Origin of the sequence: Clostridium sp. UBA5988 (assembly GCF_002435615.1) — a bacterium.
GTDB lineage: Bacteria > Bacillota > Clostridia > Clostridiales > Clostridiaceae > Clostridium_J > Clostridium_J sulfidigenes.
This window is the reverse complement of sequence record NZ_DJBA01000057.1, coordinates 57,672-103,119: the sequence shown is the minus strand read 5'-3', so window position 1 is coordinate 103,119 and position 45,448 is coordinate 57,672. Positions and strand designations below refer to the sequence as shown.

Below are 45,448 nucleotides of genomic sequence, written 5' to 3'. Positions count from 1 at the left end.
AAAGTCAAAAATCGTTGACATATATTTTGATAATTCTTCATTATTTTTAGTTAGAATTTTAAATAAATAAATTTAACTAATAGTTATTTCAAATAATGCTAAATTATTCTAAAAAAAATATTATTATATACTTGGATATAAATTTATTTTTTTATGAATTTATAGAAACCTACAATAAAACAAAAAGGTGTGTGTGAAAATGGACGAAAAGAAAAATTTACTTTTAGATGCTCTATGTAACAGCGTCCTTGATATGGATGAAGATTTAGTAAGAGCTAAAGCTGACGAATACCTAAATCTAGGATATGATGCCTATGATGGAATAGCTTCTGGTTTAGCTGTAGGAATGGATAAGGCAGGAATTTTATATGAGGAAGAGGAGTATTATATTCCTGAGCTACTTATGTGTTCTGATGCTATGTATGCAGGTATGGATAAGTTTAGACCTCATCTAAAATTTGCTTCTAATGAGATAAAACATAAGGCTGTTGTGGGTGTAGTAGAGGGCGATACCCATGACATAGGTAAAAATTTATTCAAAATTATGCTTGAAACCTGTGGTTTTGAAGTATATGACCTAGGAAGAGATGTTCCTCCTATGGAATTCATAAATAAAGTAAAAGAAACAAAAGCTACATTAGTTGGAATGTCTACTTTAATGACTACAACTATGGATAATATGAAGGTAGTTATTGATATGTTAAATGATGCTGGACTTAGAGATGATGTTGTAGTCATGATAGGTGGTGGACCCATCTCTCAAAGCTTTGCAGATAAAATAGGGGCAGATGGTTATGAAGTAGAGGCTTCAAAGGCTGCTCGTTTAGCCAAAGACCTTGTTTCAAGGAGGAATGTAGCTAATGTTTAAAGATAAAATGACTCCTATGGAAAGGGCTATAGCAATTTCTCAAGGAAACACTATCGATAGAATACAATGCAATCCAAATCTTTCCAACGGTATCGCAAGGGTAGCAGGATTAAAAATTTCTGAGTTTAATCATAGTAGTAAAGCTCTATCCCATGCAGTTATAGAAACCTACAAAAGATTTGGTGGAGATGGTGCTAAAATATTTACAGATTTATTTATCATTTCAGAAGCCATGGGTGCAAAAATGAAATATCCAGAGGATAATACTGTAGACCTACTTGAACCAGCAATTAAATCTATAGATGAACTAAGTAAACTTACCCCTGTAAACCCATTAAAGGATGGAAGGCTTCCTATTCATATAGAAGCTATGAAAATCGTAAAAGATGCTATAGGTTCTGAAGTTCCTTGTAGTGCAGCAATAGTAGGACCATTCACTAATGCATGTTTCTTAATTGGTGTTCAAGAAATGACCAAACTCATGATAAGAAATCCTGAAGCCGTTCATAAACTATGCAAAATTTCTCTTGATAGTTGTATTTCTTTTGTGAAAGAATCTCTAAAACAAGGCGTTGGAATTAGCATCTGTGAACCTATGGCATCGTCCACTGTTATTAGCCCTACTCATTTCAGAAAATACTGTACGCCATATATGGAACAATTAGTTAACTTCATAAAAGATAAAGGTTCAACTCCTTCTGTTCATATTTGTGGAAAAACAGATCCTATTTGGCAAGATATAGTAGACTTAGGCTTCAGTGCATTTAGCATAGATAATGTAGTAAGCCTATCAAAGTGTAAAGAAACTATAGGAAACCAAATAAAAATCATGGGAAATGTAGATCCTTCTACTGTAATGTATAGTGGTACTCCTAATGAAGTTAAGGTAGCTACATTAATATGTATAAGGGATGGTTATGATAGTCCTAAAGGCTATTCGGTAATGTCTGGATGTGGACTTCCTGTTGAAACTCCTATGGATAATATCCATGCTATGCTGGATGTTACTAGAGAACTTGGATGGCCTATAGATCCAGAAAAAATAGATTTTCTTATTAAAAAGTATGGTGGTATTTAAATGTATCCTATTGGTTTATAAATGAGTTTTAAAATATTCAAAATTAAATCAGCGCTGAAATTTCCTTACATTGTTGAAAGTAATCTTTCTTATAACTATTAGGTAAGTTTCAGCGCTTAAATTACATGTAGTTTATTTATTATTTAAATGTAACTTTGACCAATCTTCAAAAAGTATATTAGCTGTAGGTTTAGCTTCTGGTACTCCATCTAGTTTTTTTTGTGCTACCATAAGGTTTTGTTCATAATCTATAGCATAAATTGCTGCATCTGATGCAATCTGACGTTGTATATCTCGATAAATTGCTTTTCTTCTATCTGCATCTACCTCTTCTGCCCCTACCTTCCATAAATTATCTACTTTAAAGTTAGTATATCCTATTTGATTATAGTAAGAGCCTGTTTCAAACATCTTTCTATAATCTTCTGGAGCTAATCCTAAAGAATATCCACTAATGTATAAAGCACATTCATCATCTTTACTATATAACTTGTTATAAAAATCTACATTTTCATAAGGTACTATGTCAACCTCTATATCTATGTCTTTCAATTGTTTCTGTACAATTTCTGCATACTCCTTATGAGCAAAAGCTTCTGTATTATATGCTAACTTAAGGTTATTTATAGCAACTCCGCTTTCTTCTATTAATGCTTTAGACTTCTCTATATCATGATTATATACTTCTACCTCATCTTCTATGTATAGTTCTGCCTCTTTAATTAAAATTGAATTCCCTTCTTCTACCTTCTCTGCACCTGATTCTCCATAGGCTGCAACTATCATTCCTTTTCTATCTAAAGCATAGGATAGTGCTTTTCTAAATACTATATTTTGCATTGAACTAACATTTTGATTAAAAACTATATAGTTTAATCTTCCTTGGCTAAAGGTATAAGATTGCAACTCTTCTCCCTTATAGGCTTTATCATATAATTCTGGGCTTGCTTTAACTATGGTTAACTCTCCCTTATTAAAAGCCTCCTCTGCAGCTTCTTCTGATGAAAATACTTTTATTGTTATGAAATCAGCCTTAGGACTTCCTGAATAATAATCATCATATTTTTCTAAAACCATACTATCTTCTTTAGTCCATTCTTTAAATTTAAAGGGCCCAGATCCTATAGGTGTCTTATTTCTCTCTGAAGTGGCAACTATATCTTCATTTTTATAAATATGCTTAGGAATAGGAACCACCTTGGAAAGATTATATAAAAACATTGAGTTCTCAACTGGAAGGGTTATTTTAATAGTTAATTCATCTAATTTTTCTGCTTTTATAGGCTTTTCATCTATAATTAAATACTCTTTTAAGGGTGAATCCTGATTCTCATCTAAAATCAGGTTTATTGTATACTCCAAATCATCTGCATTTATTGGTTTACCATCATGCCATTTTAGATTTTCCTTTAACTTAACAGTTATCTCCTTATTATCCTTAACGTCAACGGACTCTGCTAGATAAGTTTTAACATCTCCGTCTCCATAAGAAAAAAGTGGAGAATAAATTATATTAGACACTAGCTGAACCTCTCCTACATTGGTAAATGCAGGGTTTACTATTTCTGGTTTCTCTGTTACTGGAACAATTATATTTCCTCCAGCCGTAGTAGATATTTGCCCTTCATCATTTTTAGGACCTTTTAAATTACCGCACCCAGTAAAATTCATTATACTTATAATTATTAATAACATAGAAATCATTCTTTTAAGTTTCATAATGTCCTCCTTGATATAAAACATAAATTATTTTACTTTAGCTTTTGCACTTTAGACTAATTTTAAGCATAAAAATAAATTATTCTTAAAATAAAGGACTACTATGAAACCTACCCTGAAAAAAAGACTATCTCAAAACAAATTACATCTTATATTAGTAAATTGTTTTGAGACAGTTCTATAAACTTAATGGAATATTGAGTTTAAAATAAGTTAAATAAAATTATACTATAAACTTGGTTTACAAATAAATTCATCTATTTTACAATCTAAAATATTAGAACCATGAGACGTACGCATAATGATGGCAGTATCTACTCCTAGGCCTGTTCCCCCTAAAGCTATAATGGGCTCCATATATCCTATAGCACCACTATCTAAAGCCATTACTGCTATTTCAACTGCTACTTTAGTACCTTGACCTAACATACGTAGGGAGTATGCAATTATTTCTACAGGATTTACTCCTCCAAACTTACGTGAAAGTCCACGCTCTGCTCCACTAAGCACATGGGTTGTAGTTACAACCTTAATTCCTCTACTTTTAAATAATTCTAGTTTTTCTGCAGAAATTTCTTGAACTCCGGGTTCTTTAAACCCATTAACATGTGTAACACATACTATGTTTATTCCATCTATATCTAACTTAAGAAGCTCCTCTATAGTATTCCCTGTACTAGTAGGTACTACTATAGTCTTAATACTCCTTTTACGAGCCGTTTTTAATGCACTCTCTAATGTATCTTTAGTATTCTGTTTTCCTGGTTTTTCAAAATACATACTAACTTCCTCCCCAAATTACATATAATATATTTAAATTATAACATATATCCTCTTTGCTAATAATTCTATCCTAATTAAAATCCTTTAACTTAACGACTTTAAAATCAAAGTGTAAGCATTTTCTTTTATCTTTTCTATATCCATGGCTTCAAGGTTTAATGTAGAACAAAAATAATTTGAATATCCTAACATAGCACTTATAAATACATAATATTCATACTCTCTATTTTCTTGTGCTTTAACTATACCCTCATCTATTCCAACTTCCATTAACCTTCTTACAGCGTCAGACATTTCTTCCTTTCGCTTTATAAAAATTTGGTTACCTTCTTCTAAATATTGTCTTAGTTTATCTGTTTCAATACTTGATAAAGCCAGGATAAAGTTTGAGTTTTTGCTTCTAGAATTTTCTTCTATTAATTTAAATAAACCATAACATTTATTTTTAAATCCCTGAGCTTTATTAACTATGCTAAATACTTCATTAAATTGAATTTCTATATTATATATAATAGCCTTTGCTAGTATTTCTTCCTTAGACTTAAAATAATTATACAGGGTTCCTTTTCCTATACCAGCTGCTTCTGCAATATCAGCAGCTTTTACTGAATGAAGGTCTATGCCTTCATTAATAAGCTTTATTACAGCATTAAATATATCTATTTCTCTTTTACCATAGTTATTATCAAACATTTTTACCCTCCTCAACTTCTACTACTACTAAAGCCTTCCTATGCAATATGTCGTATATAATAGGAACAATAAATAATGTTAATAGTGTAGCATAGGTTAATCCTCCTATGGTCACAATAGCCATTGGTTGAATCATATCTGCTCCCATTCCTATTCCCATAGCAAGGGTTGAAAGTCCTAAAATAGTAGTTAATGCTGTCATAAGTATAGGTCTAATACGAGCTTTTCCAGTTTCAATTAAAGCACTTCTTTTATCCACACCCTGTAACCTTAATTGATTTACATAATCAACAAAAACTATACCATTGTTAACTACAATTCCTGCTAATACAAGAAAACCTAACATGGAAATCATACTTATCTCGAAACCAGTTATTACTAATGCTAAGAGTCCTCCTGTAAACGCTAGAGGTATAGTAATCATTACTATTAATGGTGATAATAATGACTGAAATTGAGCTACCATTATTAAATATATTAAAACAATAGCTAGTGAAATCATTTTTATTAAATCTCCTAAGGTTTCATTAATAGTTTCACTTTCTCCAGTAATATCTATGGTGTATCCCTCAGGTAATTTATAAGAACTTATTTTGCTTTCTACATCTCTACTGACAAGTCCAATATTGTGTTCATTGTCTATACCCGCAGTAACTGACATACTTCGTACTTGATTCTTATGATTAATAGAAGCTAATGCCTGGTCTTCTGAAATTGTAGATATATCCTTAAGGGATACTTCCTTTTCTTCACCATTAACTGTAGCTTTTATAGTATAATCCTTCAATGTTTCCCTTGTTAATTCTTCCTTCGACTCAGTTACAACTATTACAGGATATTCATTAGAGTTAATGGTAATATTAGTTGATTTAGTTTCATTCTTAATAGCTGTAGCCACTTGTTGATATACTTGTGCTACAGTAAGACCATATTTAAGTGCCTTATTTTTATCAACTGTAATTCTAGTCTCTTCTGATGCATCTTTTAGGCCATTTGATATATCAATTGTTCCTTCAGTGTTTTCTAAAATTCCTGTTAAATCAGTAGCTATCTCCTTAAGTTTATCTAAGTCATTACCTTTAACAAGAATTTCTATACCTGACCCACCCATAGCTGACATATCCATATTAGATGAATTTACAGTTATATCACAATTTAAGTCCTTTGTCTTTTCATCTATGCTAGTAGCCACTTGTTGACTAGTGTTACTTCTTTCGTCTTTTAAAATTATATACATAGATACAGCTTTATTACTACCATTACCACCTAAAATGCCCATGGAGCCATTTCCACCTTGCATAGCACCTACTGTTTTAACATCTGGTATTGTAAGGATTATATCCATTACTTTATTACTCATTTCTCTAGCATCTATGGTAGTACTTTCCTTAGGCATTTCTATTGATACCATTATCTCATTACTATCAACCTCTGGCATAAATGCTGTCCCCATAGAAAAAGCACTATAAGCACTAGAAATTAATAATACTACCACTAAACCTATAATTATAATCTTATGGTTAAGGGCTTTATCTAGTAACTTTACATAAATACCTACAATTTTATCAAAAAGTTTATGGGGCTTTTCTTTAGTATTGGTTAGCATAGTAGATGACATAGTAGGCACCAAGGTTAGGGCTATAATTAAACTAGCAATTAATGAATACGCAATTGTTAGTCCCATGTCAGTAAACAGTTGTCGAGATATTCCTTGAGTAAATACAATAGGTAAGAATACACAAATTGTTGTTAAAGTAGATGCAAATATTGCTCCTGAAACTTGAGCTGCACCATAAACGGCAGCCTTAGCCGAAGACATACCTTCACTTCTTAATCTATATATATTTTCAATTACTACAATGCTATTATCTACTAACATACCAACTCCCAACGCTAGTCCTGCTAAAGATATCACATTCATAGTAACTCCACTAAAATACATTAGACCTATTGCAAATAATAAACTTACAGGTATACTCATTGCTATAATAAATGTTGGTTTTATATCTCTTAAAAAAACAAGTAATATTACTATTGCAAGAATTCCTCCTAAAATTAAGTTATTTAATACAGAATTTATTACAATATCAATATACATTCCTTGATCACTAAGCTGATTTATATGCATATCTGGATTTTCTTTTAATAATTTTTTGATAGTTTTATTTATATCATGGGATACTTCAGCAGTGGAAGCTGTACTTTGTTTTTGGAAAGAAAGTAAAATACCATCATTACCATTAATTTTTGCATACATGTCATGGGAATTATTTATAAATCCTATATCTGCCACATCTTTAAGCTTTACTGTACCAATACCCTCTATATCCAAGGTTATCAATTCTAAATTTTCTATTTCATCTATATTTGAAAATTGGTCTCCTACCTTAACTAAATACTCATGTTTATTTTCTGTAATATATCCAGCTGGCATGGAAAAGTTTTCTGCTGCTAATATACTACTTAATGAACTTTGGGAAATCACTCCATCTAATCCTGCTTTTTTATAAGCATTTTCTTCTGCAATTTTAAATTCTTCTTTTCCTTTCTTAATAGCCTCTTCACTTTCTTCTAGTTGAAGTTGTGCCTTGGCTAACTCAGAGTTAAGGGTGGCCTTTCCAGCTTCTAATTGTTTTTCTCCCCCTATAATTTCTGATAACTTCTTCTCTAATTCCTTCTTTTGCTTTAAAATCTCTTCAATACTTTTATTAGTAGCTTCTAAAGTTATAGATAGTTGTGTTAATTTTAACTTTTCTTCTGCTGAAGTTTCTTCTCCTGCCTTTATTTGCTCTTCTATAACTTTCTCTAGATTTTCCTTTTCCTTTTTAATCTCATCACGCTTTTTTTCTAATCCTTCTTGACCTTGGATTAATAATTTTAACCCTTGCTCAACTTGAGATTTTCCGGAAGAAAGGCTCATACTACCTTCCAATAACTTTTCCTTCTGCTTATCACTTTCTTCATTAAACTTAACTTTACCATCTTGCAAAGCTTTTTCAGCTTTATCTAATTCTGCTTTAGTTTGAGATAGTTTTCCATCAATAGATTTAAGAATTCTATTATTAAGCTTATCTATTTTTTCTTGCTTCAGAGAGATTTGTAAACTTTCCTCAATTATCCCTGTACCAGAAACAGATGCTACTCCATCCAATCGTTCAAATTCAGGTATAATCTCCTCTGTTACTTTCTTTGATGTTTCAGTAATGTCTTTTCCATCAAAGTCTACACTAGCAACTACAATTGGTAGCATATCTGGATTTATCTTTATTAGCATAGGTGTCCCCACTTCATCATCAAGTTGGGATTTAACCATATCAACATTTCCATTCATCTCAATCATAGCGCTTTCCATATTAGTCCCTTGAGTAAATTGAATAATAACCATGCTTGAGTTTTCACTAGAAATACTATTAATTTCTTCTACTCCACTAGTAGTAGATAACACTTGTTCTAATGGCTTTGTTACAGTAAGCTCAACTTTCTCTGGGCTTGCACCAGGATAGGCAGTTATTACTGCTACATAAGGTAAATCTATACTAGGTAATAAATCAGTAGTCATTGACGTAAAAGATATAATTCCAAGAATAATAACCAGTACAACCCCTACTATAACTGTCATAGGTTTCTTCACGCTGAATTTTGATAACACTTTAGTACCCCCATTATTATTAAATTTAAATGACTGACCGTCCAGTCACCAGATATTATACCATATATTACATATAGCTACAATAAGTTCATGGCATTAAAAAGCTGCTTAAAAATAGACTAAATACTTACTAAAGTACTTAATCTATGTTCAAACAGTATATTCTCTTTATATATTTTTTAGGATGTATTATTCATAAATATTAAACTCAACAGTCACCTTAAATAAATCCCCATCTATACCTATTTCTAAAGTTCCATGATGAAGTTCTATTATGCTTTTTGCAATGGCTAAACCTAAGCCTGAGCCTTCTGTATTTCTTGATTCTTCTCCTCTTTTAAATCTTTCTGTAATCTCACTAGCATCAAAGTTTAATTCATAAGCTGATATATTTTTCATTGTTATATATACCTTACCATTTTCAGATTTTACATCTACATAAACTCTAGTGCTTTTTAGGGAATATTTTATAGCATTAGAAATTAGGTTTTCAAATACTCTCCAAATTTTTCTCCCATCAGCATTAATATATATTTTTTCTGATGGTATATTGGTTTTAAAATCTAAATTTGCTTCTTTAATTCTATTCTCTGCTTCTCCTAACGTCTGCTTTATTAAAGCATTTAACTCTATTTTTTCAAAATTTAACTGCATAGCTCCACTGGCAGCCTTTGAAGCCTCAAATAAGTCTTCTATTAATATCTTTAATCTTTGAGATTTTCTATCTAATACTTCTACATAGGCTCTTGCTTCTTCTGGTTCAATGCCCATTCTTTTAAGTAAATCTACATAATTAATAATTGATGTTAATGGAGTTTTAAGATCATGAGATACATTTGAAATAAGCTCTGTCTTCATTTTCTCACTTTTATTCTCATTTTCTATAGATTTTCTCAGTCCTTGCTTCATATTGTTTATACTATGAGCAAGATCTCTTAATGCTCCCTTACCCTCTTCTGATATATCATCATTAATTTTTCCTTCTGAAATAAGCTTAGCACCATTAGTTATTTTATTTAAATAAGCAAACTCTTTTACTAATTTATATATAACAATTGCTGTAGCAACTATATCAAAGCCAAGGGCAATAACTGCTCCTGCTGCTCCTACTATAACCATTAATATTAAAGATACACTAGTACAAATAGCTACATATACGCCTATAATCAGTACTAATTTTCTTCCTAAAGTACCTTTTTCCATAGCTATACATAAATGATTATAAAGTTTTACTCCATAACTATCCTTAAGAAGTGTATTCTCCTTATAATTTTGAAGTAAGGCTTTGATAATTAAGTAATAAGCTATCAAAATTAGTGTTACCACCATTATATTATTAATATTTATGGTGTATCTATATTCATTACTCCAATTATGTGTAAAAAACATATGATAAGATATCCATCCCATTAATATACCTAATAACTTAAATTCTAAAGGCATATTTTTCAATTTTTCTACTATTCTATTTGAATAGCATGGCTTAAATCTAAACTTTCTAAGGACAAAAATCATAATTACTAGCCCAAATAAGGAGGCTACCAAAATTCCTATTTCTGTATCTACAATAGAATTAGCTTGCAGAAATTTTTCATAGGTATTATATATGCTATCTCCAGCTACTAGTTTACTTGGGACTGCTACATATATATCCAAGTCTCCCTTTACTCTAAAACTCTCTTCATTAGTATAACTATTACCATTCTCATTATAACTATGTTTAACTACTACAGTAGCACCATAACCTTCCCTGTAGTTACCATATTCATTTACTTCCTTATCTTTAATAAGTTCTCCATTAATAAATATATTTTTATTTTCTACTCCGCTAGAAATATGATATTCTGAAAAATAGCCACTATTTTTCTTTAACTCTGCAACGGCATCCTTACCTTGTTTATAGTTGGTAAGCCATATGTCATTAGCTTTATCATAGGCAATGTACCTTAAATTTGAATAGCTATCCAAAGTCTTAATATACCTATTGTAATTCACCAATTTTTCTTCAACTATTAACTTTTTTAGTTCTTCATCACTATAATTGTACTTTTCCTCTATACTTTTATAGATAGCTTCTTCCTCTTTGTTAACCTTCTCTTCATCCCAATTGTTAGTGTATTTTTCATGTAACTTACTTCGCTCATTATCATACTCTTCTTGAATCTTCTTTCTTATAATTTCTTTTTTCCATTGAATTTCTTCCTGGGTTAAGTTTTTTATTTCCTTAATATAATCTTCTGTTTTATAAAGTTCCATTACTTCAAGAATCTTTTCTGTAAAAGAATTTATTTCACTTCCTAAAAATTTACTTCCATACAGACTTCTTTCATCAAAAATACCACTATTAACTCTAATATCTTTAAAAGAAATTAGGGATATGGAGACCATTACTACAGTTATTATAATAGCTATAGTCTTTGCTATTTTTATTCTTCTGCAGTCTTTTACCATTTCTTCATACTCTCTATCCTTTTCATCAACACTTGTCGATTTTGTATCCAATCCCCCACACCACCTTTAAATATTTTGGTTCCTTTGGATTAATTTCAATTTTTTCTCTAATCCTTCTTATATGCACAGCTACAGTATTATCTACATTGTAGCTAGTTTCATTCCAAACTCTTTCGTATATTTCTTCCATGGAAAATACTCTTCCTTTATTCTTAAGCAATAATTCTAAAATTTTAAATTCTATAGGTGTTAGTTTTATACTTTCACCATCTACAAATACTTCCTTATTTTTAGTGCTTAGTTCTAATCCCCCACTTTTTAAAACTTCCTTTTCTTCTTCTTTGTTAAAATTACCTAAGGTCACATATCTTCTAAGTTGTGATTTAACCCTTGCAATTAACTCCAAAGGATTAAAAGGTTTTGTTATATAATCATCTGCTCCCATATTTAACCCTAAGATTTTATCCGTGTCCTCTGACTTTGCAGAGATAAGAATTATTGGAATATTTTTTTCTTCTCTAATTTTAAGAGTTGCTCTAATTCCATCCATCCTTGGCATCATTATATCCATCAAAATAAGATGTATTTCCTTATCTACTAAAGCTTCTAAAGCTTCAATCCCATCACAAGCTCTATATATTTTTAATCCTTCGTTTGAGAGATATATTTCAATGGCATCTACTATTTCTTTATCATCATCAACTACTAATATATTGTAATTCATTGTACTTCCCTCCACTTCATATTAATTATACCATGACTTCTCTCAAGCTATACTTCTATATTACCCTTGAAATATTAAATAATTGTCTATATAAACCTTAAGAAATTCTTACAATATGTTCACATAATAAGAACAGTAGCTATGAAAATAATTCATTAACTTTTATAAAACATGGAGCCTATACTTTAATATTCTTAAAGTATAGGCTCCATGTTTATGTTAATATAATCTATTAATTAACTTATTATTTAAAATAACTATTGATTGGTCTCCCAATTCCTTAAATCTTTTTTCAACTAACTTCTTATCATAGCCAACTACCCCATTACCTTCATAGGGATCATTAAAATAATATTTATCTTTATCATAACCTACAAGTACCATACAATGCTCATTACTTATCCACTGAAACTTCTCCCCTGATTCTCGCAGATACCATTCTGCACCTGATTCAGTAGGAAGTAAATTGAGACTTGTCCAAACTAACAAAGGTATGTCTTTATCTATATAATTTTCTATAAGTTCATTAAACTCACTTCCTGTGGTATTTTTTACCCAATGCTCTTTTCCTAAGATTTTATTTAATGAATTAACAATTACAGGGGCAAAACACCCATAACTATATACACTTCTTGGGTCTCCAACAAAAGCTTCATTAGGATTAGGACCATATAACTTCCCATTAACTTCTTCTAAAAATGAGCTCTCTAAATAATCATCTATAAACTCATCAACAGATATATTATATCCATAATATTTCAGTAACATGGATGTACTTACAACCTCGCATCCCGTTGGATATTCTCCAGCTTGACTTATATATGGTACAGAGATAAGCTTGTAGCTTTTATTAGATTGTTCTTTAATTTTGTGAGTTTTTAATTCATTATTTAGTTTCTTATAACTCCATAGTGATATCTGCTCTGGTGCATAGGATTTTAAAATAGCTGACATATATACTGTCAAAATGCATAATGTAAAAAATAATACTGCTCTTAGAATTATTGATTTCCCTTTTATTGAATAGTTTTTATCCTTAGCTATTACTCTTTTTATAATCTTCAATGCATTTTACCTTCTTTCCAAAGGATTTATTTGTTAAATATAGTATACTATGTAAAAGCATTAGGATAATTAAACAAATTGTAAATTATATACAATTAAAAGCTTATTCTATAGAATTTAAATCCATAGAATAAGCTTTATCTTATTATCATATTGTTCCTAAATTAAATATCTTGATATACTTGTACAATCTTCTCCCAAGTTAATGGCCCAACTATACCATCAGAATTCAATTCAAAGTACTTTTGAAAATCCATAACTGCTTGATTTGTTGCCTTTCCAAAAATCCCATCCACATTTATCTTTTTTATAGATGGATACTTATCTGCTATAGCACTTAAGTAGGTTTGTAATTTACTTATAACCTTTCCTCTAGAACCTTGTTTTAATATATATCCCGGATATCGATATCCATCGCCTTCTGGCTTATTACTTCCATTAATTATATCTTTATATACAGAGTATATTTTATCCCAAGTTTTCCTTCCAACTATTCCATCTACATCTAATCCAAATTTCTTTTGAAATTGTATTACTGAATCTAAGGTACTTACTCCAAAAATACTATCTCCATTAATAGGAGGCACTTCTTTGTAATATTGAGATATAAAATTTAAGAAATATTGCATTTGAGATACAGCATCACCTGTGGAGCCTTGCTTAAATAAATATCCAGGATACTCTCCTGTACTTTCTAATTTTTCTCCTTCTGACTCTAATTCTGCTAATCTTTTAACTCCTACATAAATTCCTGATATTTTATACCAAGTTGATTTTCCAACGATTCCATCTGCATATAAATTAAATATTCTTTGAAATGCCTTTACAGATGATTCTGTCTCTGATCCAAACACTCCATCTACAGGTTCTATTTTAGGTATTGCTGGATAATTATTAGAAATTCTATTTATTTGTCTTTGAATTGTTTCTACATCACTTCCTGTACTATTAAGCTTTAACGGAGTTCCACCAAAGGATTCCTCTATACCTCTTATATCATTAGTTTTTGTTAGTTCAATATTATCACCATAGTAATTTTTTAGTATCTCCATAGTTTCATATCCATCTGTAGCAAGTTTTACAGTATCCCATTGTGATAACCCCTTACAAGTTACAGTTGTGCCATTACAATATTGTGCCAATAGTGGTTCCATATAACCTTCCCTTGTAATATATTCATTAAATATATCATCTACAATTCTACTAATATTTTCAAAAATATTTCTTCCCTTAATAAAGTATTGATCATAGGCTGTAGAATTAGTTATGTGAAAGTTATACCCCTTATTTCTATACCACTCTGTATATACTCTATTTAATGCAAATGAAATTTGACAATATATATTGGCTCTTATAGCATCCTCTGGCCAAGTAGGATATATTTCACTAGATGCCACATTCTTTATATATTCTGGGAATCTTACAGTAACATTTTCTGCATAGGATGACGGTGCACCCAAATGTACTGTTATAAATTCCGGAATATATGGTCTTATCAACACCTTGCTTTGAAAAATTGGCTCTTTCTCCTCTACCTGAACCCTAGGCATCTCCTCAATAAGCTGATGTGGTGGAATATAATTATGCTCTAGTTCCTCTAAGAATTCTCTTTCCTTTGTAGTAGGTATCATTTCTACTTGTTGTATTGATACTTCATTAGGAAAAACTTGAACCCCTTCTACCACTGCATCCTTATATCCAGGAGCTCTAACATATAAATCATATACTGAATATGGTATTTGCTCAGAATCTTTATTTTTTGATAGTTCAATATCTGGTGTATCTACTTCTAATATTTTCGTTATTCCGCTAGAATCTGTAGTTAATATACGCCCTTTATCAAAATCTACTGAAGTACTTTTTAAAATAAATATATTTCCGCCTGAAACAGGTACCACCTCTCTTGCAGTAAAAAGTTCTACTTTTATAAAACCTCTTCCCATAATTTTCTCCTAAAAAATATTATCCATAGTTATTATATGGAGAAAAGCTATTTATGTTAGTAAAATTTCAAAATAGAATTATCTTAATTTATCTATCTGTAATCACTTTATGAATTTTCACATCATGTTCATCATAAGGAATATAGTCACAAGTAATCTTTTCTCTACATATAACAGCTGTATTAAAGGTAGCATGTTCTAAGTAACGATCATAAAATCCTCCTCCATAACCTAAACGATACCCTTCCTTATTACAAGAAACACAAGGTATTATAGCAAAATCTATTTCTTCTGACCTAATTAATGGACATTCATCCTTAGGTTCTAATATCCCATACTTTCCATCCTTTAAAGATTTATAGCCCTTAATTTCATGTACCTCCATAATCCCCTTACCTATACATTTTGGAACTCCAACTCTTTTACCACTTTCTAGTGCATTCTCTATGATATTTCTTGTATTAATTTCATCTTCTGTACTTACAAAACAAAATATAACCTTTGCTTCTTTATACTCCTTAAGATTTATTACTTTTTCATAAATTTTCTTATCCGCTTCTAAAGTATAATCCTTTGATAATTCAGCAATACGTTTCATAATTTCATTACGAAGCTGCCTTTTTTCTTCTTTTATATTCATTAGTAATCTACTCCTATCCTTCGATTAATATCTTTATATATTTTATAATACATTAAATAAAGGAATACTTAAAACAATAATATTGTTTAGTAGTATTCCTTTAAATTTATTATAATGTTATTCCAAATATTTTCAATATATATGGTAATACTCCTATGGCATTTAACCATATAATGAATATTAAAACTGGTGCAATATATTTTATCATTATTACAAAGAATGGTTTACTTCTAAATCTATATTTACCATTACAACTAATCTCATCTGAGATATTATCAATACCCCATACATAACCTATGAATATACACATTAGAAGTCCACCTAATGGCATAAGTAGATTTTCAGCTAAGAAACTCATAAAGTCAAAGAAATTGTATCCAAATATTAATACATCTTTCATAACTGGTCCATTTGCCAAGGAACAAGGTATTCCTATAAAAAATAAAATTATTGATATTATTATAGTAGCCTTCTTTCTTTCTATTTTAAAAGTATCAATTACAAAGGCTACTACAACTTCAAGTAAGGATATGGCTGATGTTAATGCTGCAAATAATATTAATATGAAAAATAAAATACCAAAAAATTGTCCAAAAGGCATTGAATCAAATACTGAAGGTAACGTTATAAACATGAGGCTTGGCCCAGCTCCCGGCTCAAATCCAAAGGCAAACACTGCTGGTAACACTGCAAATCCAGCAAGAAGTGCCACTACTGTATCAATAGCTGGTATAATAACTGAATTCTTTTCTAAGTTTTCTGTGTTTCCCAAGTAACTACCATAGGTGATTATTGCTCCCATTCCTAAGCTTAACGAAAAGAATGCCTGTCCTAAGGCTGCCATAACTGTTCCAATTGTAACCTTTGAAAAATCTGGTTTTATAAAAAACTTTATTCCTTCCATTGCTCCATCTAAAGTTACTGATCTAATAGCAATTACAACTAATAATATAAATAGTGCTGGCATCATAAATTTACTTGCTTTTTCGATACCTCCAGCTATTCCTTTTAATACTATTACACAGCAAAGAACCATAAATACTAAATGCCATACTATAGGTTGAGTAGTACTTGCTATGAATCCACTAAAATAATTTCCTGCTTCTGCTCCTGATATACCTCCTATTAAATACTTACCAATATAATTTAGTACCCAGCCACCTATAACACTATAAAATGCTAGTATACAAAATCCCACAACTACTCCAATAAACCCTACAAAGGCCCACTTTTCACTTAACTTTTTATATGCTCCCACTGAACTTAAATGAGTATTTCGTCCTATTGCCATCTCACCTAGCATAATTACAGATCCAATGATTACAATCATAAGCAAGTAAATAACAACAAAAGCTCCTCCTCCATTGGCACCTGCTAAATACGGGAACTTCCATATATTCCCTAAACCTACTGCTGAACCTGCTGCTGCTAATATAAAACCTATATTAGATGCCCATTGTCCTCTGTTACTCGTATTTTTATCCATGACTTTCCCCCTATCAAATTTGATAATTGTTTAAATATATTTAATTTAAAATTATATATAAAATAATTATAAATTTCAACAAAATTCTGACGTTTTCTTTCATTTTTTCAATTTAAAGCTTTTCATCTTTTTTGCAAATAAAAAACAGATGAAACTCCTCACCTGTTTTTTTATTTAACTAAATATTACTTTATTTTTTAAATACTTTAGGATATCAATTTTATACCTTATATTTTAAATTGCTGAACCACTTCATTTAATTGCTGTGCCAGTTCTGCTTGGCTTTGTGCCGTTTGAGCTACTTGCTCTATAGCTTTTGTGGTTTCATCCATGTTTTCTTTTATGGTTTCTGCTTTTTCACTAGATTCTTGAGCAGACTCAGCCATATTTTGAATAGCTTCACTTACTTGTCCCACTGTAGCTGTAATTTCTTGCGACATAGCTGCTATTTCTTCTGACATATTACTTACAAAGTCAGAATCAATATGATATTGATTACCTGTCTCTTCATATTCATCATAAGTCTTCATTATATCTACATCAATGAATTTTAATATGTCATTTCCTGTTTCTATACTTTTATTAAATATTTGTTTTACTGACTCTATAGTTTTTTGTATTTCTACTACAGCTCCTGAAGACTGTTCTGCAAGTTTTCTTACTTCTTCTGCAACTACTGCAAATCCACGTCCTTGTTCTCCTGCTCTTGCAGCTTCGATAGCAGCATTTAAAGCTAGTAGGTTAGTTTGATCAGCTATAGATGATATTGTATCTGCCATAACCCTAATGCTATCTATTACAGAACTTTCTTCTATAACCTTCTTCATATTAGCTTCCTTTTGAATGTATAGTTCTTTTGCTATATTTTTAATCTCTTTGCTATTCTCCTTTACCTTGCTGGCTCTCACTTTAGCATCACTTGCATTATTGCTTCCTTCCATGGCCTTTGAAGATAATATATTCACACTTGAATCCACTTCTTCAACAGATGCAGTTATCTCCTCTGTAGCAGCACTTGACTCCTGCATACCACCTGCAATAGTATTAACAGCCTCGTTAACATTTACAGTTTTAGCTGCCAATTCCTCAACAGTTGCTGAAAGTTCTTCCGCAGATGCACTTATATTTTCTGAATTCTCCATTATAATTTTTACGATAGAATGAATGTTTTCTGTCATCTTATTCAGATACTTACTCATTTCACCAAGCTCATCATTGCTTTTTAATTCTAGTTTTTCTGTTAAATCTCCATTTGCAATCTTCATAGCAAAAGCATTAACCTTTTTAATATTCTTGCCTATATAGTTTGCAAAAAATAATATAAATAATACTACTATTACAATTGCAACTACTATTATTATACTTATTTTATTTCTTAGTGAATTAATTTGAAGATATACTTCTTCCTCAGGAATACATACAGCAATAATCCACTCTGTACCTTCTATGGTGCTATAATAAACCTTTTGAATTCCTTTATCATCTTTAAATGTTCCTTGACCATTTTTGTCAGTTAACATTTTTTCACCTAACACTGACAATGTAGAATTTTCATCATCTTTTATATTAGTTTTCATAATTTTAGATTCATCTACATCTGCAACATATAAACCACTTTTATCTATTAAAAATGCCCTTCCTTCTTTACCTATTTCCATATTTTTTATATTATTTTGTAAAGTAGATAAATCTATATCTGCTGTGGTAACTCCTATAAATTTATTATTTGAATCGTACATTGGACATGTGGTAGTTATCATAGAAATTTTTGATACATCATCATAATAAGGTGATGACCATTCAACACTCTTATCAGTGTCTTGTCCTATTTTATACCAATCACCTGTTTTATAATCTGTCTTACTATATTCATCTGTATAAGTACCTTTACCGTTCAACTTATATGCATAAGGTCCAAATAACTGAATATCTTTCTTATATTTAAATGGTTCAAACCAAACACCAGCTCCAAAGGTTTCATCATTTGTGTCAATTAAGCTTTCCAACACACCTTTATAATTTTCTTCAGTCAGAGACGATACAGAATTCTCAGCCATTTTAGCTAAACTTTCAGATATTTTCTGATGCCTATCCAAACTCTTTTCAATTTCTTGCGACTTTTCATTTAATTTACTATTCATGTTTATTTCAAGCTCACTATTTATTATCTTTTCTGCACTTGAGTAACTCATATATGCCATTACAGCCATAGAAGCTATTATTACAGGCATAAGTAACAAAATCATCTTCACTTTAATACTTTTAACTTTTACACCCTTAACCTTCACACCCTTAATTTTCATAACTTCAACCTCCCTCTTTTTTAGCTCATATTTTATAATATATTATTTTACTTATCGTACCAATGAATATATTAATATAGTGTAAACTTAATATTTTATTGGTATTTTTTAAATTTATTTTATTATTAAATTTTTATAGTTTTTTAGACATAAAAAAGATTGATTCAAATAATTATCTGAATCAATCTTTTTAAATTTAGAGTCAACCCTCAATTCATTGAGGCTGAACACTATTTTCTTTTTAAATAATAAAATATTGGAAGACCAGCAACTGCTATACCAATCCCTATTATGGAATTCAATGGCGCAGATACAATTGTACTATATAATATATAAATTCCTCCCAATATTCCCACCATTGGAATGAATGGATAAAGAGGAACTTTATATGGTCTTTTATCTGCAGGTATTTTTTTTCTAAGTCTAAATATACCAAAGACACCCATAACAAAGAATATCCATAAAACAAATATTAATAAGTCCGTAAGAGTATTAAATGTTCCCGAGAAAATATAAATAGTAGCTAATACACCTTCAAGAATTAATGCATTAGTAGGAGTTCCAAATTTTTTGTGTATTTTACCCAGTTGCTTTGAATAAGGCAATTGTTTTCTCTGTCCCATAGCTAATGGTACCCTAGCACCTGTTAATAAATATCCATTCATAGCTCCAAATACGGATACTATAATTCCTGCTGTTATAAATGCAGCACCACCTTTTCCAAATAGTGAAACTGCCACATCCGATGCTGGTGTTGTTGATGCAACTATATTTTCAATGGGCATTACATTAACCATTGCTATACTTATTAGTGCATATATAAATATAACCGAAGTAACTCCAAAAATAATTGCCTTAGGCATTTCCTTAGCAGGATTTTTTAATTCACCTGCTATATTGGTAACACCTATCCATCCATCATAAGCCCATAAGGTACCCAATACTGCAGCTCCAAAACCAGCTCCTTCAGTCATAACGGTAACAGAGCGAAAATCATGAGTTTTACCACTAATTAAACCAAATATAATAATGGCAACTATCGGAACAAGCTTTCCCACCGTTGAAATAGTTTGAATTGCTCCCCCATATTTAGTACTAATTATATTCATGATTATTACAAACACTAAGATTCCCACTGCTAGAAGCTTTTGCTGGAAATCATTCATTGGAATAAAAAATGTAGCGTAAGTGGAAAAAGCTATGGCTAAAGCTGCTCCCGATGCAGGATAAGATATTACTGTTTGAACCCATCCTAATAGGAAACCCCATACTTCTCCATACAGCTCCTCAAGATAAACATATAACCCACCAGTTTTAGGTATAGATGAAGCTATCTCCGCAATAGTAAGAGCAGAAGCTAAAGTTATAATACCTCCAACTACCCAAGCCATTATACCCATTATAGGTGAGCCTGCATCATTAAAAACAATACCTGGTTTTAGGAATATTCCAGAGCCTATTATCATTCCAACTACTATTGCAATAGCTTCAATATATGTTATTGTCCTCTTTTGTGTTTTTTCTTTCATCATTTCCTCCTAAATAGCTTTTCATAGCTTTATTATTTCTTGCAATTTGTTTTTTATGCTTAAGACTTAAGGGCATAAATTGCTATACTTCCTTAAGAAATCAAATCTTTAACATCTTAAATGTGTTATGCAACTTCAAAAATACTTTTCTTTTATATTGATTTTAAAACTTAAACTAATGTAACTTATATTTTAAAAAACTTTTGCTAATTAGTCTAGTATAAAATCACTTATATAAGAAAAACTATGCATAAAAATTTTTAACGATAATTTTTTATTAGAATGAATAATATTTTTTTTTTTGTAAATTATAAGTTAGGTAGGAGGTGATATGTCATGGAAAACAACAATTGTAGAAATAACAACAATAACAATAATCAAAACAACAAAAACAACAAAAATAACAACAATAACAAAAACAACAACAACAACAACAACAACAATAACAACAAATAATAAAATTTTACAGACACAACTTATGGAAACAAAAGAATTTGTTTCTACCCGTAAGAAAGTGGCAACAAAATCAGTATTAGCTGGCTTTGTTGCCACTTTTATGATAATAAAAGTAATAAAAAAATTATTTAGTTTTAAATAAAAAACATGTTCCTAAATATTATAGTATCTAGTCTTCTGGTTTATAAACCACTTCACCATCAATTACAGTATACAATGTTTTCGTAAATATCTCCATGGGGTTGCCATCAAAGATTGCAATATCAGCATCCTTTCCAACTTCAATACTTCCAACTCTATGTGATACATTACATATTTCAGCTGCATTTATTGTAATTGCTTTAAGTCCTTCATCTATACCCAATCCTTCTTTTGCTGCAAATCCAGCACAAATTGCCAAATCTTGTATTCTTGTAACAGGATGGTCTGTAGTAATAGCTACCTTTACACCAGCCTTATGCAACAAGCCTGCTGTTTTAAAATCCATATTTTGTGTTTCTATTTTATTACGTACTGATAGAGTTGGCCCAATTATAGCTGGGAATCCTGACTCCTTTATCTCTTCTGCAATTAAATGTCCTTCTGTACAGTGATCAAGGGTCATTTTTAATCCAAATTCTTTAGCTATGCGTATTGCAGTTAGAATATCGTCCGCTCTATGTACATGTGCTTTTAAAGGTATCTTTTTATCAAATACAGGTATCCAACATTCTTTTCTAAACTCTTCATTAAAATCCGTGTTTTCATTACCCGATTGTTGAGAGTTTTTCTTATTTTTATAATATTGCTGAGCTTCAAATAACTCTTCTCGTAAAAGAGCGGCTATGGACATACGTGATGTTGGCATCTTATCTTTGTCATTATAATTTGATTTTGGATTTTCTCCAAATGCAACCTTCATTGCAGCAGGTTCTAGAACAACCATATTATCTATTGCTCTACCGTGAGTTTTGATAAATACAAACTGTCCCCCCACCACATTGGAACTTCCTGGTCCAACCATTACCCCAGTAATGCCAGCACTCAAGGCCTTGTGAAAAGTGGAATCCATAGGGTTAATAGCATCTAAGGCTTTAAGATAAGGTGTAACTGGCTCAGTCATTTCATTGCAATCATTACCTTCGAAACCTTTTCTTTCTTCTTGAATACCAATATGACTATGAGCTTCTATTATTCCAGGCATAACTATACAATTGCTTGCATCAATGACTTGAGAAATGTCACTGTTATCTTCATCAATGTATTCTCCTACCTTTATAATTTTTTTCCCATCTATTAAGACACATCCCTTATCATAATCCACACCAGCCATGGTCAATATTTTACCATTTTTAATTAATAACATAATGTTCTCCTTTCTAAAATATAATGTTTATATGCATTAATCCAGATTTATATTATTCCCTTTAATTGCTTATTATACTATTTGAATAAACCTTATTTATGGAAAGAGACTAGTAAGGTTTTTCCCTACTAGTCTCTTTGTTATTAATTTTTCTTTATCAAAGATGCTGCTTCTGTCTTTCCCTCTAGAATATAATTAAAAGGAAAAGTAAATTGGAGATATTTAAATACCCACTTATTATGTTCTTTAATAAGTACACCCTCTAATCTAAATGGCCATATACAATTTTCACCTTTAGCATTTTCTTTGAAGGTTTCAGCAATTCTTCTTCTAATGTTAAAAAGCTTTTCTTTATCATCTAAATCCTTATTAAATATATCCTTTATTTTATTAACTGTATTTTCAAAGTATTCTTCTTCTGAAATAACTTTTTCCATAGTACCTCTTATTACTACCCAAGCTATATCCCCATTAAAATCAACCATAGAATTTTCACTGTCCAACCTGATCTCATCATAGCATCCTCTATGCCCCTTAATTAACTTCTTAATTTCTTCTTTACTAGTGAATATTTCTTTATCTGTATTAGCAACAAATGTATTATTAAAAGAAAAATATTTATCAATTATCAAATTTAATTCCATATTCTTATCTAGATACTCACTATTAAAGTCTTTTATTAAATCTATTATTTCATTTTTCATTAACTTATTTTTATGATAAGCTTCTTCTAGTTCCTTTATTTTTTTATTAACCTGAGTTCTATCACAACTATCTTTATATTCCCTTACATCTGGTAGATGTCCAACTACAGGTAAAGAAAACTGCATATGTTTTATAATCCATCTATTTTCTTTTTTTGTTAATATAAAGGAAATGCGTATATCCCATAGATAATCTCTTTCTATATCATCCCTTTGATTTAATAAATGGCATAAGGACCAATTAATTTCTGTTAATTTAACCTTATTAGATTTTTTACTTTCATCAGAACTTTCATCAAAATATTCTTTAATATATCCTAAATAACGTGTATATGTGTCATTTCTACTGTTAAAAGAATATTTAACTGTAGCTGGAGTATAAATTATAGCTGTATTTTCAAGTTCCATTACAGTAGCCTCATCAGCTATAACTCTTAAATCTCCCCAATATTCCCAGTCACTTAAAAATATATCCTTAACTTCTTCATATCCAATACACCACTCGTCATCACATGTACCTACTATAGTTACACTTTCATCCTTATCAAATAATTTATCCATAAAGCTATCTATTTCATTAATATTCCTTTTAACATAGGCTTCATTAAATATATTTAATATTTCCTTAAATTCATTATTTACTTGATTTTTCATATACTCATACCCCTTATCCTATTTATTTTTTCATTTTTACCTATCTAATTTAAAGGGTTAGATGTTTTACCTCTTCAACTAAATTAAAAAAAGCTGTAATAAAGCAACGCCTCATTACAACCAAAATATCTACAATATTTTACACAACAAAATAAATATACTATATAAAGTGTAAAAAAGATTTTAATTTTAGTTCTATAAACTTCACATTACTTACTTGTAAATTTTCTAAAGAAGCACAACAAATAGACCTAAATAATTAGGTAGTTAAGACTTCTTTTAGTATTAATTTTTACATTAAAAATTAATTAACAAGTAGCAATAATCACTTTATAGCACCTCCCATATGTTATGTGTAAATTTTACCATGGAAAACTTATAAAGTAAATAAAAATTATATAATACTTATACATTATTATCCATTAATCCTAGATCATAAATTTTTTTAGCTATATCACTAGGACTGTCTTTACTTGTATCTACATGTAACTTTGCAGTTATGTCTTTCCATTCAAGTAACTGCTTGTCTATCATACTTTCTACTGGCTTTGGTAAAACTCCATTCATCCTTTTTGCAAATCTAGATTTTATTATTTCTGCATCCGCTGTAAAATTTATAGTAATAGCATCCTTAATGAATTTAAGTTTTACTATATCCTTTTTTTCTGAGATTACATAGATTATTGATTTCGAGTGTATATCTTTGTTATTACAACCTTCTTTCAATATTTCCTCAAATAGTTGCCATGCATTATTTTCATTTTTGTCCATACGTAAATAATCTTTTCCACTGTAAATCTGTACATCTGTAAGTTTTTTTAATTCTTCTGCTGCTGAAGATTTCCCCGAACAGCTTGGCCCCATAAATATAAATAACATAAATTCCCCTCCCAAAAAGTTTAATATAAACAAAGCTCTTTACTCCCACTTTAAAGAATATTGGAGTATTAGAGCTTGTAGGTATCGGATAAACAGTATCTGTTAACCTATTATACTAAGTGTAAAATATATCCATGCAAATAACAATCCTTTATATGTTATTATTTGTTAATTTATTCAAATAACTTTTAAGTTTTATCTTTTTTCTTAACTACATTGATATTATTCACACGAATATTGCATACTCATTTTAAAATCCTTCAAAATTCAATTATATATATCAAAAGTTTTATACATTCAACATCCATATCTACAACCAATGCCAATGTGCACTATTACTAGATTAACAGTCAATCAAGTAATACTATATACATTATGAAATATTTCATATTCATTTTTCACTTTTCCAATAATTGCAGTTTTACTTTTATTTTTATTCATTATATAATTTTACTCACCATATAATTCTATAATTTTAGGTAAAAATTTAATTTATATAATAAAAATCATTAGAAGGGATTGGTAAAATGAAAAAAGGCAAAATAAGTTTATCAACAAAAATATTTATCGGATTAATCCTGGGTTTAATAACAGGTATTATATTCAACTTTATTCCAGAGGGTTTCATTCGCGATGAATTATTAATTAATGGAGTTTTCTATTTAGTTGGACAGGCATTTTTAAAAGCTATTATGATGCTTGTAGTACCTTTAGTTTTTATTTCTCTAGTTAACGGAGCTGCCAGCATGGGAGATATTAAAAAGTTAGGTAGAATTGGAGTAAAAACAGTATTATTTTACTTAGCTACTACGGCTATTGCCATTTCAATTGCATTATCACTGTCTACAGTATTTAAACCAGGTGTAGGATTAAATTTATCAAATTCTAGTTTAAGTGAAGTTACTATCAAAGAGGCTACACCATTAGTTGAAGTTATCCTTGATATGATACCGAACAACCCTATTGCATCCATGGCAAACGGGAACATGCTACAAATTATTGTATTTGCCATGTTAATAGGTGTAGGATTATCTACTTTAGGTGAGAAAACTAAAATGATAACAAATCTTTTTCAACAATTAAATGACCTTATTATGAAAATCGTAGACTTCGTAATGATAATTGCACCCATTGGAGTATTTGGTTTAATCGCTCGTACCTTTGCCACTCAAGGTTTTGATGCAATGATACCTTTAATAAAATATATGTCATTAGTTTTAATAAGCTTACTTATTCATGCTACTATTGTCTATGGTGGTCTATTAAAATTATTTACTAGATTAAGTCCTATAAGATTTTTCAAAAAATTCTTCCCAGCCATTTCAGTAGCTTTTTCTACCTCAAGCAGTAGTGCAACCTTACCAGTATCCATGGAAATCGCAGAAGAAAATTTAGGAATCTCAAAGGATGTTGCTTCCTTTACATTACCACTAGGGGCAACTATTAACATGGATGGAACTGCTATTATGCAGGGTGTAGCTACCGTATTTATAGCTCAAATTTATGGTGTTGATTTAACCTTAAGTTCTTTCTTAACTGTTATTTTAACAGCCACCTTAGCTTCAATTGGAACAGCTGGAGTACCTGGTGTAGGAATGATTATGTTATCCATGGTATTACAATCAGTAGGTTTACCAGTGGAAGGTATAGCTTTAATAATGGGGATTGATAGAATTCTAGATATGGCAAGAACCTCTGTCAATATCACCGGTGATGCAGTATGTACAATGATTGTAGCAAAAACTGAAGGAGAATTTAATAAAGAAATCTTCAATTCTGAAACTGTAAAAAACAAATCCCTATAGTAATATAATTCTCTTTGTTATATCTGCTATATATACTAAACAGGTTAACACCTAAATCGAGTGTTAACCTGTTTTTTCTATTCTACTTCTTAAATTTCAATACTATTTCATTTACTAGTATAAAATAATTGGTTCTACACAAAATATAATCGGAGGTGCAGTATTATGGAAATAACATTATCACAAAAAGAAAGAACTTTACTAGAGGATCAAAAAAAACATGAGCAAATTTGCATTGAAAAGTATACAAATTATGCAAATCAAGCTAAAGACAGTCAGTTAAAAGATATTTTTAATGCCAATGGACAATCAGAAAGAACCCATCTAGGTAGCATCAATCAATTATTAAGTGGTCAACTTCCTCAAATGGGTCAGCAACAACAAGGTCAACAAAATCAGCAAAGTCAAAATCAAAATTCAGGACAAAATATGACAGCTCAAGGTTCCACAACAAATACAAATAATATGCAATCAGGAGGAGTTAATTTATCCGATGCTGATATGTGTACAGATTTATTGATGACAGAAAAATATGTGTCAGGAACCTATGATACTACAATATTCGAATTTAGAGATACTAGAGTTCGTGATGTATTAAACCACATACAAAAGGAAGAGCAAAAACACGGAGAAGCTATATTCCAGTACATGGAGAAGAATGGCATGTATAACGTTCAATAGACTTAGGATTGTATCCAAATTATCTCTAGTAATATAATATAAAAAAATCATGGATAGTTCAGTATAAATAACTGATATCTATCCATGATTTTTAAATTCACAAACTCGTATAGAGCCCTTATGCCTCAACTTACTAACCCATTTCAGACTCAAACCTTTAAATATTTTGCATTGAACCCCTTAAATCAAACTGCCTTTTCATCCTGATCAGTTAGATACCACTTACTTTGAGCTTCATACATCTCACTATACTTTCCACCTATACTTATAAGTTCATCATGGGTACCTACTTGTACAATTTCACCCTTATCCATAACTACTATTCTATCTGCAATCTTAGCAGAACCAAGTCTATGAGTAACGATTATAGCAGTTTTATCCTTGGACATCTCTTTAAACTTCTTATATATTTTAGTCTCTTCTATAGGATCTATGGCTGCTGTAGGTTCATCTAAAATTATCATGTTACTATCCTTATAAAAACCCCTAGCTATAGCTAGCCTTTGCCATTGACCACCAGATAAATCTATACCATCAAATTCTCTAGATAGCATGGTATCATAACCATCTTGAAATTTTTCCTTTGAAACCTGAAAATCTGCTTTATCTATAGCATCTTTTAGTAGTTCTTCCTTTGTTTCATTAGATTTTTCACTTATAGATATATTATCTCTTAAAGTCATTTTATATCGTTGGTATTTTTGAAATACCCCTGATGTAACCCTATATAATTCTTTAGCTGATATTTTATCTATGTCTATACCATTTATTGAAGCATTACCTTTAGTCGGACTATATATTCCTGTAAGAATCCTAACTAAGGTACTCTTACCAGCTCCATTTTCCCCAACAATGGCAATGGTTTCTCCTGAATTCATCTTTAAAGATATGTCTTTCAAAGAACTTTTATCAGTTCCTGGATAAGTAAAGCTTACATTATCAATTGAAATGCTAGGCACACCTACAATTTCTATGTCCTCCCCTTCTCTTTCAGGGATTTCTAAAAATCTAATAAAGTTTTTCACTGTACCTAAATTTTCAGCCATGTTTCCTATATGCATACATATCAGCTCATTCATTAAAGAAAACATAAAGCCTATAGATGAAAATACTGCCCCAAAGGCACCTATTGATATCGAACCATCTAAAAGTGCATATACAAGAAGTGCTAAAACACCCATATACCCAAGTAATGTTAACATCTTCATGGCTAGCTCTGCAAGTCCTGATTTTTTTTCTGCTTGCCAATTATTTTTATTCATAAGCTCTAAGGTACTTATATATCTTTTTTTGAAATAGAAGAACCCTCCTAAAAGCCTTGTTTCCTTATAATATTCTCTATCCATTATACATTTTTCATAATGTTCATATTCTCTTCTTATTGGAGCTACCTTATCTTCTAAATTAGTGAATACCTTAATTCTAATTAGTTGTGATATAGCTACAGGAATAAATACTAATATAATAGAAATAGAAAGTATCGGCTTTAATTTATAAAGATATATACCCATAAAAATAAAATATGGAATATAGAAGGTTACTATAGAAATTAATATCACAGACATGATAAGTCCACCCTCTAATCCTTTTTGAGCCTTATTAATATCATCAAGTAATGTTGGATTTTCAAAATCTGCAGCACTTAACTTTGAGCTTTTGCTGTTTAATATCTTACCTATAATTCCTTTTGACTTATTAACTAGCACATTGGCTAAAAAGTTAGATATCCCATTAAGCACTTGAGTAAGAACTAATGAAATACATAGTCCTCCTAGCATAAGATATACTATTTTTAACCCCACTTTCCCTGATGAAGCTGCTGTAATTGAATCAAAGAACTTTTGTGTCATGAAAGTATTTACTACATAAATCAAGCTATGAAGCATTGTTGTTAATATAGCTGCCATAGTAAATATAGGACATGATTTAATTATCATAGGTTCAACTGTCCTTACTATCTTTAAAAAAGAAATATCTTTACTTTTCCCTACCATTATATATACCAACTCCTTTGACTTTCATACATTTTTGTATAAACCCCATTTTTCTTCATGAGCTCCTCATAGGAACCACTTTCTACAATGGCTCCATCTCCTATAACGAAAATTTCATCTGCAATCTTTGTTGAGCCAAGCCTATGACTGATAAATATAGTAGTTTGTCCCCTGCTTATCTCTTCAAATTTTTCATAGACATTACTTTCACTTATAGGATCTAAGGCTGCAGTTGGCTCGTCTAAAATTCTAATGGATGCAGAACTTACAATTCCCCTTGCCATAGCTATACGTTGCCACTGTCCTCCTGACAAATCTACACCATCATTTTTAATTTTACCCAAGTTTGAACTTATACCTAGAGGTAATCCTCCAACAACATCTTGCAGTTCAACAGTTTCTATAGCCTTATTCATATTATCTAGGTTATCGAAGCTATTGATATCTCCTAATAAAATATTATCTCTAAAGGAAATACAATATCTTGCAAAATCTTGATACACTACAGAGCACATTGCTTTTAACTGATCTTGTCTATATGTCTTTATAGATTTTCCATTTATCAAAATTTCTCCTTCAAAGTCCTCATATAAGCCAGTTATAAGTTTAGTTATTGTAGTCTTACCAGCTCCATTAGCACCTACAAAAGCATAATGCCTTCCTTCTTCTATGACAAAAGACATATCCTTTAAAATATACTTTTCTGTGCCTGGATATTTAAAAGATACATTTCTAAACTCTAAGGACTTTAATTTGCTAACCTCCTTAGCTGGTCTTAATAAGTATCCTTCATCCCCTTCTAATTTTAAAAAGTTAGTTAAGTCAACAAGATACTCTTTATTCTTTGCTAAATTATCTCCATACTCAGGAAGGCTCCAAGCTAAATATTGTATTAATTCAAATACGCTATTAACAATGGACATAAACATTCCTATGGATAAAATTCCACTAGTTACAGGCCCTATTAAAATTAAAACTATCAATACAGATAAAATGGCAATAATAACTCCACCGGTTTTCATATTAATGTACCATTTAAGACTTACCTTAAGTTCATGCTTTCTAGCAGTTTCAAACTCTTTATGCCACTGGTTATTAATCTTATCAGAATAGCCAAACAAGGTTCTTTCTTCCACTGCCTCACGACCGTTTAACACTTCTTCTAAGTATTTAACCTTTCTTTTATTCTTCTCTACTTCTCTATTTGCTTCATAAGTTTCTTTTCCACTTTTTAAAGCTATAAAAAATAGAGGTACAGAAATTAAAACAATTAAAACTGCAGACCACCATACCTGGATAAATAAAACTACTAGTATTCCTGTTATTTTTAAAATCATTGCTATCATATCTAAAGATGAAATATATGCCTTAGTACATTGAACTTCTGGCTCCTTTATAACCCTAGATATTAAATCCCAACTATCCTGACTTTCTATATATTTATATCTCAAGGTTGCTATCTTTTCTACAATATTTACCCTGAATTCACCTCTTAATCTGTTTTTAATCTGAACCTCTGCAAACTTTGATAATTGTGTAGAAATCCAGTCGTAAGCTAAAAGAAGTATCACAAATAATAAGGGCATTACTATATCTTTAATATCTTTTTCTTGTTTAAATATTAAAATTGCAATATCTAGAAACTTAGCCGTAGCCAAAATTTGTAGAGTTGGAACTAAACCATCCAAAAGTTTTTGTATTGCTATTAATGTAGCCTGTGCTGGTGCAAATTTAAATGGAATTTTAATTATATCCCCCGCATTATAATTTTTACTTTCTAATCTCATAATTTCCCCCCATTTACATACCCGTTTATTACTTTATATTATTGAATCCTCCCCTCTGAAACAATATTATATATCTATTGTTTATTCACCTCAGTAATAGTTTACATTATATTGATATAATTTAATTAATTAAACTATTTAACTAAATATGTATATATTATAACACCATCTTTACTCAAATAACATATTTATACATAAATGTTTATTTATAATTGAAATAAGAGTATTAGTGAAAGCTAATTTTTATTAAAATATTGATTTACTCTAGGAGTCTTAGCCTTAGTCATATCAAAGGCATAAGGGTGCAAGAACATAAAAACATAAAAACATATTTTTCTTTAATTTTCTTAAAAAAAGAAATTCAGGTCATCTCCTGAATTTCTCTCTCCTTTGGAACAACTTTATATTTATATATTTACCTATTACTTTAAAATAAACGCTTCACACTACTTTTCTTCTAATTTTCAAATCTAATATTTTCTCTCAAACCTTTATGCTGCAAATTAAATAGGGTCAGGATTAAATAACTTTTATCCTTATTTAATCTAACTTTTAATATGACTTTTTTATTACTGATACGAGCTTATTATTTTGGTACATAGTTGGGTTTATAGATAAAAGTTCGTAGAATTAAATACTGTGAAGAATGTTTTTTAATTTTTCTGAAACAGAGGCTTTTCCATTTTGAACTATTTCTTCCGGTGATCCACAGTCTATGATTTTTCCACCTTTTGGGCCCCCTTGTGGCCCAATATCAATTAAATAATCTGCACATTTGATTAATTCTAAGTTATGCTCTATAACGACTAAACTATTTCCTCTATCTACGATATCATTTAATAAGTTAATAAGTTTATTTATATCATCAAAATGTAGCCCTACAGTTGGTTCATCCAATACATATAAATTCCCTTTTGATGTATCATCACTTAAATATTTTGCTAATTTTATTCTCTGTGCTTCTCCGCCTGATATTGTCACTGCAGATTGACCTATTTTAATATATTCTAATCCTACATCAATTAAACATTTTAATATGCTTCTTATATTTCTTTCTTCATTAAAAAACTCGTATGCTTCCAACACGGTCATACTTAAAACATCAAAAATGTTCTTTTCCTTATACTTTACTTGTAATATTTCTTCTTTGTATCTCTTACCATTACATTCTTCACAAACAACATATGTATCTGCCATAAAACTCATATCAACCTTTATATATCCGTCTCCTTGGCATTTTTCACATCTTCCACCTTCTAAGTTGAAACTAAACTGTGATTTAGTAAATCCTTTCTCTCTTGCTAAGTCCATTTTAGAATATAAGTCTCTTATAAAATCGAATATACCTGTAAATGTTGCGACATTAGATTTAGGAGTTCTGCCTATAGGAGTTTGATCGACATTCACTACCTTTTTTATATTTTCTCCACCGTTAATATCTTCACAATTAATATTTTTTTTCTTAGCTAATGATGGTATTAATATTTCTTCTGTTAAAGTGCTTTTTCCTGAACCAGATACACCAGTTAAAACAACAAGTTGAAAGAGAGGTATATTAATGTCTTGTTCAATTATATTATTAAATGTAGCCTTTTTAATTTTTATATACTGTTCTGTTTTTCTTCTTAATGAAGGATATTTTATTTTAATTTTATTAGATAAATATTTTCCTGTTAATGAATTAGTATTTCCCATTATACTTTGGGGAGAACCCTCGGCTATAATTTCACCACCATACATTCCTCCACCAATTCCCATATCTATTATATTATCAGCATTCATCATTATTTCCTTATTATGCTCAACCAATAAAAGAGTATTACCTTTCTTTCTTAAATCTGATAATATAAAATCTATATTTTTTACATCTGTACTATGCAATCCCATTGTAGGTTCATCCAGAACATACAAAAGACCTGAAAGGTTACATGATAATTGATTTGCTAATCTAACTCTCTGAACCTCTCCTCCTGATAAAGTAGGAATACTTCTATTTAATGACAAATAGCCTAATCCTAGTTTTTCTAAGTTGTTTATCCTATTTATTATTTCAATTGATATTTCATCAATAATTTTTTTATCTATATTGTTATCAGTTTCGTTCCCTAACCCGCATAACCATTCCTTTAACTCCGTTACTGGTTTATATTCTAATGTAGATATATTTTCCTCATTTATCTTAATATCTAAAATTTCATTTTTTAATTTATGTCCATTACAATTATCACATTTACCTATTTTAAGATATTTTTGAATACCTTTAAATGTAGATGGAATATCAATCTGTTCTATTAATTCACTTAACTCTAATATAACCCCTTTAAATTCAACTTCTTTAGTTCTATACTTATTTTTATAGTTCTTATACCTTATTGTAAATTTATGTTCACTTTTTCCATTTAATAAAAAGTCCAAATTATCAGACTCTAAATCCTTTATTGGAAGGTTAATATCTATATTGTAATAATCACATACACATTCTAATAACTTTTCATAATAATTATCGGTATTATTACTCCAGTACAATATTGCACCATCTTTTAAACTTCTGTTTTTATCTCCTATTACTTTATCATAATCTATGATATATCGCTGACCAGTCCCTCTACAAGCATTGCACCAAACTTTTGGGTTATTATAAGAAAAATCACCTTCTGAATATTTTTTATTACCTTTTCCATTTGCTATTTTTGCATAAAGCAACCGTAAAAATCGTGAAATATCTGTTACTGTTCCAACGTAAGATCTTGGATTTCTATTAGTTTGTTTTTGAGATATAGCAATAGATGGCAATAAATTATTTATTTTATACACATTAGGTTTAGGTAGAACAGATGTTACATTTTGCATATTCATAGAAATGCTTTCCAAAAACATTCTTTCGCTTTCTGCATATATAGTGTCAAAAACTAATGAAGATTTACCTGAACCTGATACACCAGTAACAACTGTTATTTTATTTTTAGGTAATTTCACATTTATATTCTTTAAATTATTTTCTTTTGCAGATATAACTTCTATACTCTCCATTTTTACCTCCTATTTGTTGTATATACCATTTTTACCGCACCATGGACAATCTTCATATCTATTAATAGTATGATAATTTATATTCATGCTATATATACTGAACTCTCCTCTACGATTTAAGTTTGATGGTTTAATCTTTTTACTCAAAACTTTAATTGCTTCCATAGCAGTCATACTAGCAATTATAGAACACATTGGCCCAAAACTTCCAATCTTTCTATTTTTTACAGTCAATTTTTTTAAATTAGTTGTATCTATATTGTTTAATTCTTCAAGACCCTTTTCAAAACATTTAACACAAGCACTTTTAAACGGCAGAATAGTTTGGCCCATTAATGAAATATGTAGATTATAACCACCTCCAATTATATGTGGTATATTGTGTTTCATACAATATTCACCAATCCACGTAGAAGTAATATCAACATTAGGTTTATCAGCACAATTAATTATTAAATCAATCGGTTCCGTTATAACATCTTCAAGAATTTTTTCATCTAAGAACATATTAATTTTCTTTACATTCACATCACTTGAATACTCTTTTAGTCTTGTCTCTAAAGCATCTGTTTTTAACATTCCAATTTGAGGCTCACCATAACCAAATTGTCTATGTAAATTAGATATCTCTACTTTATCATTATCAATTAGCGTGACATTTCTTACTCCGCTCTGAACCATTAAACAACTTACCCAGGTTCCAACTGCACCTAATCCTATTACAACAATATTAGAATTTCTTATGTTAGACCACATATTTATCAAATCATTTTCACAACTTGAAAAATCCTCTAAAAAATTTATTACTCTTCTGAATTTTTTATACTCTTCTATAGCATTAATATTATCCTTAATAATGCTTTTACTTTCTAAATACTTTAGAAACTTTATAAAATATTCTTTTGTTTCATTATCCATATTATATTTTGTTATTAATTCATCTATTGTAAGCGTACCATCTAACTGCAATACTAAATCTACTATTTTATCATTATTAACTTTAATTCTTACTTGTCGTCTTGTATTAGTAAGAAAAAATTCCACAACATTGTTATCTAACTTAACAACTGATACTGATGATCTTAACTTAGGTTTATTCATAATTTATCTCCCCACAAACTTTACACTCTTTATCTCTTACTACATTTAAATACTCTATATCCATGCTAGTAAATAAAAATTCTCCTCTAGTTTTTGAGTATGATTTAACATTAATTAATCCGCAAATATATTTTATTATTTCAATTGTAGCATAACTAGATGAAAATAGAGACATACTTGATAATCCACCTATTTCTAAATATCTTTCCTGTACAGGATGTTTTTTGGGTTTCCACCCCTTTAATGCTTCCTTAAAATAATTCGCATAACAATCTACACATGGAGTTATCCCTGGAATTATCAATTCTCCTGTACTTGCTAAATGTGCATCAAAACCACCTGCAATAAAATGCGTTTTCCTTTTTTGTGTGCAATACCTTGATATCTTCATGGATGTATATCCAATATATGGTTCATCTGCTGTATTAACAACAAATGTGGCTGCATCAATTAATTCAGCAATCTGACTTTCTGGTCGTAGACTCTTTTGTACTTTATTGACTTTAATTTTTTTATTTATATTTAGTAAGTAATCCTCTAATGCGTCTGTTTTATTCATACCTATATATTTTTCTTTAAAAAACATATGTCTGCTTATATCTGATGCCTCAACTACGTCATTGTCATATAATATAAAACTTTCCACCCCACACATTGCTAAGTGTACTGCAATATCTCCCCCAATTGCACCGCATCCAAAAATTAAAATATTGGATTTTTGTAATTTTTCTTGTGCCTCTATATATGACTTTCCTATTAAAAAATCTGATAAAAAATTCAGTTGTCTATCATACCTTTCAATCATATCACCAGATAATTCCAAATAATCTTCTTGTCGTTTTATAATGATATTCATTTCACTGAATTTGCTCATTATTTCAAGTAAGCCATTCAAATCAATTTCGCTATCCGAATTTTCTTTAATTAAAGAATATATCTCTTGGACGCTTCTCTCACCATCTAATAATTCTATCAACTTAATTGTCATCATTGAAACTCTAAACTGTTTCCTTAGTCTTGTACTCATAAAATATACTGTAAGTATCTCGTCATTAATAAGATATAGATCCACACCATTTCTTATTGAATATATGTCGTTTGCATTAATCATCACTTTCACCTGCTTTTTTTAGTTCTGTTCTCATAGAAAGACATTCACCAAAATCACCTAAAATTAATGAGTCTATCAATTTTATCCCTAATAAATTTCCTATTTGACCTATTCGTTTTGTAACTTCTATATCATAATCACTTGGCTTAACTATACCTGATGGATGATTATGACATATAAAGATAGAAGAAGCATTAGATAAAATTGCTATTCTAAATATTTCACTTGGAACTATCTTAACATCTTTATGACTCCCTATATTCAAAACAGCAGCATTAATTGACTTATTACTTGAGTCAATGCATAATATAGCCATCTTTTCTAATGTTGATCCGCCAATTAAATTATCAAAAATAGGTGCTGCTTCACTAACACCATATATTTCTTTATCCGTAATTTTCAAACTATAATCTTTAATCATCTTTAATCTAACTACTGGTATTTCTGTAACATCCATAATTTACCTCTTTAAAATCCAAATATATTTGAAAAAATATCTTCCAAAACTAATTTGGAAGATATTTTAATAATTTTAATATTGCACAATTCCAGCATTGACTTCTAAAAATCTGCCCCATTCTGCTTCTGTTGCTCTCTCACATTCTCTAGTGCATACTCTAGTACAACAGTCAGATCTATCTCCTGAACATCCTTCTGAATATTCAGCAAACATTTCTTCATTTTCTATTTCTTCAAATAAAAAATCGTCTTTTTTCAACATAAACACCTCCAAACTTTTCATATTGTATATTTATCTTTAAAATCACACATATTATTCATTATACACAACTTTATGTAGAACTTCAAATACCTGTTAATATAACAACTAACTAAAATAATAAGATTTATGTAAGATACTTCCTAAATCTATAATTGTAATTAATTGTATAATCTTATTTCTATTTTAACTTCTATTCCATTCATTCTAATTTTTTATTCAAAACCCTATTTTAAAAGTCTTAATCCAATACATTAACTTCCCCCATGAGCCTTGAACCTTCGCCTTAGAAAATTGCAATAAAGACAGATACTTATAATCATTTTCTAATTAAAAATTCCTGACTTTATACACTTTTACCTTTTACTTTAAGTATATAGAAATCTATTATTACTGCTGTCTCAAAATATTAATCAAGTCATAAAAATAGTATTTTTTATTTCTTGATTTACCATTTGAATAAATAACTTGTTTTTCTTCTAGTTTATTAAGATACACCCCTAATGTACTACTTGTAATATCAACATTCTCTAATATTGTCTTCTTTGTGAAAATTGGTTTCTCGAATATTACATTAACTATATCTATTAGTCTATTTGAATTTATTAAAACTTTACTATTATCTAATGTTTCATTATATAAATTGTCTATTTTCTCAATCTAAAAAAGGATGTATTGTTTCAAATTGAGCATGAATTATAGCTATTCTAATTAAATCATTTAAATTATCAGTTGGTTCATTTATATATTTTTCTAAATTACTCATATAATCAGGTACAAGTTATGGTTCTGGTGGTATATAAGATGTAGTTTTCATAGTACATCCTTGTGGTCCTATAAAATTCTGAATTCTTCTAAATTCGCCCGGATTTCTACTATTTCCTCATACTTCACCGGATAACAAGATTATATGCATTTCTTTTATTAATCTAGCTGATATAGGTATTCTTCTTATTAAACTTTCTACTTTTCTAAGAGCCATTGAATAATTTATTACTTCTTTAATATTATTATTTTTCTTACTCTCATCTACTCCATATTCCAGCATATCGTCTAATGTTACTTGAGTTCCTTCAATTTTTGTAGACTGTATTGCTTCTTGTAATGTAATTGGAGTTAATAATAACTTGGGGTCTATTTTAGATTTACTCAACAAAACTTCATATGGATATTTTCACTTCTTTCAAAATAGCAAAATCCATGAACCCCTTGATATCACAACAAATAGTTAACTAGTTATATAGTTACCTATTAACATATATAACTAGTTTAATATATACCTATATATTATATGAAAATATAAATTATCTCCAAATTTTATCACTTTGATTAACCACAGAGCCTATTTTTTAGATGCTACACAGTTAAGTTTGTATTTCACGTACTATATGAGGTATTATTTAAATATATTAAAGTAAAATTCAATGTATCAAATCTTAAATGTAACATTGAATATTTCATTGTATCATTTCAATGTATTCATAAATTTCAGATGATTTATATCAAAAATTATATCTTAATAATATTTAATCATCACACTACTTGGTATTCTATAATCTTATAAACAAATAATTAGGCATTGCTTCTCTTAATTCTATTTTAGGATACATAGCAAATTCATGGTGTACAAAGCCTACTTCTTTTTTCATGTCTCTCACATTTGTTCATTAACTAACTTCTATCTATTAATACCCTAAAAGAGTAAAATATTTATCATATTCATCTAATCTCCTTCTTATAATTTGATCATCTGGATTAAGTTTCAAAGCAAAGTTGAAAAATGCTCTTGCTTTTTTATATTCCTTTATTTGATCATAAGCGTGTCCTAGTTTCTTTACTATATAAAGCATACCTGGAGTTTGTTTGTTTATTTCTTCTAATATTACCACGGCTTCTTCCTGCTCATTATTCAAACCATAAGCACATGCAAGTTTATATCTGTAGTCTAAATTCTCTGGATTTCTTTCTTTAAGTTTTCTATAACAATTAATGGCCTCATCATATTTTTTTAATTCAAATAATATTCTTCCATTTAAATATAAGAAGTCATCTTCAAATGCATTTCTTCTAATCCCCTCAACCTTGATGATTTCAATCCTTTTCAAAGTATCTAAACCATCAAAGAACCTACCCTGTTTATAATAGGTATATGCCATATGATATAGGATATCTTGTGATTTGTTACCATTTTCATATTCATTTCTGAGTATCAACTCTGCATTATCATATTCACTATTTTTATAAAAATTTATTACACTCTCAATCCAGTCTTTTTCATAAATCTTTTGTTTAACATTTTTACTATGAGATATTAAATTGTTATTTTCATTAAAAGTATTTTCTAAGTCTTTTTTAATTTCAAACACATTTTTATATCTTTCTTCTGGGTCTCTCTTAAGTAATTTCAATATAACTTCTTCAACTTCAAGATATATATTATCATTTATTTCTCTTGGCCTTGGATATGGAGTATTGTTTATTAACTGATTTGCAGTTTCATGAGGAGTTCTACCAGTCAAAAATTTATAAAATAATACTCCTAATGCATAAATATCAGAATTTAAATATCTCTTATTAGAACCTGCAACTTCAGGAGCCATATAAGCCCATGTTCCCCCACCATCAATTGTCTTAATAAATAAATCCTCTATTAATTTACTTGTTCCAAAATCCGTTATTTTAATTGTTTTTCCATCAGTCAATATATTTTGTGGTTTAATATCACCATGACATATATTTTTTGAATGTATGTATTCTACACCGTCTAGTATCTGTAAAAACAACTTATATATTTCTTCAAAGGTTCTTGGACTCTTAAATCCTTGTTCGCAAAGTTCATCTGATAACTTATGCCCATTAAAATATTCCATCTCAATTAAAAATAGTCCATCTATTCGTCCCATCCAATTAATTTTTACGACATTCTTATGAAAACTTCCAATAAACTCTTTTCCTTCAGATAAAGTATTATCTCCGCGTTCTTGATCTTTTGGTATTTTTAATGCTACAATTTCATTACTTTCAAGATTTAAAGCCTTCCATACTGCTCCAAAAGAACCTTCATCTATAAACTCTTTTAACAAATATTTATTTCCAATACTAGTATCAATCTGTGGTTGAAAACTTACTGCTTTTTTTTTCATAATCTATCCTACCTCTACCCATTGGTTTAATCTAAGATTTTCACTGCTTCCTGTAGCAACACATCTATAAATTAAATAGGTGGTTTTTACTCCATTTATTCCTGGAACATAAATACCATTACTTTTTCTAAAACCATTATCAAAAATAGAAATGTATTCATCTATATCCCCTGGGTTTTCTGCTGCATAACTCCAATATACAAACAATATTATAGGGACATTACCACCTAATTGATGATATACAATAAGTAAATTTTCTATTTTCTCTTTTACTTTTAAATCTTTTCTTTTATTTTTTTCATATCTTTCAAATTCACATATTAAGATTGGTCGATTATCTTCCTTTGAAAACCATATAGAATCTGGCCTTACCTCATTTATTCTATCTCCATATGGTTCTAATTTCTCTGCAACACACTCGATACAAACATTATTGTCTTTATAAGGATATACTGGACATTCTGAAATAGCAGCAATTTCATCAATACATCTTCCTACGGCTGTAATATAATTTAATCCTAAAGAATGTACCGTTTCTGAATAATCCCTAACTCCAAACTTAGTCATCATAGGAAACATTTCATTTCTAATGTTACCAACTTTAAATTCTTCCTTTATAAAAGATATTATCTTGTTTTTATTCATTAAATGCTCCCCACTCCCTTATTACTTCTGGTGACTCTCCACCATGTATTAAGGCTTTAGTTCCTACTTTTACAAGAAGTGGTGCAGGGATAGATCTACCACAAATAAGGGCTTCTCCTGTAGATAAAGACGGTAATTCATCAATGTCTGACTTAGAGAACATATCTGAAGTTTTTGCAATAAATCTCTGATCATCTGGATTTTTTAATCTCATAGTTATAATGGTATTGCACTGTGAAGTTACATCTGGATCAAGTTTTGATGGTCTTTGAGATATTATTGCAAAACCTGTACCGAACTTTCTTCCCTCCGCTGCAATCTTCTTTATTATTTTTTTAGATATACATGGTATACCTGTTGGTGCAAAATTATGTCCTTCCTCATATACAAGAAAACAAGGTCTTGTCTGTCTTTGTTTATCTGCTGCCGCTCTCATTACTTCACTTGATATAAGTGCTGTAATAATCTGTTTTGCATCATCGGATAATCCTTGTAAATCTATAATTACAAGTCTACCTACATTATTTCCTTTTTCTCCAACCATTCTGTATATATCTGTTGGCTCTCCTATTGCTCTTGTATAAAAACTCTTTGCTTCATTTATTACCCTTGTAAGTTTCATTGATGCTACAGCAGCACTTCTATTATTTAGTGCTTTGGCTTCACCTTCCGTTAATTTATCCCAATTTTTTAATTCATCAAGCCCTCTTTCATCTGAAAGCAAATACGTTAAATCCTGAATATCTCTTGGTGGATTACTAAATTTTGATTTCCAATATCTTATAGCAACATCTAAAACTCTTTCTTGAGCCTCTGTAAGTCCTGGTAGAATTGATGACAAATCATCCATATCAAACCTATCAAACTGAAGTGCTAAATGATTATTCTTACCACTATATTTATAATCAAAGGACTCCATTTGTGGAGTATAAACTTTTATTCCTCCATTTGCATTCAATAATTTTATAAATCTTTCTTGAATTCTTTCTAGGCTCTTTATTTCATTTTCATCTTCTATAAAACTAAGATCTTCATTAAAATGTATTTCTCCTTTTTCAAATGCCTTTCCATACTCTCCATGAACATCAAAAACTATAACTGTACCATTCATCTCCGCAACAAGTCTTTCAATAATTCTTCCTACAGTATAAGACTTACCTGAACCTGTCATAGCAAGAACAGCAAGATGTTCAGTAACTAATTTATTTACATCAAGATATACTGGAACTATATTACTTCCTTTGTCATAGCCAATTAAGTTTCCTATATTAAAACTTGTATTTTCATCAAACTTATAAAATTTTGCAAGAAACTCATAGTCAACACCATAAACCTTTTCACCTGGATTTAATGGCCTTCTAGGAATTTTAATTTGTCCATTACTATCCCTATATCCAACAAGTTCAATACCTCCAAATAAGGTTTCACCAGTTATACTTGCCCCTGGCAAAATTTCAAGAGTTGAAAGTCCTTCTCCCATATTTGAATTGTAAAGAATGTTATTTCTTGTTATAGAAACTATTCTACCAAGTACAAAGGTTTCACCATCTTCCTCTGACTCAGTATGTCTTATCTTTACAAACTCTCCTCTTTTAGCAGAAAAACTGTTTTCTAACACTATTTTCAAATCATTAGGATTACCTGTATTGCCTATAAGTTTTCCTATGTATTTATCCATATATCATTCCTCCCCCTATTCCTCATACACATCCAAATTCTCTTTCCATATACTCTCTAGTTCTTCATTTTTCAGTGACTCTCTGGCTTGAGCCTTATAATATTCAAGTATTCTATTCTTGCCTTTGTCAGTTGCCTCTATAGGTCTTAATGAATATTTTGCATACCATAAAGGCATTGGTAATGCTTTTTCTTGATCAAATGTTATTAATGATATTATCTGTGAAGCCAATTCATCAAGCATGTCTGCATCCCAATCTTTAACAGTTCCGAGAACCTCTACAAGTAACGGTGGGGTAGTATTTCCTGCCTTTATATGCATACCCATGAGTCCTATATCTCTTAACTGTTCTGGCTCAAGTCTGCTATCTTTATTTATTCCATCATACTGGAATGCTGCCGTTCTTGTTCTTTTTACGAGAATACCTGTCATTAATCTTTTTATACCTACCTCTTGTAGTTTAGGCATTAAATCTCCCATTTTTGCTATAATGCTTCTATCTATTTCATCTGGTATATACTTCATATTTTCATCACTAAGAGCAAATATAACAGCCCCAAATTTCTTATTTCCTACTGATGCAATCTTAACTCCATTTTTATTGAATGGGTAAACATCATTTCTATATTTCTCCCAGAATTTTAGTATTGCTATTCTACATTTGTTATAAATATTAACTATATCCGTTCTATTATCTAATGGAGCATCTGCTCTTTCAAGTAAGAGTGGAACTTCTAAAAGCACTAATTCTGGCTTTTCTTCTTGCTCCATAAGTTCAGTTAATAACTTATATGCATTAATAATATCTATAAATTTTAATTTCTTTTGGCTATCTAAATCATCTATTTCATCTACTTCAACTTTGCTTTCTTGTCTTGTTCTATAGATAGTACCATCTTTAATTAATATATCTTGCCTTACTGCTCCTGCAACATAAAGTATGCCACCAAAAGCATTTGATGTCCTACTTGAACATGCTATTCCTGTTGCATTAATGGTAACAGGATTTATTAGTTCAATATTTCTAATTACCCCTCCATCTTTTAAAGTAGGAGCAACTCTATCTATAAACCTCATTTTTGCAGACAACTTTGAAACTGTTGCTGGGAGTCCTAATTGAATATTTGCAACAATGCTTTGTGATATAGTGGTCTCCCCCTGCTTAACTCCATCCATCTTCATTCTCCCTCCTCTCTTTTATTACACTAATAAATGCCTTTAAATTCTTTTCTTCAACTACACTCATACCTTTATCAGTTAATTTTTCATCATTTATATATTCACCTGCAACTAGTTCTTTATATTTCCTAACTAATAGTTCTTCTTCATGCCTTGCCCCAAAGTATTTAAATATGCTTGAAACCATTTCGTTCTTCAACTGCACCTTGGCTGCTGATAGCATTATTAAAAATACATGTATATTATCTATATCAATTTCATCATTATTTTCTTCCAAAATTTCTTCAACGTAATCTACACTTTGTATTAAACTATCAAAATAATTTTTAAATTCATCCTGAAAATCTATCATTTTGTAATCTAATAACGGTAGAGTTACCACCGTTATTAGACCACTGCTTAAATTACTTCTATAGTTTATTCCAAAGTTTTTTCCATTTTTACAGAACATTTTATCCTTTACTACTGTTTCTATATCATAATTTATAGGTATACCATTATAGAAACTTTCAGTTTTCTTTACCTTAATACCTACAGAAGTAGTAAAATACTCTGATAAATTAATCTCACCCCATGCTGGTAATAAAATTAACTGATTATTATTATTTTCAAGCCATAAATTTAAATCATTTACCTCTTCCTTCTTCATTTTGTTAAGAAGTATTCCAGGTAAAATTAAAATACCTTTTTTTAGTGCATTAATGCTTACCATTTCATAATTACAAAAATTATTTAAAAGTCTATATTCCGTTCTATTCTTATATTCTTCTAATACCTGTATAAGCATTTCTACACCTCTATTTTAATTTTTATCAACTTAACATCCACTAATTCCTTCATTTCTTCTGAATAGTTATCCCAATCAATCTCTCCATTTTTCTCAATTACTTCTTTATAAAAACTAAAAGTTACTTTTTTAGTTTTAGAAGAAGTTTTAAAGAAAGTTTCACCTTCATGGGTTAATTCATCCATTTTATTTTCCATGGCTTTTTTAGTTTCTTCATAAGTCTTTTCTTTTGGATATTCATCCATTCTTATTTCTATAGAAACTGGAGTTTTACCTTCTATATTCCTAATTTTATCAATAGTTGAAATTAATACTTCATCTCTAAAATTATTCTTTTTGCTTTTCGCTAAGTTCATTACATTATTCTTATATCCATCTACAACTCCAACCCTTTGATACATATCATCAATTCTCTTTTTAAGTAGTTCAAGGAAAGGTTTTGGTTTACTAAGCATTTCGCCTTCACTATCTTCTATCTCCTGCTCAAAACCACCACTTACAAACAAGTCAATTTCCTTAATGCAGTTATTTAAATTCTTAACTTCTATATGATCTTTTAAACGTTCTGGAGCATCTGAAAAATAATGAACCCATTTTTCACTTTCTGCTTTTTTCTTGTATCCATCAACAATAAACTTAAAATTTTTATAGATATTTTTATATTCGCCTATAATTCCACTGTCATTTGACCATTTCAGGTCATTATTATCTAATTGTTCTAATCCGCAATCCTCTAAAATTTCCTCTATTCTCTTTGCTGAACCGCTAAAATCACCATCTTTAAGTCTATATGCAAGAGTATTAATGTAGGATACCATAG

At 29.8% G+C, this 45,448-nt stretch carries 35 protein-coding genes (1 of these 35 running past the window's edge); 5 read left to right on the top strand and 30 right to left on the bottom strand.

Annotated elements, in window-relative coordinates; translation table 11 throughout:
• The first annotated feature begins 199 nt into the window (after positions 1-199).
• Together B3J31_RS12860 and B3J31_RS12855 are read left to right on the top strand one after the other, a co-directional pair.
• Positions 200-868, top strand: a complete 669-nt coding sequence (locus tag B3J31_RS12860; RefSeq protein WP_035132322.1) for a corrinoid protein — start codon at positions 200-202, stop codon at positions 866-868.
• Positions 861-1,946, top strand: a complete 1,086-nt coding sequence (locus B3J31_RS12855) for a uroporphyrinogen decarboxylase family protein (protein WP_346874075.1) — start codon at positions 861-863, stop codon at positions 1,944-1,946. Before B3J31_RS12860 ends, B3J31_RS12855 begins: the two co-directional genes overlap by 8 nt.
• Before the next feature lie 132 nt (positions 1,947-2,078).
• On the opposite strand, the gene B3J31_RS12850 is transcribed toward B3J31_RS12855, so the two are convergent.
• The 12 genes from B3J31_RS12850 to B3J31_RS12795 all read right to left on the bottom strand — a co-directional run bounded on the left by B3J31_RS12850 (position 2,079) and on the right by B3J31_RS12795 (position 20,931).
• On the bottom strand, positions 2,079-3,665 hold the full coding sequence (locus B3J31_RS12850) for an ABC transporter substrate-binding protein (protein ID WP_150845962.1): 1,587 nt from the start codon (positions 3,663-3,665) through the stop codon (positions 2,079-2,081).
• Between the two features lie 228 nt (positions 3,666-3,893).
• Positions 3,894-4,445 (bottom strand): pyruvate kinase alpha/beta domain-containing protein, encoded by a 552-nt coding sequence (locus tag B3J31_RS12845; protein ID WP_150845961.1) that lies wholly within the window; start codon positions 4,443-4,445, stop codon positions 3,894-3,896.
• Between the two features lie 87 nt (positions 4,446-4,532).
• Positions 4,533-5,141 (bottom strand): TetR family transcriptional regulator, encoded by a 609-nt coding sequence (locus tag B3J31_RS12840; RefSeq protein WP_150845960.1) that lies wholly within the window; start codon positions 5,139-5,141, stop codon positions 4,533-4,535.
• Positions 5,134-8,790: an efflux RND transporter permease subunit gene (locus B3J31_RS12835; protein WP_150845959.1), complete on the bottom strand. Its 3,657-nt coding sequence runs from the start codon at positions 8,788-8,790 to the stop codon at positions 5,134-5,136. The genes B3J31_RS12840 and B3J31_RS12835 overlap by 8 nt, the downstream gene beginning before the upstream one ends.
• A gap of 189 nt (positions 8,791-8,979) precedes the next feature.
• Complete coding sequence (locus B3J31_RS12830; RefSeq protein ID WP_346874074.1) at positions 8,980-11,292, bottom strand: HAMP domain-containing sensor histidine kinase; 2,313 nt, start codon at positions 11,290-11,292, stop codon at positions 8,980-8,982.
• Entirely contained in the window at positions 11,267-11,965 is a 699-nt protein-coding gene (locus tag B3J31_RS12825; RefSeq protein WP_346868128.1) for a response regulator transcription factor, read from the bottom strand. Before B3J31_RS12825 ends, B3J31_RS12830 begins: the two co-directional genes overlap by 26 nt.
• A 219-nt stretch (positions 11,966-12,184) precedes the next feature.
• A complete protein-coding gene (locus B3J31_RS12820; protein ID WP_346868129.1) occupies positions 12,185-13,030 on the bottom strand; it encodes a C39 family peptidase in 846 nt (281 codons plus the stop codon).
• 164 nt (positions 13,031-13,194) lie between these two features.
• Positions 13,195-14,973, bottom strand: coding sequence for a peptidoglycan-binding protein (locus B3J31_RS12815; RefSeq protein ID WP_346868130.1), 1,779 nt, complete (start codon positions 14,971-14,973; stop codon positions 13,195-13,197).
• A gap of 88 nt (positions 14,974-15,061) precedes the next feature.
• On the bottom strand, positions 15,062-15,613 hold the full coding sequence (locus tag B3J31_RS12810; protein ID WP_150845955.1) for a 5-formyltetrahydrofolate cyclo-ligase: 552 nt from the start codon (positions 15,611-15,613) through the stop codon (positions 15,062-15,064).
• A 109-nt stretch (positions 15,614-15,722) separates the two neighbouring features.
• A complete protein-coding gene (locus B3J31_RS12805; RefSeq protein WP_150845954.1) occupies positions 15,723-17,099 on the bottom strand; it encodes a sodium-dependent transporter in 1,377 nt (458 codons plus the stop codon).
• 227 nt (positions 17,100-17,326) lie between these two features.
• Positions 17,327-19,402, bottom strand: a complete 2,076-nt coding sequence (locus B3J31_RS12800; RefSeq protein ID WP_346874073.1) for a methyl-accepting chemotaxis protein — start codon at positions 19,400-19,402, stop codon at positions 17,327-17,329.
• 230 nt (positions 19,403-19,632) lie between these two features.
• Complete coding sequence (locus B3J31_RS12795; protein ID WP_346874072.1) at positions 19,633-20,931, bottom strand: APC family permease; 1,299 nt, start codon at positions 20,929-20,931, stop codon at positions 19,633-19,635.
• Positions 20,932-21,262: 331 nt separating this feature from the next.
• On the opposite strand from B3J31_RS12795, the gene B3J31_RS12790 reads away from it, so the two are divergent.
• The gene (locus tag B3J31_RS12790) at positions 21,263-21,529 is read left to right on the top strand and encodes a hypothetical protein (protein WP_346874071.1); all 267 of its coding nucleotides are present in this window, start codon (positions 21,263-21,265) and stop codon (positions 21,527-21,529) included.
• A 27-nt stretch (positions 21,530-21,556) separates the two neighbouring features.
• On the opposite strand, the gene B3J31_RS12785 is transcribed toward B3J31_RS12790, so the two are convergent.
• The 3 genes from B3J31_RS12785 to B3J31_RS12775 form a co-directional block, all read right to left on the bottom strand.
• Entirely contained in the window at positions 21,557-22,732 is a 1,176-nt protein-coding gene (locus tag B3J31_RS12785; RefSeq protein WP_346874070.1) for an amidohydrolase, read from the bottom strand.
• Between the two features lie 143 nt (positions 22,733-22,875).
• The gene (locus tag B3J31_RS12780; protein ID WP_346874069.1) at positions 22,876-24,090 is read right to left on the bottom strand and encodes a hypothetical protein; all 1,215 of its coding nucleotides are present in this window, start codon (positions 24,088-24,090) and stop codon (positions 22,876-22,878) included.
• 405 nt (positions 24,091-24,495) lie between these two features.
• On the bottom strand, positions 24,496-24,969 hold the full coding sequence (locus B3J31_RS12775; RefSeq protein WP_346874068.1) for a hypothetical protein: 474 nt from the start codon (positions 24,967-24,969) through the stop codon (positions 24,496-24,498).
• 527 nt (positions 24,970-25,496) lie between these two features.
• On the opposite strand from B3J31_RS12775, the gene B3J31_RS12770 reads away from it, so the two are divergent.
• A complete protein-coding gene (locus tag B3J31_RS12770; RefSeq protein ID WP_346874067.1) occupies positions 25,497-26,774 on the top strand; it encodes a dicarboxylate/amino acid:cation symporter in 1,278 nt (425 codons plus the stop codon).
• Between the two features lie 165 nt (positions 26,775-26,939).
• Positions 26,940-27,455 carry a spore coat protein gene (locus B3J31_RS12765; RefSeq protein WP_346874066.1) on the top strand — a complete coding sequence of 172 codons (516 nt, stop codon included), beginning with the start codon at positions 26,940-26,942 and terminating at the stop codon, positions 27,453-27,455.
• Between the two features lie 185 nt (positions 27,456-27,640).
• Here the strand turns inward: B3J31_RS12765 and B3J31_RS12760 are convergent, their stop codons facing one another.
• From B3J31_RS12760 to B3J31_RS12690, 15 genes are all read right to left on the bottom strand, one after another.
• Positions 27,641-29,449, bottom strand: coding sequence for an ABC transporter ATP-binding protein (locus tag B3J31_RS12760; protein ID WP_346874065.1), 1,809 nt, complete (start codon positions 29,447-29,449; stop codon positions 27,641-27,643).
• On the bottom strand, positions 29,449-31,236 hold the full coding sequence (locus tag B3J31_RS12755; RefSeq protein WP_346874064.1) for an ABC transporter ATP-binding protein: 1,788 nt from the start codon (positions 31,234-31,236) through the stop codon (positions 29,449-29,451). The genes B3J31_RS12760 and B3J31_RS12755 overlap by 1 nt, the downstream gene beginning before the upstream one ends.
• A gap of 630 nt (positions 31,237-31,866) precedes the next feature.
• Complete coding sequence (gene uvrA / locus B3J31_RS12750; protein WP_346874063.1) at positions 31,867-34,266, bottom strand: excinuclease ABC subunit UvrA; 2,400 nt, start codon at positions 34,264-34,266, stop codon at positions 31,867-31,869.
• A 9-nt stretch (positions 34,267-34,275) separates the two neighbouring features.
• On the bottom strand, positions 34,276-35,367 hold the full coding sequence (locus B3J31_RS12745; protein WP_346874062.1) for a ThiF family adenylyltransferase: 1,092 nt from the start codon (positions 35,365-35,367) through the stop codon (positions 34,276-34,278).
• Positions 35,360-36,478 (bottom strand): ThiF family adenylyltransferase, encoded by a 1,119-nt coding sequence (locus B3J31_RS12740; RefSeq protein ID WP_346874061.1) that lies wholly within the window; start codon positions 36,476-36,478, stop codon positions 35,360-35,362. Before B3J31_RS12740 ends, B3J31_RS12745 begins: the two co-directional genes overlap by 8 nt.
• Entirely contained in the window at positions 36,471-36,935 is a 465-nt protein-coding gene (locus B3J31_RS12735; protein WP_346874060.1) for a JAB domain-containing protein, read from the bottom strand. Before B3J31_RS12735 ends, B3J31_RS12740 begins: the two co-directional genes overlap by 8 nt.
• 75 nt (positions 36,936-37,010) lie before the next feature.
• Complete coding sequence (locus B3J31_RS12730) at positions 37,011-37,199, bottom strand: hypothetical protein (RefSeq protein ID WP_346874059.1); 189 nt, start codon at positions 37,197-37,199, stop codon at positions 37,011-37,013.
• A gap of 652 nt (positions 37,200-37,851) precedes the next feature.
• Positions 37,852-37,962: a Fic family protein gene (locus tag B3J31_RS12725; protein WP_346874058.1), complete on the bottom strand. Its 111-nt coding sequence runs from the start codon at positions 37,960-37,962 to the stop codon at positions 37,852-37,854.
• A gap of 117 nt (positions 37,963-38,079) precedes the next feature.
• Positions 38,080-38,349, bottom strand: coding sequence for a Fic/DOC family N-terminal domain-containing protein (locus B3J31_RS12720; protein WP_346874057.1), 270 nt, complete (start codon positions 38,347-38,349; stop codon positions 38,080-38,082).
• Between the two features lie 532 nt (positions 38,350-38,881).
• Positions 38,882-40,339, bottom strand: a complete 1,458-nt coding sequence (locus B3J31_RS12715; RefSeq protein ID WP_346874056.1) for a protein kinase domain-containing protein — start codon at positions 40,337-40,339, stop codon at positions 38,882-38,884.
• Between the two features lie 3 nt (positions 40,340-40,342).
• Positions 40,343-40,984, bottom strand: a complete 642-nt coding sequence (locus B3J31_RS12710; protein WP_346874055.1) for a hypothetical protein — start codon at positions 40,982-40,984, stop codon at positions 40,343-40,345.
• The gene (locus tag B3J31_RS12705) at positions 40,977-42,662 is read right to left on the bottom strand and encodes a helicase HerA domain-containing protein (RefSeq protein ID WP_346874054.1); all 1,686 of its coding nucleotides are present in this window, start codon (positions 42,660-42,662) and stop codon (positions 40,977-40,979) included. The genes B3J31_RS12710 and B3J31_RS12705 overlap by 8 nt, the downstream gene beginning before the upstream one ends.
• A gap of 15 nt (positions 42,663-42,677) precedes the next feature.
• Entirely contained in the window at positions 42,678-43,844 is a 1,167-nt protein-coding gene (locus B3J31_RS12700; protein ID WP_346874053.1) for a hypothetical protein, read from the bottom strand.
• Positions 43,825-44,628 carry a hypothetical protein gene (locus B3J31_RS12695; RefSeq protein ID WP_346874052.1) on the bottom strand — a complete coding sequence of 268 codons (804 nt, stop codon included), beginning with the start codon at positions 44,626-44,628 and terminating at the stop codon, positions 43,825-43,827. The genes B3J31_RS12700 and B3J31_RS12695 overlap by 20 nt, the downstream gene beginning before the upstream one ends.
• 2 nt (positions 44,629-44,630) lie before the next feature.
• A protein-coding gene (locus B3J31_RS12690; protein WP_346874051.1) for a hypothetical protein crosses the window boundary here: on the bottom strand, positions 44,631-45,448 show its 3' end. Its footprint extends 3,241 nt past the window's final position; the window shows 818 of its 4,059 coding nt (coding positions 3,242-4,059); its start codon lies off the right edge, out of view — the gene reads right to left on this strand; its stop codon occupies positions 44,631-44,633.

Coding starts and splice junctions, on each gene's coding strand:
- B3J31_RS12860 (WP_035132322.1), top strand. CDS start 200: ATGGACGAAAAGAAAAATTTACTTTTAGATGCTCTATGTAACAGCGTC.
- B3J31_RS12855 (WP_346874075.1), top strand. CDS start 861: ATGTTTAAAGATAAAATGACTCCTATGGAAAGGGCTATAGCAATTTCT.
- B3J31_RS12850 (WP_150845962.1), bottom strand. CDS start 3,665: ATGAAACTTAAAAGAATGATTTCTATGTTATTAATAATTATAAGTATA.
- B3J31_RS12845 (WP_150845961.1), bottom strand. CDS start 4,445: ATGTATTTTGAAAAACCAGGAAAACAGAATACTAAAGATACATTAGAG.
- B3J31_RS12840 (WP_150845960.1), bottom strand. CDS start 5,141: ATGTTTGATAATAACTATGGTAAAAGAGAAATAGATATATTTAATGCT.
- B3J31_RS12825 (WP_346868128.1), bottom strand. CDS start 11,965: ATGAATTACAATATATTAGTAGTTGATGATGATAAAGAAATAGTAGAT.
- B3J31_RS12815 (WP_346868130.1), bottom strand. CDS start 14,973: ATGGGAAGAGGTTTTATAAAAGTAGAACTTTTTACTGCAAGAGAGGTG.
- B3J31_RS12810 (WP_150845955.1), bottom strand. CDS start 15,613: ATGAATATAAAAGAAGAAAAAAGGCAGCTTCGTAATGAAATTATGAAA.
- B3J31_RS12805 (WP_150845954.1), bottom strand. CDS start 17,099: ATGGATAAAAATACGAGTAACAGAGGACAATGGGCATCTAATATAGGT.
- B3J31_RS12800 (WP_346874073.1), bottom strand. CDS start 19,402: ATGAAAATTAAGGGTGTGAAGGTTAAGGGTGTAAAAGTTAAAAGTATT.
- B3J31_RS12795 (WP_346874072.1), bottom strand. CDS start 20,931: ATGAAAGAAAAAACACAAAAGAGGACAATAACATATATTGAAGCTATT.
- B3J31_RS12790 (WP_346874071.1), top strand. CDS start 21,263: ATGTCATGGAAAACAACAATTGTAGAAATAACAACAATAACAATAATC.
- B3J31_RS12785 (WP_346874070.1), bottom strand. CDS start 22,732: ATGTTATTAATTAAAAATGGTAAAATATTGACCATGGCTGGTGTGGAT.
- B3J31_RS12780 (WP_346874069.1), bottom strand. CDS start 24,090: ATGAAAAATCAAGTAAATAATGAATTTAAGGAAATATTAAATATATTT.
- B3J31_RS12775 (WP_346874068.1), bottom strand. CDS start 24,969: ATGTTATTTATATTTATGGGGCCAAGCTGTTCGGGGAAATCTTCAGCA.
- B3J31_RS12770 (WP_346874067.1), top strand. CDS start 25,497: ATGAAAAAAGGCAAAATAAGTTTATCAACAAAAATATTTATCGGATTA.
- B3J31_RS12765 (WP_346874066.1), top strand. CDS start 26,940: ATGGAAATAACATTATCACAAAAAGAAAGAACTTTACTAGAGGATCAA.
- B3J31_RS12760 (WP_346874065.1), bottom strand. CDS start 29,449: ATGGTAGGGAAAAGTAAAGATATTTCTTTTTTAAAGATAGTAAGGACA.
- B3J31_RS12755 (WP_346874064.1), bottom strand. CDS start 31,236: ATGAGATTAGAAAGTAAAAATTATAATGCGGGGGATATAATTAAAATT.
- uvrA (WP_346874063.1), bottom strand. CDS start 34,266: ATGGAGAGTATAGAAGTTATATCTGCAAAAGAAAATAATTTAAAGAAT.
- B3J31_RS12745 (WP_346874062.1), bottom strand. CDS start 35,367: ATGAATAAACCTAAGTTAAGATCATCAGTATCAGTTGTTAAGTTAGAT.
- B3J31_RS12740 (WP_346874061.1), bottom strand. CDS start 36,478: ATGATTAATGCAAACGACATATATTCAATAAGAAATGGTGTGGATCTA.
- B3J31_RS12735 (WP_346874060.1), bottom strand. CDS start 36,935: ATGGATGTTACAGAAATACCAGTAGTTAGATTAAAGATGATTAAAGAT.
- B3J31_RS12730 (WP_346874059.1), bottom strand. CDS start 37,199: ATGTTGAAAAAAGACGATTTTTTATTTGAAGAAATAGAAAATGAAGAA.
- B3J31_RS12725 (WP_346874058.1), bottom strand. CDS start 37,962: ATGAGTAATTTAGAAAAATATATAAATGAACCAACTGATAATTTAAAT.
- B3J31_RS12715 (WP_346874056.1), bottom strand. CDS start 40,339: ATGAAAAAAAAAGCAGTAAGTTTTCAACCACAGATTGATACTAGTATT.
- B3J31_RS12710 (WP_346874055.1), bottom strand. CDS start 40,984: ATGAATAAAAACAAGATAATATCTTTTATAAAGGAAGAATTTAAAGTT.
- B3J31_RS12705 (WP_346874054.1), bottom strand. CDS start 42,662: ATGGATAAATACATAGGAAAACTTATAGGCAATACAGGTAATCCTAAT.
- B3J31_RS12700 (WP_346874053.1), bottom strand. CDS start 43,844: ATGAAGATGGATGGAGTTAAGCAGGGGGAGACCACTATATCACAAAGC.
- B3J31_RS12695 (WP_346874052.1), bottom strand. CDS start 44,628: ATGCTTATACAGGTATTAGAAGAATATAAGAATAGAACGGAATATAGA.